The sequence below is a fragment of the Thiomonas sp. UBA7699 genome (assembly GCF_002482605.1).
In the GTDB taxonomy this organism is placed as follows: Bacteria; Pseudomonadota; Gammaproteobacteria; order Burkholderiales; family Burkholderiaceae_C; genus Thiomonas; species Thiomonas arsenitoxydans.
The window spans coordinates 1-57,405 of record NZ_DLGH01000020.1; the positions used below are offsets into that span (position 1 = coordinate 1).

The following is a 57,405-nucleotide window of genomic DNA, read 5'->3' on the forward strand; positions in this document are numbered from 1 at the left end:
TCAAAATTCCATCGGCACGAACAGCTATCGAAGCCCGGCGGCTTGCGCGCGTGCGGATTGCCCGCGAACGAGGAGGAGACAGACTGATAGAGGGCTTGCCCATAGCCAACAGCCAGTTCAGCGACGATGTAGGGCTGGACCTGCGATGCGACCGCCCGCACCGCTCCGGGGTACTGCTGCACCTGGATCATCAGGGGCATGAATCCGATCCCGCTCATGTTGATGAGCTGCTGTTCCGCAGCGGTTAGCGGCTGGCCAGCGATGATCTGGTTCACGATCCCAGGATCACCGCCACTCTCGCCCCACATCAGGTTGCGAACCCATCCCTTGATGCCTTGGTAATTCAGGCTGGAAAGCGTCTGCGTGCTGGTCTGCAGGCAGCTCAGCGCGGACGTGTCGGAGGGGTTCGACGGGAAAGCGGGGTAGCTGACGGAGGATGAAGACGCCCAGGCCTGGCACACATTCACCTGGGCGTTTGGAGTGCCGTCCACCATGTCCTTCAGGGATAGGGTGGCTGGGACGTTGATCGGGGTGTCGCCCGCCGTAGCCCCCATGGCCGATGCATCTGTCTGGTCAGCCTGCGACATGCCCGGACGAATGATCTCCGAGCCGACCAAGCTCATCAGGATTTCCTTGGTCACGTTGTCTTGGGAGATCAACTGGTCACTCTGGGAGTTTTCGAGGGCCTTCCAGGTCATGTTGCCGAAGATCAGATCAGTCGCTGCAACGGTCTGCTGCTGCCCGTTGTCGCCGGTCACCGTTGCAGTCTTGCTGGCCAGTGCGGTTTCATTCGTGCCAGGAGCGGACTGCGTGTTGTTGAAAGCCTGGAAGATGTCCGACGCCACGCCAGTTGCCGAAGACATGACTTGCCCAACTGATTTGTCGATGGAAGTGAGGCTATCGCCAACGGACCTGGTAGCCAGCCCATGCGCGAGTTGGCAGGTGTTCTTGAGCGAGCTGTTCATCTTCTGCATCGCGCTCTGGATCGAGGAGAGCAGCGCCCCGCAGGAGTGGCACATCGAGTTGATGGCGAGCTGAAAGGCGTACCCCAACGCCTGCTGACCGATCTGCCGCAGCAGGTTCTCGAAGGCCTGCGCGTTCACAAAGCTGAACGATCCCATGAACAGATCGATGCCGCCGCAGCCTGCGCCGATGTTGGGGGGAGAAAACGACACGAGGTTCACGTCCTGGATCGGCGTGCGCACAGCGACGTAGCCGCCTGAAATTACGCCCGAGTTTTGTGTCTGGTAGACGCCGGGACTGCCGGCGGCGGTGTACATCCCAGAGAGCACTGAGTTGAGGTCGGCCTGCGCAGGCGAGAGGGCTGCGGCAGAGATCAGTAGGCCAGCCGCAAGCATCGCGGCAATGGGTTTCAGGTCAAACGGCATCCCCAGCCTGTCGGCTGGGGAAAACCAAACCTCAGCTTGCAGGGGGCCGGTGCCCGGCCCTTGCGGCTGTCGCCGCTTATTTTTCAGAACATTATTCATTTTCGGTCCTTCGCAGGCGCTGTGAATGGGATAATTTGTGCGCCCCGGTAATCTTGATAAAAAACGTCGTCCGATTCCTGGTAATAGGTCAAATGCACGTACTGCATACTGGTTTGGCATTCCATCAGCAAGGCCCATAGCACTGCATAATGCCCCGCCTTGAAATACGTCAAATGCCGACCCCGCAGAGACGATATTGAGGAGAGCATCTGATCGACGACTTGCTCCACACCCCAAGTTCTTGTAAGCCAAAAAATATGCGTTTCACAGTCGTCAATAATTCGGCACTGCTCCTTTTTGCTGAGAGGCCGAGTGATGATTTTCCCATTATTAGGGTTAACCGTTTCCGCCAGATCTTGCTTAATAGCGCGACGAATTGAATCAAAAACCCAACGCTCCACCTGGATATAAAAATGTCCATCCATGTTCCAGGCCATTATTTTTCTCCCTTGGCCGCCAGGCGAGCCTTCAAAATTTTAACGAGAGCGCGAATTCCACGAATCGAGTATCTACACCCAAAGAATATTGCGGCTTGAATGGGTGTGATAATGGCGGCGGTGAGAAGAAAAAATTCAAGAATTAGTTTGATATTCATTTTGAAATCCTGTAATCGATTCAATTAGTTTTTGGCTTGGCGCCGACAGGCGCAAGGGCGGGCGAATTTTTGCGTTGGAATACCCCCATTCCTTGCCCGCCCCTTTGCACGCCTGGGGTTGCTTTTGCACCCGCGACAGCGGGGTGGCGGGCCGCAGGCCCGTCATGGAGGTTGTGGGTTTGGCAGGCTGCCAAGCTCCAGCGAGGCAGCCTTGCCGCCCCTACTCGTAGGGGCTACTTGTATGAAGTGGTTTTCAGAGGGGGACTGTCCGCCGCTGGGCGCAAAGATGTCCGCCGCTGGGCGTATCGGATCGAGTCGGCGGGTGATGCTGGCCTGCTCGCCCTGCATGGAGCAGTTGAATTGGCCGTCGCAGCTATTGATGGCAGCCAGCGCCCGCCTGATCTGTGACCTCCGCTGGCTGCGGCGGCGGCGGTCCTCTGCGACCGCCCCGAAGACGTGCGCTTCAAGCGCTTCTAACCCGATCTGCCGCGCACCTGTTCGCCCAGTAAACCAGGCACAAAGCCAGGCATAAAGCACGCGAGCAGTAGGCGTTGGCAGCGACCTGTAGATCAACATCGAGATGGGCGCATAGCTCCTGCCCCCCAGCACCGCAGCAGTGCTGCGAGGGTTGAGTCTGACAACGACGCTGCCGGCCTCATCGCCTTGCCCGATTGCCCCGGCCAGCAGGTGTGTGATGCCCCACTCTCCGCTTGCCCCCTCGGCATACACAGTGACCATGGCAAGCCTTTGGAATGCCAGCCTGACACCTTCGCGCGTGTTGCTGCCTGGCCGGTCTGGCAGGCCAGCAACCCTGCAAAGCTCCGCAAGTGTGGTCTTGACTTCGATGGCCTGTGCGGCGCCCGCCGCGTTCTCCTGAGGCTGGGCGTCCTGCGGTGCGTTGGGATGCGGCAGGGCTGGCAACAAGCCGGCGGCGAGCGCGTTTTGCAGGCTTCCGCCGCGTGCGGCGATCGCGAGCAAGGCGAAAAACACGGCTTGCTCAAACTGGCTCATCTCCACGCCCATGACCCTGACTGCGCCGCCTGCAAAGCGTTGCAGAATGCGTACCTCACGGCGCTGCGCCCCATCCGGCAGCGGGCGGAACATGCTGATAAGTCCCAGTGCCATTTCATGCCGCGCAACTTGGCGAGTTCGCTCCACGTCAGCCCTGGCAGCTGCCGGGAAACGCTTGCTGCGCTTCGCCTTGTATTTAGAAGGGGTTTGCATTTTGCCCCCCCTTCTTTTTTTCATGCTTGTTTTCTGACTTATCGCTAATTGTCAGATCGTGAGGTATTAAACAGCCTGATTTTGGAGGTCGCTTGTACCACCTGACTATGTTGATCGGCCCTTCGTTGTTTTTTGTGATTTCCGCTCGACAGTAAAGTTTCTTTTCCGTATCAGGTATCTTTTTCCCATGCTCATCGAACCCATTTTCGCTGCCGTGCATGTTTCTGACATTTATGATCCAGCGCGAATCATCGATAATTGCGGACGAGCCGCGACCCGACGAATCGTCCAAGTTGTCGATCAGTCGTGCGGATTTCGAATTGTGGTGCGCGAAATTGATGTGCGGACCCGCGTCCATCGCGGCAAACTCAAGCTTTCGGAAAATCCGCTTGATTTCACTAGACTTGTTTTCATCAAGACCATGAGCGCGCGATAAGGTGTCAACAATAACAAGTTTCTGCTCTTGGCAGATACTATGAAACCATTTTGCGCAATCGTCATTTTCAAGCGCGAAATCCTTACCCAGTCCGTCGAATACAGTCAGATTTTCAAGCGCCCGCTCCTGGGATTTCCAGTGCCACGGCTCACCGAGATATTGATAATGGTCGATGATGTTCCATAGCCGTCGATGCAATTTCTCGTGAGAATCTTCGAGCGTGAGAATGGTCACCGGGCCGGTGACCACGTTTCCTAGCCCAAGCAAATCGCAGCCGCCCGCAATAGAAAGCGCAAGCTGGTAGAGGAAAAAAGATTTTCCTGATCCCCCTGCGCCGATGGTGCCGCCCACTGTTTTTAATGTCGGGCCGTTTTGGAAGAGGAAGTGAGGGGGTGCAGGGCGAGTTTTCGCCCACCCCGCAACATCGACGCGAGTTGGCAGGGCAATTGGGGTTTGGGCGGAGGCCATCACTCAGCCCCTCGCAGAGCCCGCCGCCGTTCCTCTGCCAGTTGCTCAGCCCGCGTCGGCCGTCCGACTCGACGTTGTCCTCCAAGTGGTGGTTGAGTCTGCTGAGCAGCGTCCGGTGCGTGTTCACCAGACAAAAACTCAGCAATGTCCTGTATGCGGACATAATGCCGCTCACCTTGCCCGCCATAAACTGGCACAGGGAATCGGCTTGTTTTTAGAAGTTCATAGCCTGCCACTTTTCCTTTCCCCAGGATGAGGCGGCTGGCATCTTCAATGCAAATCCGGGCCGGGTATTTTTCCAGCAAAGAACACAAAATGTGCGAATAACGATCCACTTCTGAACCTCATTCATCGGCCAAGCGCGAAGCGCCCAGCGAAACTAAGAGGCGTGAGGGCAGGCGGCCTGCGGCTGGCACGCGCGCACAGCTGCGCCTTGAGCAGCCGTGAACCACGGGGGTTTGCCCCGCGCGTGCTGACCGATCAGGTCAGGGCGGGATCGGGGTGTGCGAAACGGGGGGAGAGAACGGCCGCGACGCGGCGGGAACTGCGCACTGGATCAGAAGGCGGCTGCCTCAACTGCCGGCCGGCGGCAACGAGCAGGCTGCAAAGCTCGTCGGTCAGGTCGAGGCAATCGCGAAGCACTGCCTCGCTAGCCTTGGCTGCAAGCCGCGCCGCCAGGGCGACCAAATCAAAGCGCTTGGCCAGGAGCGCCGCAGCCAAGCCCAAAACCACGATCCCGGCTGGAGGCGCACTGGGCAGGCCGGTCGGCGTGACAGCGGCCCAGAAAGCGTCCTCGAACTGCGGCGAACCGGGCTCAAGCTCGCCCCACACACTACAAGCTGTGAGGTCGAAGTCGGGGGCGAGTTCTAAGGACATGATGAAAGCGTAGCAATCCCAACCATGGAACGCAAGCAAAAGTTCAAAAAAATCCATTTAGAACAACAACTTGTATGCTTACATGCATCGGTATTTCTGGTGCAGTTCTTGGTGCAAATTTGGTGCACTGAGCGGTGAAACCGGACTGAACTACAGTGAACGCTATTGAACCCAAGAAAACAAAAAAGCCCTGACGAATCAGGGCTTTGGTGTAATCTGGCGGAGACGGAGGGATTCGAACCCTCGATGCGCTTTTGGCACATACTCCCTTAGCAGGGGAGCACCTTCGGCCACTCGGTCACGTCTCCAGTTGCCTCAAGTTTCCTTTTGGCAAATTGCTTGTGGCTTCATGCGTTTAGCAAAGTCGGCAATTATTACACGCATTCACCTGCGATCGCCACCTTGACGGAAAACGTCGCGGCTTAGACGCTTTGTTCTAGGTCGAAGGCCTTGTGCAAGGAGCGCACCGCAAGCTCCATGTACTTTTCTTCGATGACCACCGAGACCTTGATTTCCGAGGTGGAGATCATCTGGATGTTGATGCCTTCTTCCGACAGGGTGCGGAACATTTTGCTGGCCACGCCGGCATGCGAGCGCATGCCCATGCCCACGATGGAAACCTTGCACACTTTCGGATCGCCGAGAATTTCCTTGGCGCCGATGTGGGCCTGCACGCTGGACTTGAGAATGTCGAGCGCACGCGCGTAATCGCCCCGGCCCACGGTGAAGGTGAAGTCGGTGAAACCGGCCACGCTCTGGTTTTGCAGAATCATGTCGACTTCGATATTGGCCTCGCCCACGGCGCTGAGAATCTGATAGGCGATGCCGGGCCGGTCGGGCACGCCAACCACGATGATCTTGGCTTCGTCGCGGGCAAAGGCGATACCCGACACCACGGCTTGTTCCATGTTTTCGTCTTCCTCAAAGGTGATGAGTGTGCCGCTGCGCGACTCTTGCTCCAGCGGCAAGTCCCACGGGGTCAGGCTGGAGAGCACGCGCAGGCGAACCTTGTACTTGCCCGCGAATTCCACCGAGCGGATTTGCAGCACCTTGGAGCCCAGGCTGGCCATTTCCAGCATTTCTTCGAAGGTGATGGTGTCGAGCCGCCGGGCTTCGGGCACGATGCGCGGATCGGTGGTGTAGACGCCGTCGACGTCGGTGTAGATCTGGCATTCGTCGGCCTGCAAGGCCGCTGCGAGCGCCACGCCCGAGGTATCTGAGCCGCCCCGGCCCAGGGTGGTGATGTTGCCCTGCGCGTCCACGCCTTGAAACCCGGCAACAACGGGGATGATGCCCTGAGCGAGATCGGCCTTGAGTTTGTCGGCGTCGATGGATTCGATGCGGGCCTTGGTGAAGGCGCTGTCGGTATGCACGGCGATCTGCGCGCCGGTGTAGCTTCGAGCTTTGCGCCCCAGCGCCTGCAGCGCCATGGACAGCAGGCCGATGGTGACCTGCTCGCCGGTCGATGCCACGACGTCGAGTTCGCGCGGATCGGGCTGGGGTTGGATTTCTTTGGCCAGCGCGATCAGGCGATTGGTTTCACCCGACATCGCGGAGACCACCACCACGACCTGATGCCCGGCTTCGTGCCATTTGGCCACGCGCCGGGCCACGTTTTTGATCCGTTCGGCTGACCCCACCGAGGTGCCGCCGTATTTCTGGACGATGAGTGCCATGAGAAATGCGTTCGAGAGCTGCGAAAGTCTCTTTGCCCGGCGCACGATGCACCTGACCGTTTCGCTGCAAAGCTTCGCATTCTAGGCGTTCTCTGCTGCGGCATCGCCCCATTTCAAACGCAGACAAGCCCCCTGACGCTGAAGGATGCAGCCTGGCAGACGCAGTTCGAGGCGATGCGCGCCCTGCCCAGTCCGCAAGACTTGTCGCACTAGTTCGTCGGTCCGCGCACGGTCCAGTCGCTGCCCGTTTTGCCGCAGCCAGAGCCGCAACACTTCGCTGGCGGCGGCCGCGCCCAGGGCGCGCAAGGCGGCAAGATCCACCCCCTGGGGTTGCAGGCAGAGGCGCAATTGCTGCGCCGCCGTCGATTGAATCTGCCCGTCGGCCGCGGCGCACAAGGCGGCGCTGCGGCCCAGCGTCTGCCGATAGGCGGGTTCGAGCCGGGCGAGAACCGGCACCAGTTCATGCCGGATGCGGCTGCGCCGGAACGCGGGGTCGGCGTTCATCGGATCGTCCAAAAAGCTCACCGCCTGCGACTTAAGCCAGCTCCGCAATTCGGCCGCGCCGCAGTCCAGCAAGGGTCGCGCAAAGCTGCAGCCGTGGCGCTGCATCTGCGCGGGCATCGCCGCCAGGCCGCGCGGCCCTGCCCCGCGCAACAAGGCGAGCAAGAGCGTCTCAACCTGATCGTCCCCATGCTGCGCAAGCAGAACCACCGCGCAGTTTTGCTCGCGCGCAAGCTTGGCCAGCGCCAAATAGCGGGCCTCGCGCGCGACTTCTTCCAAGCTCTGTCCCTGCGCCACATCGACCTGCAGAGTGGCCTCGGCATACGCCACATCGAGGGCGGCGCAGGCTTGGGCGCAATGTTGCGCGAACAACTGGGCCGAGGTTTGCAAGCCATGATTGACGTGCAAGGCACAAAGCCGCCCACAGCCCCAGAGCGTGCGGGCCGCGAGCAGCAAAGCCGTGGAATCGGCCCCGCCGCTGAAAGCTATGCCGATTCTCTCGGCCTGGGCGACGCCGGGGTGTTGCGACGCGAAACGCTTGAGCGCGGCAAGCGCGGGGTTGTTCAGCAAGGGCAGCGCCGACTGTGCAGCCGACGAGGTGGACCCATCAAGTGAACCGACGAAGGTGGTCAACGTCCCGCCGTCTTGGTGTCTTCGAATTTGCCAAAGCCCTGCAGCCGCTCCAGCCGCTGCTTCACCAGATCGGCCGGCTTGGTGTGCTGAAAGTGGCGCAGCGATTCGCCCAGCGCGCGCTTGAGCGAAGCCGCCATCGCCGCAGGGTCGCGGTGTGCGCCGCCCACCGGCTCGTTGACGATCTTGTCCACCAGGCCCAGCGCCTTGAGCCGATGCGCCGTGAGACCCAGCGCCTCGGCGGCTTCCGGCGCTCTTTCCGCGCTCTTCCAAAGTATGGAGGCGCAGCCCTCGGGTGAAATCACCGAGTAGATCGAATACTGCAGCATGAGCAACTGGTCGCACACCGCAATAGCTAACGCCCCGCCCGATCCGCCCTCACCGATGATGGTGGAAATGATGGGCACTTCGAGTTGCGCCATCTCGTAGATATTGCGGCCAATGGCTTCGGACTGGCTGCGCTCCTCAGCATCGATGCCGGGATAGGCGCCAGGCGTATCGACAAAGGTGAAAATAGGCAGGTGGAATTTTTCGGCCATTTTCATCAGCCGCAGCGCCTTGCGATAGCCCTCGGGCTTGGGCATGCCAAAGTTACGCATCGCGCGCTCTTTGGTGTCGCGCCCTTTCTGGTGGCCGATCACCATGCAGGCCTGCCCGCCCAGACGCGCCAGGCCGCCCACGATGGACAGGTCGTCGGCAAAGGCGCGATCGCCGTGCAGCTCGTGAAAGTCGGTGAAGATCTGGTGGGCGTAGTCGAGGGTGTAAGGCCGCTGGGCGTGCCGCGCAATCTGCGTGGTCTGCCAGGGCGTGAGCTTGGCGTAGAGGTCTTTGGTGAGCTGCTGGCTTTTTTTCTGCAAGCGCCCGATTTCTTCGGAGATATCGACGGCAGACTCATCTTGCACAAAGCGCAGTTCGTCGATTTTGTTCTCGAGTTCGGCAACCGGTTGCTCGAAATCGAGAAAGACTTTTTTGCTCATATTCACCTCGGGAAATGATCCGCTCCTGCGTTGCAAACATGCAAAACAATGCGCAAATCAATACGCAACCGGCAACGGGTCCAGACTGCGCCAAATATACCAAGTCCCCACTGAACGCCACGGCGCCCAGGCGGCCGCCACTTCGCGCACCTCGCTCTGGGTCACGGGCTCGCCGGCGAAGTAAGTCTGGCTCACGCCTTTGATCAGCCCCAGATCGCCCAAGGGCAGGACGTCCGGGCGCATGAGGTGAAAGATCAGAAACATGTCCGCCGTCCAGCGGCCAATCCCGCGGATGGTCAGCAGTTCAGCGGCGATGGCCTCGTCGTGCATCTCTTGCCATTGGTCCGGATGCACCTCCCCGGCGTGGAATTTGACGGCGAGGTCGCGCACATAGCCCGCCTTGCGACCCGACAGGCCGCAAGCACGTAGAGCCTCGTCATCGAGGCCGACCAGATGTTCCGGCGCGACTTGGGGCACGGCGGCACAGAGCCGATCCCAGACCGTCTGCGCCGCCTTGACGGAAATCTGCTGACCGATGATGGAACGCGCCAGAGTCTGAAACGGATCTCCCCGGCTTTGCAGCCGCGTGCCCGCATGCGTCTTGATGAGTTTGCGCATCACGCGATCGGTGCGCTGCAGGTGGGCGCAGGCCTTGTCCCAATCGAGCGGGATGGGGCCTTTGGTGGACACGACCGTATCCGACCAAGCCGGTGCTCGCGCCATCAAGCCGCCCTCCATACCGTGATCCCGCCCGGCTTGTCTTCGAGCACGATGCCCTTGGCGCTGAGCTCGGCGCGGATGCGATCGGCCTCGGCAAAGTTGCGCGCCTGTTTGGCGGCGATGCGTTCCTGCACCAATTGCTCCACCCACGCCGCATCCACCGCGGCGGCCTTGCTTTGCAGGAACTCGCGCGGGTTCTGCTGCAGCAGACCGAGCACGCCGCCCAACCCTTTCAGCAGCGCCGCTAGATCGGCATCGCCCGTTTTGTTGACCTCGGTCGCCAACTCGAACAACACCGCCATGGCCTCGGGTGTATTGAGATCGTCATTCATCGCGGCGGCAAAGGCCTGCGCGCGCGGGTGGCTCCAGTCGAGCCGTGCAGGCAGATCAGCGAACGGGTCGAGCGCGGTGTAGAGACGGGTGAGCGCAGCGTGGGCGTCTTGCAGGTGTTCGTCGCTGTAGTTCAGCGGGCTGCGATAGTGCGCACGGACGATGAACAGCCGCACGGTTTCGGCGTCCACATGCTGGAGGATGTCGCGGATGGTGAAAAAATTGCCCAGCGATTTGGACATTTTCTCGCCGTCCACCCGCACAAACCCGTTGTGCAGCCAGACATTGGCCATGGGCTTGCCGCTGGCCCCCTCGCTTTGCGCGATTTCGTTCTCGTGATGCGGAAATTGCAGATCGGCCCCGCCGCCGTGAATATCGAAAGTCTCACCCAGCAGTGCGCAGCTCATGGCCGAACATTCGATATGCCAGCCGGGTCGGCCCGGGCCGTCATCGGAAGGCCATTTCACCTCCTCGGGCTCGGCGGGTTTGGCCGCTTTCCACAGCACAAAGTCCAGCGGATCTTGCTTGGCGGTATCGACCTCCACGCGCTCTCCCGCGCGCAGTTCATCGAGCGACTTGCCCGACAACTTGCCGTAGCCGGGAAACGCGCGCACATGAAAGTTCACATCGCCCGCGCTGTCGCGATAGGCCAGACCGCGCGTTTTGAGCTTGCCGATCAGGTCGAGCATCTGCGGCACATAGTCGGTGGCGCGCGGCTCATGCGTAGGCCGCTCCACGCCAAGGGCGTCGGCATCTTCGTGCATGGCGGCGATGAAGCGATCGGTCAAGGCACGGATGGTTTCGCCGTTTTCCTGCGCGCGGCGAATGATTTTGTCGTCGATGTCGGTGATGTTGCGCACATAGGTGACGCGCAAGCCCTGCGCCTTGAGCCAGCGCTGCAGCAGATCGAACACCACCATCACCCGCGCGTGCCCGATATGACAGTAGTCGTACACCGTCATGCCGCAAACATACATGCGGACATGGCCTGGCTCGATGGGCACGAAACGGTCTTTCCCGCGGGTGAGGGTATTGTGTAGATGCAACGCAGTCATGGAATTGGGTTTGGGAACAGCGGTTTGTGCGCGGGCGCGCCATGTCCCCAGATAAAATTAAAAACTTAGCACAAGCAGCCAGTTTCCGGCTTGACGCGCTGCACTTGAATCCGCGCTGCGCATCGCCAGTCCGCACGGCGCTTGTCCAGACTTCAAACCACTCACTTAGTCACCCAATGCGAAATCGCCTCCTCGCCACCCTGATCGCCCTCACGCTGAGTGCACCAACCGTCTGGGCGGCAGACGCAGCCAGTGTCAGCCAAAGTCTGCAAAAAGGCGACCTGAGCAGTGCGCTGACGCAGGTGGACACGCTGCTGGCGCAAAAGCCCAAAGACCCGCAGTACCAGTTTTTGAAAGGCGTCATCCTCACCGAGCAGAAAAAAGACGCCCAGGCCATCAAAATCTTTCAGTCGCTCACCGAGCAATACCCCGAACTGCCCGAGCCCTACAACAATCTGGCCGTGCTGTATGCCCAGCAAGGCCAGTACGACAAGGCCCGCGCCGCGCTCGATATGGCCATACGCACCAACCCGAGCTACGCCACCGCGCAGGCCAATCTGGGCGATATTTACGCCAAGCTCGCCAGCCAAGCCTACCAAAAGGCGCTGCAACTCGCCCCCGATGAAAACGCCAGCGCCCGAGTCAAGCTCAACCTGATTCGCGAATTGTTCGAGCAGGGCAAAAATCCCGCCGTTCAAACCGCCTCTGCGGCACCCTTGAAAGTGACCACGGCGCAGCCCGCGAAAGAAACCAACGCCGAGGCCAAGCCCGCTGCGGCCGCGCCTGCGCCGAAGCCGATGGTGGTCGCCGCCGAAAAACCCGCGGCCAAACCCGAGCCCGCGTCGACGGCCCCGGTTGCCGCCAAGCCTGCCGCGCCCGCACCCGCTGAAAACAAACCGGCGCCCGCCGCTGCGCCTGCGCAGACCAACGCCAGCGAACAGGCGGCGGTGTCCGACGCGGTCGAGCGCTGGGCCGACGCCTGGCAAAACAAGAATCTGCCCGGCTATTTCGCCGCCTACGCCCCCAATTTCAAGCCTGACAAGGGTATGAGCCTGAGCGCCTGGAAGGATCAGCGCCGCACTCGTATTTCCGACAAAGCCAAGATCACGGTGAAAGTGCACGCGCTCAAGGTGCAGATCGACGGTGACAAAGCCACCGCGCGCTTCCGTCAGCACTACACCTCCGGCTCGCTCGATTTTGACGGCCCGAAAACCCTGCAAATGCAGCGTGAAAACGGCAAGTGGCTGATCGTGCGCGAGATCGTCGGCTGAATAGCCACTCTAGCCACTGCAAAGCGCCTCATTTAGGCTGTGATTTCAAGCCCTCGCATCGATCCGCTGTGAAGCCCGCATTCCGCCGCCCGCCTCTGCGCAAGTTGTTGCCATGGGCGCTGCTGTGCGTGCCGCTGGTGTTCGCGGCCCGCGCCGCGACCGACTACAACGCGGTGCCCAGCGCCGCACCGGGCAGTCGTCTGCTGCATGACCCGGCGGCCGAACCGACAGGCGAGTTGGCCAGCAACGCCGCAGGCCCGTCCACCGGTTCAGTGCAGCAACCCGTCGTTTCGGCGCGCACCCTGCTCAAACTCACCACCTCGCTGAGCGCGCCTCCTAGCCAGGACGGCGCGGAACGGCGCCTGCTCCACGCTTACGCCGAAGTCGCTGCCGGCCACCTCGACGCGGCGCGGGCGCAAGCCGAGCAACTGGCGCGGGACTACCCGCATTTCTCCCTGGCGCAATTGCTTCTGGGCGATGTCATGCAAGCCAGCGCCGGAAACCCTGCGGGCTTCGCCGCGGCCCCGCCGCCCGCGCTTTCGGAACAACAGGCGCAGCAACACGCCCGCGTTCTGGAACTTCGGGCGGAGGCCCTGGCCCGCCTCGCCGCCTACACCGCACCGCCCCCGACCGGGGCGATTGCCGCCAATCTGGTGGCGCTGGCGCCCGACGTGCAGCGCGCCATCGTGGTGGATACCGCCCGTTCGCGTCTGTATCTTTTTGAGCAGCGCAACGGCGTGCCCCAGCTCGAGGCGAGCTACTACTTCAGCCAGGGCAAATTCGGCGCGGGCAAGACCCAGGTCGGCGATATGAAAACGCCGCTGGGCATTTACTTCATCACCCGCAAAATCGGCGCCAAAGACCTCAAACCGCTCTACGGCGCCGGCGCGCTCACGCTGAACTACCCCAACGAGTGGGACAAGCAGCAAGGCCATACCGGCTTTGGCGTCTGGCTGCACGGCACACCGCCGGGCAGCTATGCCCGCGTTCCCTTGGCATCTGACGGCTGCGTGGTGCTGTCCAACCCGGACGTGCTCAGCCTCATGGCCGACACCCCGGCGGGCAGCACCCCGGTGGTCATCACCCGCCATGTGCAATGGCTGAGCGTCTCGCAGTGGACTGCCCAGCGCCAGCGCATCACGGCGCAGTTGCAGACCGACGTCGTTCAGGCGGCTGCGCAAGGTGCGCGTCCGCAAGACACGCTCGCCGCCAGCGCCTCGGCGCTGAATACTGCGCACGCGCCTGCGCGCAACCCATCCATCACCCCCGGCGCGCTCACCGTCCTGCAATACCCGGGGCAAAGGGTGGTGCAGTACAGTGCGGCCGGTGCGCCCTCCAGCCCGCTCTATCGTCAGTACTGGGCCCAGCGCAACAACCAGTGGCAACTCATTTTTCAAGGAAGCGTTTCGTAATGAATTCCAGCCTGACCACCCCGTTCCACTCATCGCTCCCCAATTGGCGACGCATCATGCGGCGGCACATCGCCCCCATACTCGCCGCGCTGAGCTTGGTGTCCGCAGCGGCCCTGCCCGCAGCACACGCCGCCGAAGCCCCCGCCGCGCAACCCAAGGTGGAATTCGTCACCACCATGGGCAATTTCGTGGTGCAGCTCGACCCGGCCCGCGCGCCCAAAACCGTGGCCAATTTTCTCGACTATGTGAAAAGCGGCTTCTACAAAGGCACCATTTTTCACCGCGTGATTCCCGGCTTCATGGTGCAAGGCGGCGGTTTCACCGCCGACATGCAGAAAAAACCCACCCGCGCGCCCATTCCGCTGGAGAGTCAGAACGGCCTGCGCAACCTCAAGGGCACCATCGCCATGGCGCGCACCTCCGACCCCAACTCGGCCACCTCGCAGTTCTTCGTCAACGTGGTCGACAACCCCAGCCTCGACTATCCCAAGCCCGACGGCTACGGCTACGCCGTGTTCGGCAAGGTCATTTCAGGCATGAACGTGATCGAAAAGATCGTGGCCGTGCCGACCAAGAACGAAGGCATGTTCCAGGACGTGCCCGTCAAGCCCATCGTCATCGAAGACGCCAAACTCCTCAACTAAAGCTGAAAACAGAAAGCCCATCATGGTCGAACTCCAAACCAACCACGGCAACATCCGCATCGAACTCGACACCGAGCACGCCCCCAAGTCGAGCGAAAACTTCCTGGCCTATGTGCGCTCGGGCCACTTTGACGGCACCGTATTTCACCGCGTGATCGACGGTTTCATGATCCAGGGCGGCGGCTTCGAGCCCGGCATGAAGCAAAAGCCCACCCTCGCCCCGATTCAGAACGAAGCCAACAACGGCCTCAAAAACGACCGCTACACCCTCGCCATGGCCCGCACCTCCGATCCGCATTCGGCCACCGCGCAGTTTTTCATCAACGTCGCCGACAACGCCTTCCTCAACCACACCGCCCCCACGGCGCAAGGCTGGGGCTACGCCGTGTTCGGCAAAGTGGTCGAGGGGCAGGACGTGGTGGACAAGATCAAGAGTGTGAAAACCGGCCGCAAGGGCTTTCACGACGACGTGCCGCAAGAAGACGTGGTCATCCTCAAAGCCGTCGAAGTCTGACAACGGCATCACCGCAAAATCAGGGCGGCGGTTCGCGTGTCGGCTAACTCCTTGTCCGCAGAGGACGCCGCGCACGCCCCCCGCCCCGAGCCCGCGTTCCCCAGCCTGATTGCCCCGCCTACCTGGCGGCGCATCGCCCTCGTCTCCGATCTTCATCTAGGTGCGCTGGCCCCGCGCACCACCCAGACCTTCATCGCCTGGCTAGCCGACGCCGCCCGCGCGGCCGACGCCCTGTTCATCCTGGGCGACCTGTTCGAGGCCTGGATCGGCGACGATCTGCTCGACCCCGCCGCGCTGACCGTCGCACCTGAAGACGCCGCCTGCGCCCAAGACATTGCGGGCGCGCTGCGCGCCTACACCGATTCGGGCCGCTCCCTGTTCGTGCAGCACGGCAACCGCGACTTTCTGCTCGGCCAGCGGTTCCAGCAAGCCACCGGCGCGCAGCTCCTTCCCGACCCCGTGGTGCTCACGTTTCAGGCCGAGCGCATCCTCCTCACCCACGGCGACCAGCTCTGCACCGCCGACACCGCCTACCAACAATTTCGCGCCACCGTCCGCTACGCCGAGTGGCAGCGGCAAGTGCTGGCCCAGCCGCTGGCTGCGCGCGTGCTGCAGGCCCGCGCCATGCGCGCCGCCAGCAACGCCGCGCAAGCCCGCCCCGAAAACTGGGCCGACGCCGACCCCGCCGAGGCCCGCCGCTGGCTAGACCGCGCCGCCTGCACCTGGATGATCCACGGCCACACCCACCGCCCGCGCAACCACTGGCAAGGCGGAGAGCTACGGCAAGTCCTCTCCGACTGGGACTACGACGCCCCCGGCAGCGCCCCGCCCCGCGCGCAAGCCCTCTGGCTCTGCGCCCAGGGCCAGGGCATCGAAGTCAGCAGCCAGCGCTGCGACTGACGTCTTTTCACCCCCCTCTAGCGCACAGGCTGGGGGGTTGTTGCACCGATTGATACAAAAAATACCGTTCGTCGGCCATAAACGACCGTTCGTCGGAAAGTCTGCGCACGAGCCTGCGATGCATGGAAAACTTTGGTCACATTGTTTCAATTTGGAAACCACTGTGAACCACAGAATTTCTGGCTTCACGTTGATCGAATTGCTCGTCACCATCACGGTCGCAGCAGTTCTTTTGGCGGTTGCTGTCCCCAACTTTCAGAACCTGATGCTCAGCAACAAATTGAGCACCAGCGCCAACTCCGTGGTGTATGCACTGAATTTAGCCAAATCCGAAGCCGTCAAACGCAATCAGGATGTCAGTTTCACCAACAGCGCGCAGATCAAAAACACCGACGCCGCCGGAACAACGCTCGCCGCCGCCCCAGCGCTGCCAGCGGGCGTTCAAAAAGTCAGCGGAAAGGCGTTGATCGCTTCGCCAGCCGGATTCCTGAGACAGTCGACGCCAAACGCCGGATTCTCAGGCTTGGTGATGGATCTCTACGCCAGCAATCTACCGAGTAATCAACACCGCTGCGTCTATTTGATTACCGGCATCACTGCCGTGACCTGCACGGTGAACGGAACTGGAAATTGTCCCAATGCGCAACCCAACCCTTGCCAACAGTAAATCGGCGCCTTTTGAAAAAGGCCATCAGTCTCAGGTCGGCGCCGGTTTGCTGGAAATCCTGATCGCGGTACTGGTGCTGTCCATTGGTTTCCTCGGCATGTCCACATTGCTGGTGCGGTCGATGACCAACAACAACAGCGCCATGGCGCACACCCAAACCTCCGTGGTCACCTACGCCATTCTCGATTCGTTGCGCGCCAATCGAACAGCCGCACTCAACGGCGACTACGACACAACCGCCACCTTCAAGTTGACAGGTAGCACGCCAAGCTGTTCGCTTTCCACAAATCTGACGGGTCGGCCCGATACCGAGGTTCAAGCATGGTGCCTGGGCTCTGGCGGCACGCCACCGGGCGGGCTAGCCGCCCTGGGAAATGGCGCCACCGGAAAAATTGACTGCACCAGCAACGGCGATTGCACCGTGACCGTTACTTTCGACGACAGTCGCGCCACTGTCGGTTCAAGTACACAGACCTTCGTCACCAAGGCCATGCTATGAACCCAAGCTCTGCCCACATCAAAGCGCAGGGTGCGTTACCAAGCCGCCAGCGCGGCATGACCCTCGTTGAACTCATGGTGGCCATGTTGCTTGGTCTGGTCGTGACCGGCGTAGCGGTCAGCGTCTTTCTGGCCAGTCGCAGCTCCTTCAAGACCAATATGGCGATCGGTGAAGTGCAGGATGGTTCACGCATCGCCTTTGAATTGCTGACACGCGATGCTCGCCAGGCGTCGTTGACCGGCTGCGGCAACGGCACCTTTATTGCCAACGTGCTGAAAAACAGCGGTACAGACTGGTGGGCAAACTGGGGCAATGCGGTCCGCGGCTACGAAGCCGGTTCTACCGATCCGGCAGTCACCACTGGCACGGCGACCGGCAACCGACTTGCCGCCACCGATTCGGTACAACTGATCGGGAGCGAAAGCGCAGGCTTGAGCATTCAAAATGCCACTGCGGCAAGCGTCACGCTATGGTCGGCAGCAACCGATTGGAAGAACGGCGACGCGCTGCTGATCTGCGACCCGGATCACGCGGCACTGGTTCAGCTGGGCGGCGGCGAAGGCACCGCAACACTGACTTGGGCCGCCACTGGCGCCAACCCTGGAAACTGCACCGCCGACCTCGGCTTCCCAACAGCCGCTCCAGTTCCGCCCGCCACCGCGTGCACCGCAGAGGCCTACACCTTCCGCACCAATGCCCAGGTCTCGCGCCTCAATGCGGCAGACTGGTACATCGGCACCAACCCGACAGGCGGGCAGTCGCTCTACCGCATGACGCTGAGCAATAGCAGCGGTAGCTTAGCAGCGACTGCGCAGGAAATCGTGCGCAATGTCACAGACATGCAAATCCTCTATCACCAGAGTAATGCGGCCAACTACGTTGATGCCAACTCTGTGACCAACTGGAATGAAGTTGATGCGATGCAGGTCACCCTGACTCTGGCCAGCACCACTAAACAAACGGTGACGGATAGCAACGCCAAATCCCTCAACCGCACCGTTACGACCGTCATCGCGCTGCGCAACCGTGTGAGTTAAGCCATGCAATCGATCTATTCGACCCATTCATTTGAAGCAGGGGCCGTGCAGCGCCAGCGTGGCGTGGCGCTCATCGTCTCGCTGATTTTGCTGCTCATCGTCACGGTCATCGGTCTGGCGGCCATCCGCAGCACCACCCTGCAGGAAAAGATGTCCAGCAATCTGCAGGACCGACAAATCGCGCTGCAGAACAGTGAAGCCGGGCTGCGCGTTGCGCAAGGATTGCTGCAAGCGAATACCGCAGTGATCTGGCGCGACTGCACCGTCGCCGCCACCCAGTGCGACAACAACCCCTCCGCACAGGCAACCATCGCCAACGCTTGGCAGACAGTACCGACCGGCACGGGCGCTAATCAGTACACCGCGGGCAGCAATGCAGCGGGACAGCCGCAGTATGTGATCGAAGACATGGGCCTCTGGAATGACCGCCGCACAGCCCTTGGCCCCCAGCAAACGGCCAACAGCGCGCAGTACGGGGCTGCCCCGGTTGTCCCAACGGCGCATTTCTACCGCATCACCGCGCGCAGCGCCGACCCAAGCACTTTGCCCGATCGGGCCACCGTCACCCTGCAAGCCTGGGTACGCAAATAACGCCGGTTGATCGCCAAGCAATTTCATAAATCTATTCCCCAAGGGACCCACCATGAGCCCGCAAGCAATGCCCCATCGTCCCCCACTTTGGAAGAAATTCGTCCTGCTTGGCGTTACTTGGAGCTTGTTGACCGCGCCCATCGCACAGGCTGCGGTATCGATAGCCCAGCAACCGTTGACGCTGAGCAATAACGTCCCCGGCAATCTCGTGCTCACGCCCTCTGTGGAATGGCCCACGATCATGAGCATGGCCAACGTCGGCGCTTTCGATACGACCAAAACCTATTACGGCTACTTTGACCCCAACAAGTGCTACGGCTACACCATCGCAGGTACGTCGGTTCCAGCCTTCACGGGCGTTAACGGCGGCACAAAGAACTACTTTGCGCCAGCCAGCGACGCGACCAATCGCACATGCTCCAAAGCATGGAGCGGCAATTACCTGAACTGGGCCGCCACCCAAACCATCGATGTCTTTCGCTCAACGCTGACCGGTGGCAACCGGGTGGTGGACACAGCCAACCTCACCATTCTGGAAAAGGCGCGGCATACCGGTCAAACCGGGACGGGCGCTCTCAACATTTCCGGTGCGTCCACGGTAGCGAACAACACTCCTTCCAGCCTTAGCTACTTTTCGACAAAACTCAGTGGCCTGGGAAACCGGATGTACTTCATCTCAGCTAATAGCACTAGCGTCAACGACAAAGACGGCACATCCCGCAGCTTGCGCTATCTGCTCGATAATCCGGCCGTCGCGCAGAGCAAAGGCGCAGTCGAATTCGATCCGTCTGAGGGTGTGAAGTCTGGCTGGGTCTATTCCGTCAATATCGACGTACAGGTCTGCAAAAGCGGCATGCTTGAAGACAACTGCGTCGCTTATGGCAGCAATGCCAAGCCCCAAGGTCTGATCCAGAAGTACGCCTCTGTATTCACCTACAGCGTCTTCGGCTATCTCAATATTTCCAAGGTGCTGCAGGACGGCGCGGCGCTCCGGGCGCAGCAAGGTTTTGTCGGCCCGAATACCTATGAGCCCGGAACCACGCCTGCCACCAACGCTCAGGCCGAATGGAGTGCCACCGACGGCACCTTCATCCGTAACCCGCAACCCACTGCCGCATCCGACACAACCAGCGCATATTCTGCAGACCCGGCCATCCAAGACAGTGGAGTCATCAATTACATCAACAAATTCGGTCAGATGACCACGGCCAGTGACAAGAGCTACGACCCGGTAAGCGAGATGTATTACGCCGCGCTGCGCTACCTGAAACATCAAGGCCCGGTCGAGTCGTACAACAGCATCAGCAACTATCCGGATGGCACGGCTTACAAGATGACAGACGGCTTCCCCGTCGTCCGCACCTGGACTGACCCCTGGAAATACTCTTGCCAGCGTAGCTTCATTCTTGGCATCGGCGACGTGAACACCCACCGTGACAAAAACCTGCCGGGCAACGGAAATCGCAATGATGAACCCGCGGTACCTAGCGAAGTCAGCGCCGACACGACAGTTAATGTCGTCACAGCTACACAAAAAGTGGCAGCGCTGGAAGGCATCACCATCAACGGCATGACAGCTGACGACAGTACCGGTTTCAGCGGCCGCTCTAACTCCGCCTATATCGCCGGCCTAGCCTACGACGCCCATACCGTCGATCTGCGGTCAGACCTGAGCGGCAAGCAGACCGTCTCAACCTACTGGGTCGATGTGATGGAAAACCAGGTTCTGGAAGGCAAGGCCAAGAACCAATACTGGCTTGCGGCCAAGTACGGTGGCTTCTCTGTACCGGCCAACTACGACCCCTATGCCAACACAACGGCGCTTCCAGACGCTTCGTGGTGGACCAATGGCCAGACGCTGAGCACGAAGGACAAACGCCCAGACAATTTCTTCACGGGTGGCGACGCCAAAACCATGAAGGACTCTCTCGAGGCGGCCTTCTCGGCGATTGCCAGCGAAAACATCGGCAGCACGGCTTCGCTTTCCACCAACTCCACGCAGCTCAACAGCGGCAGCCGTGTCTACCAGGCGAGCTACAAAGAGGGTGTCTGGAGTGGTTCGCTCAAAGCCTTCAACATCGATGCAACCACCGGCGCAGCAACCACTGAAGCTTGGGACGCGGCTCTCCAACTACCCGCAGCGGGTGCCCGTACCGTCTACACGTTGGTCGGCGGCAGTTATGTGGCATTTGACAGCACCAATGTCAACGGCAAGCACGGCTGGACTACCGACCTGGTGAATTACATCCGTGGCGATGCCTCGAAGGAAATTCGCAACGGCGGCACCTATCGCAACCGCACCACGGCGCTGGGCGACATCATCAACTCGCAGCCGATCTATGTGGGCAAGCCCGCTGCGGGTCCCTATGCCGACGCAACCTTCACTGGCTCCACCAGTTTCAAAACCTTCGCCGCAACGCAGGCAACGCGCACGCCCACTATTTATGTCTCGGCCAACGACGGCATGCTGCATGGTTTCAATGCCAACACCGGCGTGGAAACCTTCGCCTTCATGCCCGGCGCGGTGCTCGCGGCCTCCACCAACCCCAGTGTGCTGGCTCAAAAGAGTTATGGCTCTGGGCTGAACCCCCATCAATATTTCAACGACGGTGAGATCACCGTGGCGGACGTCTATGCCGGCTCGCCCGCAGATTGGCGCACGGTACTGGTCGGCACAACAGGCCGCGGCACAACGCGCACCATCTACGCCCTGGACATCACCGACCCCGCAGCTGTGAAATTTCTCTGGGAAGTTTCCGCTGGGTATCTCGGGCAGATCATCGGCAAACCCATCATCGCCCAGACGGCGAACGGTCAATGGTCGGTTCTGGTGGGCAACGGCATGAACAGTGACAGCGGCACTGCCGAACTGTTGCAGATCAGCCTGAACGACGGCGCCGTCTCCCGTCATGCAACAAACACCGCAACAGACAACGGGCTCTCCACGCCTGCGGTCTGGATCGACAGCCTTGCCAATGGCATCAGTACAAAGGCTTATGCCGGCGATCTGCAAGGTAATGTCTGGTCATTCGATCTTGCCAGCGCAACTAGCGCGGGCACCCTGCTGTTCACCGCAAAAGACGCCAGCAACAAGGCCCAACCCATTACCGCGCCCATGTTTGCCGCCAAAGATCCAGACACCGGAAATCTCTGGCTGTTTTTTGGCACCGGGCGCTATCTGGGCCAGGACGACCTCACGAATAAGGATGTGCAGAGCTGGTATGGGCTGAATGTGTCGCAGGCCAGTTTTCCGATTGTCAAAAACGATCTGATCAAGCGCAGCATCACCGCAGAAATCGCTGGCACAGCGGCCGATCCGACCGCCACTCCGCCAGTCGCCGCAACTTTGCCCGCACGCACTGTCAGCGTGGGAACTGCTGGTGACATGGCCACCAAAAAAGGCTGGTATATGAACCTCTTGCCTCCCTCCAATACCGCCCAAGGTGAGCGCATGATCGTTGCGAACCAGGCGTATCAGAACCTGCTCGTTGGCAGCACGCTCATTCCAGACAACGCCGATGTGTGCGCCCCATCAGGCCGCGGCTGGATCATGGCCGTCAATCCGTTCACAGGCACGAATCCGACCGACATCTTTTTCGACCGCAACGGAGATCGCCGTTTCAACGACTCAGACAAAGTCACCATGAGCGACAAAACCCTCATTCCGATCGCTGGCATCGGGCTCACGGGGCTCACCGGCTTGAGCAATTTCATCAGCACGACGCTACTGGCCAATCAAAACGGCACCATTTTCAATACCCAGGTCAATCCGCAGGTTTCCAACCCCGGGCGGGTTTCCTGGGCAGAACTCATCAACCCCTGAGCGGAGGCTTATTCATGCGGCATTTCAACCGAGCAATTTTTGCCCCCGGCCGTGCGCGCCAGCTGGCTCTACGGGGTTTTACGCTGATCGAACTGATGATCGTCGTGGCCATCGTGGCCATCATCGCGGCTGTCGGCTACCCCTCCTACATCAGCCATATCACCAAAACCAAACGAGTTGCCGCTGAAGCCTGTCTCAGTGAGTATGCCAACTATATGGAACGGTATTACTCGACCAACTTGCGATATGACCAAGATTCAGCAGGAACAGCGAACACGCTACCCACGCTTTCATGCGCTTCAGATCTGAGTACTGATTACAAATTCAGCTTTGCCGCCACGCCCGGCCAGTCCACTTATCGAGTGCGTGCCGTGCCGCAGGGATCTCAAGCTAGCCGTGATATTGAATGCAACACAATTTCACTGAATCAGGCAGGAACAAAAACAATAAGCGGCACAGGCACGGTGGCCTCCTGCTGGTAAGAAAAATTTTTTAATTTGTCAAAAAATCAAGAGAATGTTTTGCTTTCAGTGATTGAACTTGCCATAATTGAGGCTGCCTCAACCATTCAGAGGGTCTCACAGTGCGGAGTTCATACCCATCTCGAATCGACAACTGCCGTGGCGTCAGCTATGCGGAGTTGTTGGTCGTCGTGGCTCTCGGGGGGTTGATGACTGCACTCGCAGCGCCTGCGTTTTCTCATCTGCTTGCTCAGCATCGCCTCACCGTCAGCAGCAATGCCTTGATGAGCGCCTTCATGATGGCGCGACAGTCTGCCATCACCCAAAATCAGGTTGTGGCGCTCTGCGCGGGTAACCCAGAGTCAGGATGCCATTCAGATTGGGGGAGCGGTGAATGGCTCATTTTCACGGATCGCAACCAAAATGGAGCCCGTGACGCCGACGACACTTTGATTCAGAGCGGATCTACGGCGCAGGAGAGTGGCATTCAAATTCTGCCCAATCGCCCCATGCAGAAGCCCGTTCTTTTCCAGCCCATTGGGCATGCCGAGCAACCCAGTGGCGCATTTGCAGCGGGAACGTTGCGCCTATGCAGCAACACGTTGAACACGGTTTTGGGTGTCGATCTGATCTTGTCCAAATCAGGCAATATCCGCGCTCAGCCACACCATTCGGCCGGAAATTGCGCGCGTCCTTGATCCGTCGTGGAAGTCCGGCTTGATCGAGTCTTCCGTCCTTCCCTGGATCGCCGCCCTCGGCGTCGGCCTGCTGATCGGCATCGAGCGCGAGCGCAGTCAGCCGCCTGAATCGCCTGCGGGTCTGCGCAGTTTTGTGCTGGCGGCGCTTGCGGGTGCGACTGCGGGCGTGCTAGGGTCGGCGGCGCTGGGGGTGGTACTCGCGGCTTTTGCCTTGCTGACGTTTGCGGGATATATGCAAACGCGCAAAGCCGACCCTGGGCTGACGACGGAATTCGCCCTGCTGCTCACTGTGTTGATTGGCGCGCTCGCCCAGCAGTCGCCCGGTTGGGCTGCGGGGCTGGGCGTGGTGGTCGCGGGGATTTTGGCCGCCAAAACGACGCTGCATGGGTTCGCGCGACGTGTTTTGAGCACGCAGGAACTGGAATCCGGCCTGTTGCTGGCAGCCGCAGCGCTGGTCGTGCTGCCACTGTTGACCGATCAGCCCATCGCCTGGCTGGCGAGACTGAACCTGCACACCCTGTGGCTGCTGGCGGTGCTGGTGATGGCGATTCAGTCGGTGGGGCATGTGGCGGTGCGGGCGTTTGGCAGTCAGCGCGGCCTGGCGCTTTCCGGGCTGGCCGGCGGGTTTGTTTCGAGCACGGCCACCATTGCCAGCATGGCGCAACGCGCACAGCTGGATGCCGCCCTGCAGGGCGATTGCCTGCGGGCGGCTTTGTTGTCGAATCTGGCTACCGTGGTGGAGTTGAGCGTTCTCATTGCGCTGATCGATCCGGCTTTGCTCCCTGGTCTGCTGCCCGCCGTGGGGCTGTACGGGGCGGGCGCGCTGCTGGCGGTGGGGGCGACGTGGAGTCTGGCGCGGCACGCGCCGCAGAGTTCGGCCTTGTCTGACGAAACGGAGGCCACACGGCGTCCGTTCCAGCCGTTGCAGGCGCTGTTGTTTGCTGCCCTGCTTGCGGGCGTGCTGCTGGCTGCCGAGGCCGCGCGCAGCATGCTGGGCAGCGATGCGGCGCTGGCGGCGACCGGGCTGGCAGGATTTGCCGACGCGCACGCAGCGGCCGCTTCTGCCGCGCAAATGGCGGTCAACGGCGCTTTTTCGTCCTGGCAGGCCTTGCTCGCCATCGGCCTTGCCCTGGCGACCAACGCAGTGAGCAAAATCGTCGCCGGATTCGCTGGAGCGCAGTGGACGTTCGGCATGATCAATCTGGCGGCGCAGTTCGGCCTGATCGGCTTGTTCTGGCTGGGGTTGTGGCTGGGGTTGTGGCTGGGGAATGCTCAGGCGTGAGGGGCGGCTAAAATCGGTCGGTTTGGCGCGTGAGCCGCGCGCAAGCCGCCCCACCACCCCGCACCGCTTCGACATCGTGGACATTTCCGAGAAACCGTCCCTCCATCCCGCATGAATACTGACGCCCCCCATCCGCCCGCCACCGACGACAGCCACCTCATCGCGGAGCGCCGCGCCAAACTCTCCGCGTTGCGCGAGGTCGGCCCGGCGTTCCCCAACGACTTCAAGCCTGCGCATCAGGCCATGAGTCTGCAGGCGCAACATGGGGGCGACGAGCCCGACGCGCTCGAAGCGGCTGACGTGCGGGTGCGGGTGGCGGGTCGCATGATGCTCAAGCGCGTGATGGGCAAGGCCAGTTTCGCCACTTTGCAGGACGGTACGGGGCGCATTCAGATCCACGTTTCCAACGATGTCACTGGCGAAGAGGCCCATGCGGCCTTCAAACACTACGACCTGGGCGACTGGATCGGTTGCGAGGGCGTGCTGTTCAAAACACGCACCGGCGAGCTCACCATTCGGGCCGAGCAGGTGCGATTGCTGGTCAAGTCGCTGCGCCCCTTGCCCGACAAGTTTCACGGCCTCGAAGACGTGGAAACGCGCTACCGCCAGCGTTATGTCGATCTCATCGTCACACCAGAATCGCGCGAACGCTTCGCGCTGCGCAGCAAGGCCATCGCGGCGCTGCGCAACGAAATGCTGGCAGCGGGTTTCATGGAGGTGGAAACGCCCATGCTGCACCCCATTCCCGGAGGTGCTGCGGCCAAGCCGTTCATCACCCATCACAACGCGCTCGATCAGCAGATGTATCTGCGCATCGCGCCCGAGCTTTACCTCAAGCGCCTGCTGGTGGGCGGCTTCGAGCGGGTGTTCGAGATCAACCGCAACTTCCGCAACGAGGGGTTGAGCCCTCGGCACAACCCCGAGTTCACCATGATGGAGTTTTACGCCGCCTGGTGGACCTACCGCGACCAGATGGATTTCACCGAGGCGCTGATTCGCAACACTGCGCAACTCACCTGCGGCACTGCGGTGCTCACCCACCAAGGGCGCACGCTGGACTTGAGCGCGCCGTTTGCTCGGCTGACTTTGACGCAGGCCATCCAGAAGCACGCCCCCGACTACACCGACGCGCAACTGGCCGATGACGGCTTTTTGCGCGGCGAGTTGCGCCGTCTCGACGCCGATCACGCGCCGCACAAACTCAAGGGCATGGGGCTGGGCGCTTTGCAACTCGCGCTGTTTGAGCAAGTCGCCGAGCATCTGCTGTGGGAGCCGACCTTCATCGTCGACTATCCCGTGGAAGTGTCGCCCCTGGCCCGCGCCGCCGATGCCGATGCGAACACGACCGAGCGCTTCGAGCTATTCATCACCGGCCGCGAAATCGCCAACGGTTTCTCCGAGCTGAACGACCCCGAAGACCAGGCCGCCCGCTTTCAGTCGCAAGTGCAGGCCAAGGAAGCCGGCGACGACGAAGCCATGTATTTCGACGCCGATTATGTACGGGCACTGGAATACGGCATGCCGCCCGCCGGGGGCTGCGGCATCGGCATCGACCGGCTGGTCATGCTGCTCACCGACGCGCCCAGCATCCGCGACGTCATTCTCTTCCCCGCCCTGCGCTTCGAAGGCTGAACCTCATGTCCACCCTCATCTGCGGTTCGCTCGCCTTCGACACCATCACCACCTTCGACGGCCGCTTTGCCGAGCACATCCTGCCCGACAAAGTGCATATTCTGAACATCAGCTTTCTGGTGCCCACCATGCGGCGCGAGTTTGGCGGTTGCGCGGGCAATATCGCCTACAGCTTGGCGCTGCTGGGGGGTGACCCGCTCATCCTCGGCGCCCTGGGCGCGGACGGCCAGAGCTATCTCGACCGCCTTGATGCGCTGCACATTGCTCGCACTTACGTCGGGCAACTGGCCGACAGTTTTACCGCGCAGGCGCACATCATCACCGACCGCGACAACAACCAGATCACCTCCTTCCACCCCGGCGCCATGGGCCGGGCGCACGAGCTACCCGTGCCGCTGGACGCCGGGGTCGGTCTGGCCATCATCGCGCCAGACGGCCGCTCGGCCATGATCGACCATGCGGCGCAGCTTGCTCGTGCCGGCATTCCGTTCGTCTTCGATCCGGGTCAGGGCATGCCGCTGTTCGACGGCGCCGATCTGCGCGATTTCATCGCCAAAGCCAGTTGGGTGGCGGTGAACGACTACGAGGCCGAACTGCTGGTGGAGCGCACCGGCTGGAGCTTGGAGCACATCGCCTCCCAAGTGCGCGGGGTAATCGTCACCCGGGGCGAACACGGCTGCCGCATCTGGAGCGAGGGCGGCGTCGCGACCGACATTCCCGGTGTCCCCGCCAGCCAGGTGCTCGACCCGACCGGTTGCGGCGACGCCTTCCGCGCCGGTTTATTGTGCGGGCTGTCCAAAGGCTGGACCTTGGCCGACAGCACCCGCCTGGGCAATGTGCTCGGCGCGGAAAAAATCGCCGTGCACGGTCCGCAAAATCACCACATCACCCTGCAGGGCGCGCTCGAACGCCTGCAAACCGTCTATGGCAGCGCCCCGCAAGCGGCTTGAAGGCCTGAACCCGGGCTTAACCCGCGCTCTCAAGGCTTGCAAATTCATGCGCGCGGGATTGAAATGCGAGTCGTGGAACGTATTTAGCCTGTGTTAGTCTGACTGTCAGCGTCCACTTCCAGGAACGGAGTTTTGCCATGAATGAACAACGCGATTACACCATCTACGCCCAACCCGGCGGCGCTGCGACTGTGCGCAACAAGGTACTGCGGCAGACGTATTCGCTGCTGGCCCTCTCTCTCATTCCCACCGTGATCGGCGCGTGGGTCGGCATGGCCACGGGGCTGAATCTCGCCATGGCGCAAAGCCCCGGCATGACCATGATCGTCTTTCTGGTCGGCGCCTTCGGCCTGATGTTCGCCATCGAGCGCACCAAAAATTCCAGCGCCGGGGTGGGGCTGCTGCTGCTGTTCACCTTCTTCATGGGCGTCATGCTGTCGCAAATGCTTGGCTTCGTGCTGGGCATGAGCAACGGGCCGCAGCTCATCATGCTGGCCTTCGGCGGCACGGCGGTGATTTTCGGCGCCATGGCCACGCTGGCGAATGTAGTCAAGCGTGATTTGTCCGGCTTGTCGAAAATGCTGTTCGTCGGCGTGATCCTGCTCATCCTCGCGGGCATCGCCAATATCTGGCTACAACTGCCTGCGCTGATGCTGACCTTCTCGGTCGTGGCCATTGTGATTTTCTCGGCCTTCATGCTGATCGACGTGCAGCGGGTGATCAACGGCGGCGAAACCAACTACATCACCGCCACGCTGGCGATCTACCTCGACATCTACAACGTGTTCGTCAACCTGCTGTCCATTCTGAGCTTTTTCAGTGGCGGCGGGCGCCGGTAAGCGCGAAACAGTCCCACGAAAAACGCCCGCAATTGCGGGCGTTTTTTTATGGGCAACGATGGGCTCAATCGCGTTCGAACACCGCCATCGATTCCACATGGGCCGTGTGAGGAAACATATTCATCACCCCTGCGGCACGTAAGGTGTAACCCGCCTGATGCACCAGCAGGCCGGCATCACGCGCCAAGGTTGCCGGATTGCAGGACACATAAACAATGCGGCGCGGCGGTTTGAATGGCGCGACCGCGGGGACGACCGCGGGGACGACCGGGGGTACGACCGGGGGTGCGACCGGCTTGGGCGCCGCGCTTGCCTCCCCTGCGGCCCGCGTCTCCTCCTCGCCCGGCGCTCCCAGCGGCCCGTTCACCGCCTCGGCCAGCGCCTTGCACAGTGCCAGCGCGCCATCGCGCGGCGGGTCCACCAACCACAGGTCAGCCTCGCCGTAGGCTTTCAGATCGTCCGCATCCATCTCGAACAGATTGCGGGCGGTGAACACGACTTTGTCTTGCAGATCGTTGTGCAAGGCGTTGTCGAGCGCCCGTGCCACCAGCGTGGCGCTGCCCTCCACGCCCAGCACCTGCCGCGCCTGCGTGGCGATGGGCAGGGTGAAATTGCCCAGACCGCAAAACCAGTCGATCACCCGGTCGGTACGCCGGGCGCCCAGCAGACGCAAGGCCCGCGCCACCATCACGCGGTTGATCTGCGGATTCACCTGGGTGAAATCGGTCGGGCGAAACGGCATGACGATGCCGAACTCGGGCAAGGCATAGCTCAGGGGTTCGGCGTCGGGGTCTAGCGGCGCCACCGAATCGGGCCCTTTGGGCTGAAGCCACCACTGCACGCCATGCTGTTGTCCAAAGTCGCGCAGGCGTTGCCGATCCGCGTCGGTCAAGGGTTCGAGGTGGCGCAACACCAGAACGGTCACCCGATCGCCCATCGCCAGTTCGATCTGCGGCGCGCGCTCAGGCCGGGACAGGCCGGCGATCAGCTCGCGCAAGGGCAGCAACAGATCGGACACTGCCCTCGGCAAAACTGCGCAACTGCGCATATCCGCAACGTAGCTGGAGCCTTTTTCGTGAAAACCGACCAACACCCCGCCCTTTTTCACCACCAGGCGAACGGTCAGCCGCGCGCGGGTGCGATAGCCCCAGTTGGGCCCGGCAATGGGCCGCAGAAGGAGTTGCGGCTTCAGGCGGCTCAAATGCCAAAAGTCATCTTCGAGAATGCGCTGCTTGAACGCCAACTGCGCAGCCGGATCGACATGCTGCATGCTGCAGCCGCCGCAAACGCCGAAATGGGGGCATCGCGGCGTCACCCGGCTGCTCGCCGTGCTGGCCCAGGCCACGGCCTCGCCAGACTCCCAGTTGCGCTTGCTGCGGTGGATGCGCGCCTGCACCCGTTCTCCGGGCAAGGCATTGGCGACGAACACCACTTTGCCGTTTTCGCTGCGCCCGACCCCGCGGGCCTCAAGATCCAGGCTGTCGACCTGCAGCCATTCCAATCGTTGTTCCATCCGGCTATTGGAACAGACCCTAGCCTTGCCACGCGGCGGCTTGCTCCGGCCAGGCGGCAAGATATTCCTGCCAGTGCGATTCCTGCGCCGCGAGGGTGCCCAGGGTGTGTCGCACCAGGTCGATTTCGTCGGCGTATTCGCTCGCGGACAAGGACCCGCGCATGAGCTGGAAGCGGCAATACAACAGATAGGTGTTCATGACATCGGTCTCGCAATAGCGGCGGATGTCGTCGGTCTGCCCGGCAAGCCAGGCATCAAAAACCTTGCTGCCGTCCATGCCCAGCTTGCCGGGAAAGCCGCACAGCTTGGCCAGCACGTCCATCGGCGCATTGGCGCGCGGCTGGTAGAGCGCCAGCAGGTCCATCAGATCGAGATGCCGGGTGTGGTAGCGGGAGATGTAGTTATTCCACTTCATCTCGCGGTCATCTTCTCCCATATCCCAGTATTTCGGCGCCATCACCCCGTGCACCAGGCCACGGTAGTGCAGCACAGGCAGGTCAAAACCGCCCCCGTTCCAGGAAACGAGCTGAGGCGCGTGCTTTTCGATCACGCGGAAAAAGCTCTGCACCACCTGCCCTTCCTGCCCACCTTGATCGACGAAGGAGTGGATTTTCAGCCCCTCGTGATTGCGAAAGGTGCACGAGATGACCAGCACGCGCTGACAATGCACCGGGAGAAAATCGCTCCCGGTCTTTTCCAGACGGCGGGCCTGCGCCTGAAGCACGGCGGCTGCGTCGTCAAGCTCGGGGTCGGCCAGACCCGCAGCGCGCAGCGCGGCGGGGTCGGGGATGGTCTCAATATCAAAGGTGACGATGGGTGTGCGAATCATGGCGGGAAGCAAACATCAACAAGGCAGAACCAGCCAGAGCAAGCCAGTTTCGCCAACCTTAAAGCAGCGAACCTCGGTCGACCCCATTGCGCGCCAGTCGGCCCTTGAGCTTGAGCAAGGACTCCTGCTGGATCTGGCGCACGCGCTCACGCGTGAGGCCGAGGCGCTGCGCCAATGACTCCAAGGTTTCCAACTCGCGTCCGTGCAGCCCAAAACGGGCTTCGATCACTTCGCGCTCACGCTCGGCCAACTCCCCTACCCAGGAATCGACCAGGGCCTCGACTTCGCGGGTCTGCGTCTGCTCTTCCATGCTGAGCGCGTTCTGGTCGGCGAACTGATCGGCGTAACTCTCGCCGCTCTGGGTTTCGCGCAGGGCGTCCAGAGAAGTCGGCTGCTCGGCCAGGGCGAGCAAGTCCGTCACCTCTTCCGTACTGCGCCCCAGGAGCGCGGCCACGTCTTCGTCGGAGGTCTGGCCGCGATAGTCGGCCGCCTGTTCCAGATGCTTGCGCGCCCGCAGCACCTGGTTGAGTTCGCGAATGACGTGCACCGGCAGGCGGATGGTGCGCACCTGCTGCATCAGCGCGCGTTCGATGCTTTGGCGGATCCACCAGCTCGCATAGGTGGAGAAACGAAACCCGCGTTCGGGCTCGAATTTTTCGATGGCGTGAATCAGGCCGAGGTTGCCCTCTTCGATCAAATCGCCCAGTGCCGCGCCGCGGCCGACATAGGCTTTGGCGATGCTCACAACCAGTCGCAGGTTGTGCTCCACCATCGCCTGACGCGCCTCGAAATCGCCCGCCTTGGCGCGGGTCGCCGCCTCGAATTCCTGCTCGGGCGTGAAAAGCGGTTTGGCGCGGATGTGGTTGAGATAGGCCTGCAGGGCACTGACGCCCGATTCATCGTCGATGGCGCCGATGGACGCCGGTGGACAGGGCAAGCCTGTCGGCGCGGGAGCAGACTGCGCATCCGGCGCGGCAGGGCTCTTGTGCGCGATCATTTCCCAGGGTTCTGCGCCGTTCTGTGGGGCGGACCTGGCCGGCGGATCGCCTGCCGCTGGGACAGACACCCCTTGTTCAGAAGGCGAGTCGGAGACCGGTTTGGGGCGGCGCGGCATGCGAGCGGTCAGGGCTGTTTGGGCAAGAGCCCAATGGGATTGATGGACTTGCCGCGCAGTCTGATCTCGAAGTGAAGTTCAACCCGTGGGGCATCGGTCGAACCCATCTCGGCGATCTTCTGTCCGCGCTTCACGGTTTCGTTTTCTTTTACCAGCATGACATTGTTGTGGGCGTACACGCTGATGTAATCGTCGTTGTGCTTGATGATGATCAGCTTGCCGAAGCCGCGCAATTCCGAGCCCGCGTACACCACCCGACCCGCCGCCGCGGCATACACCGGGTCGCCCAGATTGCCCGCAATATCGATGCCTTTGCTCGTCGTGCCATTGAAGCCCTGAATGATCTTGCCGCTGGCCGGCCATGACCAGACGATGCCGTCGTGGGTGGCTGTGGTCAGATTGCTGGCCATGACCGCAGGCCCCGAGGGCGGTGGGCTGGCGGGGGTGACAGGAGCGGGCGGCACTGCAGCGGCCGCCGAGGGTTTCACGGGATTTGGAGCGGGCGGCGGCGCCGTGACCGGGGCTGCAGGCGCCAGCGGCGTGACGGCAAAGCTCTGCGCCGTGCTCCCGGCTGGCAGCGACGGGGCAGAAGTAGCGGGCGCGGTTGCCCCGGCGACTTGCGTCCCACCTTGTGGCGGAGCAACGCGCAGCACCTGACCGACCTCGATCACGTTCGGGTCGTCCAGGTTGTTCCATTGCGCCAGGGCCTGCCAGGTCGTCCCGAATTGGAGGGCAATGCGCCGCAAGGTGTCGCCGGGCTGCACGGTGTAGTACCCCGGCTGTCCCGCCAGAGAGGACGAAGCGGCGGTCGCGATGCCCGCAGGCGCCGCAGCCACCGTGGCGGGCGGCGCGTAGACCGGGGGCACTTTCTGGAAGGTCTTGGACTCGACCGGCACGGGGGCCAGCGCCACCGAGGTACAGGCGCCCAGCATGGCAGCGGCAGAAAGAGTGAGGGCGAGCAGGGCGATCCGCATGGTGGGCAATGTCAATGAACAACGTCGATTCAGGTCAAACCAGATTTTAAGGGGACGAATTTGGCGCCTTCGAGTGGCTGCACGTCGAATGTAGTCGCTGAGCGCTTGCGGTACAGCAAGAGTTGCTGTGGGTCGCCGATGGGCGCAATGAGCACCCCGCCCACTACCAACTGATCGAGCCAGACCTGCGGCAAAGTCAGCGCCGCAGCCCCCGACAAAATCGCGTCGAACGGGGCGCCCTGCGGGCACCCCAGCATACCGTCGCCCAGAATCAAACGCAGGTTCGGCACCCTCAGGGCACGCAGATTGTTGCGCGCCAGATCGTGCAGCGCGCGTATGCGCTCGACGCTATAGACGTCTGCTGCCACCCTGGCCGTCACGGCCGCGGCGTAACCACAGCCGGTGCCGATGTCGAGCACCTTGCCCAGATTGGCGCGCGGCGCCAGGGCCTTGAGCGCCGCATCCAGACCGCGGGCCACGACCGAGGGCTTGGAGATGGTTTGTTCAAATCCGATGGGCAGTGCGTTGTCGAGATAGGCTTGAGCGGCCAGCCCAGGATCGACGAAATGATGGCGCGGCACATCCTGCAAGGCCTGCAGCACCCGCTCGTCAAAGTGGCCCGATTGCCGCAATTTGTCGACCATGCCGCGACGCACCGCGTCCGAGTCAAGTCCGGCCTGACGCGGCAGGCAGCGCGAGGGGCCTTGCGACGCGCCGCGCGTTTGCGGTTCACGTGGGACGGGCAACGCAACGGTTCGCGCCCCCACCACCTGCCCTCTCGCCGGGGGGGGCGTTGTGGGCGTCTTGCTCAGCGCCGCATCAATCGCTTGGCGCGCAGGCCAGTGCACAAAGCGCTGCGGCGACTTGCTGCCCGCACTCACGCACCGCCTCGCGTTTCAAAACGGGCAGCACAGGTCTGGAGCTGGGCATGGTGCGTCAAATCCAGTTGCAGCGGCGTGAGAGAGGCGCACCCTTGAGCGATGGCATCGAAGTCGGTGCCCGCTTGCTGGTCCAGCGCCGCACCGGCGCCGCCGATCCAGTAAATCGTGTCGCCATAAGGGTTTTTCTGTACCACCACGGGCTGGCTCGGATGCCGCTTGCCCAGACGGGTCACGCGCACACCGCCGAGCTCATTCAAAGGGCGGTTTGGGACGTTCAGGTTGAGCAATTGCGCTTGCTGCGGCAGGTCTTCGACCAGTTTCGCCACCACCTCAACCGCCACGGCGACGGCTGTGTCCAGATGCACCCAGCCCTTCTCAACCAGTGAGATGGCCAAGGCGGGAATTCCGAACAAATAACCCTCGGTCGCGGCGGCCACCGTACCCGAATAAATCGTATCGTCGCCGAGATTGGCGCCGTTGTTCACCCCGCTCACCACCAGATCGGGGCGGAAATCGAGCAAGCCCGTCAGCGCGATGTGCACACAGTCTGACGGCGTGCCATTCACATACCGAAAACCATTGCTGGCGGTATAGACCGACAAAGGCCGATTCAGCGTGAGCGCGTTCGAGGCAGCACTTGCGTTCTGTTCGGGCGCAATGACCGTCACATCCCAGTGAGCCCGCAACCCATCAAAGAGCGCGGCAAGGCCGGGGGCCAGATACCCATCATCGTTGGCTAGAAGAATTCGCATGGCCGCATCTTATCGGGTCATTGCGACCAGAATATGCCGACCTGAAAACGACAAGGTTTCGACTCAAGTCGTCATTGCTGGTTGGTGCCCGGAGCGGGAATCGAACCCGCACGCCCCTTTTCAGGAAAGCGGCGGATTTTAAGTCCGCTGCGTCTACCAATTTCGCCATCCGGGCAAGCAGCAGCACGCGCTGCCTCGACGGCTTTGCAGGCGAAATACAGCGCCCTGCAATCCGCGCCTTGACTTGTTTTCGTAGTTTTTTTGCGCGGCGTTTGGAGGTTTCCCGGGACCACGCGCACAAAACCGAACAGCGGTGCTTGAATTCAATTCTACTGAGTCCGCCCTGGGCATTGAGCCGGTCTGGCGCTCAGGGCCAATTCGCAGACGACCACCGTCGTTTCACATTGGCCGCTGTTTTCGTTTCCACTGCGGCCCACACCGTTCAAGATCCTCAAATTCGTGCCGTTACCCCTTTAAACTGTGGATTTTTCACGCCACCACGATGCCGCGAGCAGCGTGAAGGATTTACAAAACATCCCGACCGCACGCATTATGGGCGGCCTATTCTCTGCAGCATCATGTCCGCCACTTCGATCGCCGCATCCGCTTCGCCGCCTTCCAAGACCTTGCCAGGCTTGGCGCACGCCTTGGTGCAGGCCGAACTGCTGCCGCGGACCCTGGTCGAGCAGATCCACCAGCGTGGGCAGGAAACGCGTACAAGCTTCATTGCCACGCTGATCGGCAGTGGGTCGATGAATGCGCCCGATCTGGCGCACTGGGTCAGCAGAACATTTTCATTGCCGCTGCTGGACCTCGATGCCTACGACCCGACCCGTCTGGCGACGGGGGCCATCGACTCGAAGATCATTCAGAGCTACAAGGTTTTGCCTCTGCTCAAGCGCGGCAACCGTCTGGTGGTCGCGACGGCCGACCCAGCCGATCACGAGGCGGAAGACAAAATCAAGTTTCAATCGCAGGCTCAGATCGAGCTGGTCGTCGTCGAATACGACAAGCTCACGCGCATCATCGACCAGGCCGGTCAATCGGCCAGTTCGCAGATCTCCGCCCTGGTTGGCGAAGATTTCGATCTGGGCGATCTCAGCGACGGCAGCGAAGCACCCGACACCAAGGAGCAGACTGCTGAGGTCGATGACGCGCCGGTGGTCAGGTTCCTGCAAAAAATGCTGATCGACGCGATCAATATGCGCGCTTCCGACCTGCATTTCGAGCCCTTCGAGCATTTTTATCGCATCCGCTTTCGCGTGGACGGCGAGCTGCGTGAAATCGCGCAACCCCCGGCCTCGATCAAAGAAAAGCTCGCTTCGCGCATCAAGGTCATTTCCAAGCTGGACATCGCCGAGCGCCGCGTGCCGCAGGACGGGCGCATGAAGCTGCGCATCAGCCCGGAAAAATCGATCGATTTTCGGGTAAGCACCCTGCCCACGCTGTACGGCGAAAAAATTGTGATGCGGATTCTGGACTCTTCCTCGGCCAAGCTGGGCATCGACGCGCTGGGCTACGAGCCGGAGGAACGGGAAAAGCTGCTTCGCGCGATCCATCGCCCCTACGGCATGATTCTGGTGACAGGCCCGACCGGCAGCGGCAAAACCGTGTCGCTCTATTCCTGCCTGAACATCCTGAATCAGCCGGGAGTCAATATCTCGACTGCCGAAGATCCGGCTGAAATCAATTTGCCCGGTATCAACCAGGTCAACGTCAACGAAAAGGCAGGGCTGAATTTCGCCAATGCGCTGCGCGCCTTCCTGCGCCAAGATCCCGACATCATCATGGTGGGCGAGATCCGCGATCTGGAAACCGCCGACATTTCGATCAAGGCCGCGCAAACCGGCCACTTGGTGCTCTCCACGGTGCACACCAATGACGCCCCCACCACGTTGACCCGCCTGATGAATATGGGTGTTCCCGCGTTCAATATTGCGTCCAGCGTCATTCTCATCACCGCGCAGCGTCTGGCGCGCAAACTTTGCACCCAGTGCAAGACCCCGGTCGACCTGCCCGCACAAACGCTGCTGGAGGCCGGATTTCGCGAAGAAGACCTAGACGGTAGCTGGAAGCCCTACAAGGCGGGAAAGTGCAACGCTTGCGGCGGCACCGGCTACAAGGGGCGTGTCGGCATCTATCAGGTCATGCCGATCACTGAAGAAATACAACGCATCATCCTTAATCACGGCACAGCCATGGACATCGCCCAGCAAGCACGCAAGGAAGGCGTGCGTTCTCTGCGGGAGTCCGGGCTGATCAAGGTGAAACAGGGGGTCACATCCCTGGAAGAAATCATCGCCGTGTCCAACGAGTAAACGGGGGAAGCACCATGGCTACAGCGGCAGCGCGAACGGCGAAGGAAGCGCTATTCGAGTGGGAAGGGAAAGACCGGCAAGGCAAGCTGCAGCGCGGTGAGTTGCGCGCGGGCAGCGAGGCCATCGTCTCCGCGTCGCTGCGGCGCCAGGGCATTCTGGTCACCAAGGTGAAGAAGCGTCGCCTGACCAGCGGCAAGGCGATCAAGGCCAAGGACATTTCCACCTTCACCCGCCAGATGTCGACCATGATCAAGGCCGGCGTGCCGCTGCTGCAATCGTTCGATATCGTGGGTCGCGGCCACCCCAACCCCAACATGGCTCGGCTGATCATGGACATCCGCGGCGATGTGGAAACCGGCACCAGTTTGTCCAACGCCTTTCGCAAACATCCCAAATACTTCGATGCGCTGTATTGCAACCTGGTCGAAGCGGGCGAGACGGCCGGTATGCTCGAATTGGTGCTCGACCGTTTGGCCACGTATCAGGAAAAGTCGCTGGCCATCCGCAGCAAGATCAAGAGCGCGCTCACCTACCCGATTGCGGTGATGGTCGTGGCCTTCGTGGTGGTGTCCATCATCATGCTGTTCGTCGTGCCCGTGTTCACGGATGTGTTCTCGCAGTTCGGCGCGAGCCTGCCCGCCCCCACGCTGATGGTGGTGGCCATATCCAACTTTTTCGTGCACTACTGGTACATCCTGTTCGGCACCATTTTCCTGGGCGGCTACTTCTTTCTGCAGTCGTGGAAAAAGTCCATCAAGATGCAGGAGACCATGGACCGGCTGCTGCTGCGCGTGCCGGTCTTCGGCAAACTGGTGCGGCTGGGCGCGCTGGCCCGCTGGACTCGCACCCTGGCCACAATGTTCGGCGCCGGAGTGCCGCTGGTCGAAGCGCTCGATGCCGTCGGGGGCGCGGCCGGCAACATCGTTTATCTGCGCGCCACGGAAAAAATCCAGCAAGACGTTTCTACCGGCACCAGCCTGACGACGTCGATGCAGACGCAGGGGGTGTTTCCGCCGCTAGTCATTCAGCTCACCTCCATCGGTGAAGAGTCGGGCTCGCTCGATTCGATGCTGAGCAAGGCGGCCGACATCTATGAGGCCGAGGTGGATGAGTTGGTGAAAAACCTCTCGGCCCTGCTGGAGCCGATCATCATCGTGTTCCTCGGCGTGATCATCGGTGGGCTGGTGGTGGCGATGTACCTGCCGATTTTCAACCTCGGCAAGGTGGTCGGTTGATGCCCGATTTCGGCGCGCTGCCGCTGACGTTCTGGATCGTGGCCGCCGGGCTGTTCGGTCTGGCGGTGGGCAGCTTTCTGAATGTGGTCATCTACCGTCTGCCGGTGATGATGGAGCGGCAGTGGCAGGCCGATGCCCACGCCACGCTTCATCCGGACGCTCAAACCCAGCCTGCCGAACGCTTCGATCTCATCGCACCGCGTTCGCGCTGTCCGTCCTGCGGTCATCAGATCCTGTGGTGGGAGAACATTCCGGTGCTCAGCTATCTGTTCCTCCGCGGGCGTTGCTCGAGTTGCCACGCGACGATTTCGCCGCGCTATCCGCTGGTCGAACTGATCACTGCGCTGCTGACTGCGGCGGTGGTCGTGCGCTGGGGTGCGAGCGGGGACAGTCTGGCCTACATCGTCCTGCTCTGGGCGCTGATCACCCTGGCCTTGATCGATTTCGACACCACGCTGCTGCCCGACAGCATCACCCTGCCCCTGTTGTGGCTCGGGTTGCTGTGGCACGCCTGGCTGCACCCGGAGCAGCTTTCCAGCGCGGTGTGGGGTGCGGCTGTCGGCTACCTCGCGCTCTGGACGGTCTACCAAGGTTTCAAGCTGTTGACCGGCAAGGAGGGCATGGGCTTTGGCGACTTCAAGCTGCTGGCTGCACTCGGCGCCTGGTTTGGCGTTGCCGCGCTGCTGCCCATCATTTTGCTGTCCAGCATTTGCGGCGCGGTGATCGGCATCGCCTTGCAGTTGCTCAAACTGACGGAGCGCGGCCGCCCGATTCCTTTCGGGCCCTTTCTCGCCGCCGCCGGCATTTTGTTGCTGCTGATCGGGCCGAACACCCTGGTGGCCCTGCTGCTTCCCGTCTCCGGGGCATGAACCGGGCGCCCCGCCTGCGCATTGGCCTGACGGGCGGCATCGGCTCGGGGAAATCGGCAGCGGCCGATCGGCTTGCCGCCCTCGGCGCCGCCATAGTCGACGCTGACGTGCTGGCCCACCAGCTCACCGCCGCCGGGGGCGCGGCAATGCCAGCGCTTATCGAGGCCTTCGGCGAACAAATCTGCGATGCCAGCGGCGCGCTCGACCGCGCCGCCATGCGCCAACGGGTGTTTGGCGACCCACAAGCTCGCGCGCGGCTCGAATCCATCCTGCACCCTCGCATCGGCGCGGCCATGCGCGAGGCCGCCTTTCAACGGAAAGGCGCTTATGTCGTTTTCGTCGTGCCCCTGCTGGTTGAAAATCTGGCGCGCTGGCGGCCGCAGATCGACCGCCTTTGCGTGGTCGATTGCCCCGTCGAGATGCAGGTCGCGCGGGTGCAAGCGCGCTCGGGGCTGGATGTTGCCACCATCAACGCCATTCTTGCGGCACAGGCCACGCGGGCGCAGCGTCTGGCGGTGGCTGACGATGTGATCGACAACAGCGGCGATCTGCAGAGCCTGAGCGATCAGGTCGATTTGCTGCATGCGCAGTATTTGCAACTTGTGCACAAAAATTGAGTTCGGTCGCGGCTTGCAGGACAATGCGGTCAGCCGCCGCAACACCCGCTGACGACAAACCAATATCTCTCGCACAGGGTCTTGAGCCCTTGCGGCACCCCACTGGATCGGTCCGTGATTCTGTACGAATACCCCTTGCACGAACGCGTGCGCACCCTGCTCAGGCTGGAACACCTGTTCCGCCGAGCCGATGTGTTGCAGCAAAGCGCCCTGCCGGAGCATCACCATTTCGCGCTGGTCACCCTGTTCGAGATCATGGATGTCGCAAGCCGCCAGGATCTCAAGTCTGAAATCCTCAAGGAACTCGAACGCCATCGGCAGACCTTCATCGGCTATCGCGGCAACCCGGCGGTGGCCGAGTCCGCGCTCGATGCCGTGCTCGGCGAACTCGATCAGGCCTACCAGGCGCTCGGTCAGCAGCACGGCCGCGTGGGCCAGAGCCTGCAGGACAACGAATGGCTCATGGCGATCCGCAGCCGGGCGGGCATTCCCGGCGGCACCTGCGAATTCGACCTGCCCGCCTATTACGCTTGGCAGCATTTGCCGCAGCAACAGCGCCAGAGCAATCTGGCGCAATGGCTGCAGTCCTTTGCACCGCTGGCCAGCAGTATCGAACTCCTGTTGCGTCTGCTGCGCGACTCCGGCAGTACGCGCAAGATCCAGGCCGTCAATGGCGCCTACCAGCAACAACTCTCCGGCAAGACGTATCAACTGCTGCGACTGCGCATCGACGGCGCTCTGGGCCTGATCCCGGAAATCACCGGCCACCGGCTGATGGTGTCGGTGCGCTTCATGCAACCCGACGCCGATTGGCGCATCACGCCCAGCACGGATGAAGTGCCTTTCGACATGACCCTTTGTCCTTGATCGTCCTTGATCGTCCTTGATTGGCCTTGAAACTTGCCATGGACTCAGATTCTTCTCCTACCTCGCGTCCCAAGGTGCGATGCCCGCAATGCGGCACACTCACCGTTTACAGCCTGAGCAATCCCTGGCGACCGTTTTGCAGCGAGCGTTGCAAGTCGATTGATTTCGGCGCCTGGGCCAGCGAGAGCTATCGCGTGCCGACCAAACCCGACGCCGCTGATATAGATGCACTGGAACAAGAACTCGAACGCAGCAATCTTCAGAACCGGGGCCAGCCCCACTGAGACTTCACTGAGAGACTCCACTGAGCGCGCACCGAGCCGTGCGCAGCGTTCAGCCCCCTTCCTGCGCCAGCCACCCCAACACCGGCAACGCGCCGGGCAGCACCGGGCTGAGCGTGACCGGCAGTGTTTGCCACGATAGTTGCTGGCCTTCGCGGCCCTGCGGTTCGCCGTCCCACGCGGTGATGCGGCAAAACTGCAGATCGACCAGGGCATGGGGATAGTCCACGCGCAGGCTGCGCCAGAACTGGGCCTGCCGCACCCGCACCCCCAGTTCTTCTTCAAACTCCCGGGCCAGCGCGTCTTGCAACGATTCGCCGACTTCCAGCTTTCCGCCCGGAAACTCCCAATAGCCCGCATAGGGCTTGCCCTCGGGGCGCGAAGCCATGAGAAAGGCGCCGTCTGCGCGCACCATCAGCCCGACCGCCACCGCAACCGGTGTGCGCTGAGCCGGGGACGGATTCACTTCCCGCCGCGCCCCGCCCAGTCGCGGGCGAACTGCCAGGCCACGCGGCCAGACCGGGAGCCTCGCTCCAGCGCCCAGACCAGCGACTCCTGCAAGGCTTTGTCCATCTGCTTGTCGGCCACGCCGAAGGCGCGCAACCAATGCTCGGCGATGCGCAGATAGTCGTCTTGACTGTAGGGATAGAAACTCACCCAGAGCCCGAAACGCTCGGACAGGGAAATTTTTTCTTCCACCACTTCGCCGGGGTGGATCTCGCCATTCTCGAGATGCTTGTAGCTCAGGTTCTCCTGCAGATACTCGGGCATGAGATGCCGTCGGTTGGAGGTGGCGTAGATCAGCACGTTGTCGGCAGTCGCGCTGACCGAGCCATCGAGCACCGATTTGAGCGCCTTGTAGCCCGGCTCGCCTTCCTCGAACGACAGATCGTCGCTGAACACGATGAAACGCTCGGGACGATCTGCGAGCAGGTCGGTGAGTTCGGGCAGATCGACCAGATCGGCCTTGTCCACCTCGATGAGACGCAACCCTTGGCGCGCGAATTTGTTCAGACTGGCCTTGACCAGGGACGATTTGCCCGTGCCGCGCGAGCCAGTGATGAGCACATTGTTGGCCGGTTTGCCCTGCACGAACTGGCGGGTATTGCGCTCGACCTTGCGGCGTTGATCTTCGATGCCGATCAGATCGTCGTAAGTGATGGGCGAGAGCTTGTGCACGGGCACCAGCTGCTTGCGCCCGCCCTTGCTGATCCAGCGAAAGGCGACCGACGCCGCCCAGTCGGGCTCGGACAGCGGAGTGGGCAGCAGCGTTTCCAGCCGATCGAGCAGGCCATGGGCGCGTTGAAACAGCGCGGCAAGCTGGCCGCTCAGATCAATGGAAACTGGCGCATCGGCACGAGGAGCATCCACTTCAACGCGGGCTTGGGTGCGGGCCGTCTTGCGGCGGGTTCCGGTTTGGGTCGGCATGGGTTTCAGGAGCGGTAATCGGCATTGATGGACACATAGTCGTGCGACAGATCGCAGGTCCACACCGTCGCCGCCGCCGCGCCGCGGCCCAAGGCGATGCGCACGGTGATCTCGGCCTGTTTCATCACGCGTTGGCCCTCTTCCTCGCGGTAAGCGGGATGACGGCCGCCGCGCGTGGCGACATGCACGTCGTCAAGATAAAGATCGACGCCCTCCACGTCGAGATCGGTCACCCCGGCGTAGCCCACTGCCGCCAGAATGCGGCCCAGATTCGGGTCGCTGGCGAAGAACGCGGTTTTCACCAAAGGCGAATGCGCCACGGCATAGGCCACCAGGCGCGCTTCGTCGCGGCTGCGTGCGCCTTCGACCCGCACGCTGATGAACTTGGTGGCGCCTTCGCCGTCGCGCACGATGGCCTGGGCGAGTTGCTGCGCCAGCGCGGTGAGCGCGGCCTGCAAGGCCTGCGCCTGAGGGCTGTCCGCGCGGGTGATTTTCGCCAGATCCGTCTTGCCCGTGGCAACGACGACGAGGGAATCGTTGGTCGAGGTGTCGCCGTCGATGGTGATGCTGTTGAACGACTCGTCCGCCGCGGCGCGGGTGAGCTGCTGCAGCACTTCGGGCGCGACCGCGCAATCCGTGGCGATGAAGCCGAGCATGGTCGCCATATTCGGGCGGATCATGCCCGCGCCTTTGCTGATGCCGGTGAGCGTCACGGTGACGCCGTCAATCGCCACCTGCGTGCTGGCCGCCTTGGGCAAGGTGTCGGTGGTCATGATGGCGGCAGCGGCATCGAGCCAACCTTCGCTGCGCGCTGCGGCAATCGCCGCGGGCAGGCCGTCGATCAGGCGCTGCATGGGCAGCGGCTCAAGAATCACGCCGGTGGAAAACGGCAGCACCTGCTCGGGCTGCACGCCAAGCAGGCCCGCCAGTTCCACGCAGGTCTGCCGCGCATCGGCCAGACCCTGAGCGCCGGTTCCGGCATTGGCGCAGCCGGTGTTGATGACCAGGGCGCGCACGTCCTGCCCGCCCGTGCTTTGCAGATGCTCGCGGCACACCTGCACCGGTGCGGCGCAAAACCGGTTCTGGGTGAACACTCCCGCCACGCTGGCGCCGGGTGCGATCTGGATCACGGTGACATCCTTGCGCCCCGGCTTGCGGATCTGCGCCTCGGCGACACCCAGCAAAACGCCCTCAACGGCGTGCAGGCGACTGGGATCAGGGACTTGAAGATTCACCGCCATGACAGACTCTCCACAACGTGATGCCATTCAGGATGGGCTGCAGGCCCGACGGGCCCTGCAGCCAGGTTCAACTCAGCTTGCCGTGGCAATGCTTGTATTTCTTGCCGCTGCCGCAAGGGCAGGGATCGTTGCGGCCGACCTTGGGGTAAGGATTTTCCGGCAGCGATGCAGCGGCGGCGGCGCCTGCGACAGCCATGCCGGCCAGCGCCGCCTCGGTGCTGTCGAGCACGGAAATGCCGGATGTCGCATCGGCATGCTGGAAGTTGATGTGGATGCGCTGCGCCTGCTGCTCCATGTTCTCGGCGGCTTGTTCGGCCTGCTCCGGGCTTTGCACCTGCACGGTCATCAGCACGCGGGTGACTTCGGACTTCACCGAATCGAGCATCATGCCAAACAGCTCGAACGCCTCGCGCTTGTATTCCTGCTTGGGCTGCTTTTGCGCATAGCCGCGCAGGTGGATGCCCTGGCGCAAATGATCGAGCGACGACAGATGCTCGCGCCATTGCTGGTCGAGGGTCTGCAACAGCACCACGCGCTCGAACTGGGCGAAGTTGTCGCGTCCGACCAGATCGACCTTGGTGGAGTAAGCGGTGTCGGCGGCTTCGAGCACGCGCTCGAGCACGTCCTCATCGGTCATGTTCTCGTCAGACTCCAGCCACTCTTTGAGCGGCAGCTCGATCTGCCATTCATCGCGCAGCACTTTTTCGAGGCCGGGAATATCCCACTGCTCTTCCATGCTCTGCTCGGGCACATAGGCGCGCACCAGATCGGAGAAGGCGCCCTGGCGCAGTGAGGTGATCTGCTCGCTGACCTCGGTGGAGTCGAGCAGTTCATTGCGCTGCTGATAGATGATCTTGCGCTGCTCGTTGGACACGTCGTCGTATTCGAGCAGTTGCTTGCGAATGTCGAAGTTGCGCGCCTCGACCTTGCGCTGCGCGCTCTCGATCGAGCGCGTCACCATGCCGGCTTCGATGGCTTCGCCCTCGGGCATTTTCAGCCGTTCCATGATGGCCTTGACGCGGTCGCCAGCAAAAATGCGCATCAGCGCGTCATCGAGCGAGAGGTAAAAGCGGGTGGAGCCGGGGTCGCCTTGCCGCCCGGAACGACCGCGTAGCTGGTTGTCGATCCGGCGGCTTTCATGCCGCTCGGTGCCGATGATGTGCAGGCCGCCTGCGGCAATCACCTGGTCGTGCAGCGATTGCCATTCGCTCTTGAGGGTGTGCACCTTGGCGGCTTTTTCCTCGTCCGACAGATTGGGGTCGGCCTCGATGATCTCGCACTGTTTTTCCACATTGCCGCCGAGCACGATGTCGGTGCCCCGACCGGCCATATTGGTGGCGATGGTGATCATGCCCGGGCGTCCGGCCTGCGCCACGATCTCGGCTTCGCGCGCGTGTTGCTTGGCGTTGAGCACCTGATGCGGCAGCTTTTTCTGCTGCAGCAGCATCGAGAGTTTTTCGCTGCTCTCGATGGAGGTGGTGCCCACCAACACCGGCTGGCCGCGCTCGTGGCAGTCGCGGATGTCTTCGACCACGGCCAGATCGCGCTCGTGCGCGGTTTTGTACACCTTGTCCTGCGCATCCTTGCGGCGGATGGGCTTGTTGGTCGGGATGACCACGGTCTCGAGCTTGTAGATTTCCTGAAACTCGAAGGCCTCAGTATCGGCCGTGCCTGTCATGCCGCCGAGCTTGGCGTACATGCGGAAATAGTTCTGGAAAGTGATCGAGGCCAGCGTCTGGTTCTCGCTCTGGATGTCCACGCCTTCCTTAGCTTCCACCGCCTGATGCAGCCCGTCGGACCAGCGGCGGCCCGCCATGATGCGGCCGGTGAACTCATCGACGATGATGACCTCGCCGTTCTGCACCACATAATGCTGGTCGCGGTGGTAGAGGTGATTGGCGCGCAGCGCCGCATACACATGGTGCATCAGCGCGATGTTGGCCGCGTCGTACAGCGTGGTGCCCGGGGGAATCAGCCCCATTTCGGTGAGGATGGCCTCGGTCTTTTCGTGGCCCGACTCGGTGAGGAACACCTGATGCGCTTTCTCATCGACGGTGAAATCGCCGGGTTTCTCCACACCTTTGCCGGTGATCGGGTCTTCCTCGCCGATCTGACGCTCCAGCCGCGGGACGATGACGTTGATCTTCTTGTAAAGATCGGTGTTGTCGTCAGCCTGACCAGAAATGATCAGCGGCGTGCGCGCCTCGTCGATCAGAATGGAGTCGACCTCGTCGATTAGCGCATAGTTCAGCCCGCGCTGCACCCGCTCGGCCGGCTCGTACACCATGTTGTCGCGCAGGTAATCGAAACCGTACTCGTTGTTGGTGCCGTAGGTCACATCGGCAGCGTAGGCCGCCTGCTTCTCTGGCTTGGTCATATTGGGCAGGTTGATGCCCACGCTCAAACCGAGGAAGGTGTAGAGGCGGCTCATCCACTCGGCATCACGCCGGGCCAGATAGTCGTTCACCGTGACCACATGCACGCCTTTGCCCGAGAGCGCGTTGAGATAAACCGGCAACGTGCCCACCAGGGTCTTGCCCTCGCCGGTACGCATTTCGGCGATCTTGCCGTTGTGAAGCGCCATGCCGCCGATCATCTGCACATCGAAGTGCCGCATTTTCAACGCCCGCTTGCCCCCTTCGCGTACCACGGCAAAGGCCTCTGGCAGCAGATCATCGAGACTGCGGCCATTGGCCACCTGCTGGCGAAACTCGGCGGTCTTGGCCTTGAGTTCATCGTCGCTGAGTCTTTCGAATTGCGGTTCCAGGGCGTTGATGCGCTCGACCACGCGCCGGTACTGGCGCAGCAAACGTTCGTTGCGGCTACCGAACAGACTGGTGAGGAATTTGACTGGCATGGGAAGGCGGACTCCAGGCCCGCAGTCTTTGAGTATGGTTTTGAGGGAAGACCGAGGCGGCTGACACCCGCCTAGTTTTCCGAGAACATTTCATTGTATGCGTGCGTTTTGACCGTCCGCACCCTGGCACAATGGGGGTGGACTCTAGGATTTCCAGTCTGTTCCCTCTTCCCATGCCCACCCAACGTCCATCCGCCGCCGTGTCGCCTGCGCCTTTTATCCAGAAAGGCGCCGCATCGCTATCGGCCTGGGCGCGCGTTTCTCCGCCCATAGCCGCGCTGCGCGATGCGGCCACGCTTTCGCACCAGATGTGGCAATCCGCCCGTCCCTTGCTACCCCCGGCTTTGCTGGACGGCGTGCAGGCGGGGCGCTGGCAGGACGGGGTGTGGAGCCTGACCGCCAGTTCGAGCGCGGTGGCCGCCAAGCTCAGTCAGTTCAAGCCGACCCTGCTGCGGCACTTGCAGGACCGCGGCTTCGCCCTGCGCGACATGCGCATCCGGGTACAGCCACGGGCAGAGCGTGGGCCGCAAACGGCCCCGACAGCGACCCAGCCGCCCTCATGCCCGGATGCGGTCAAGGCAAGATTGCGTCAACTGCTGGAACAGGCCGACTAGGGCCTTCGAACGGTCAAAAAGCGAAGGTGGGAACGGCGCGAAAACCCGCCGGGGCGCGGGTGGCGTCTTCGAAGCTGACGATCTCGTAGCTGGATTCATCGGCAAAGAGTTCGCGCAGCAGCAGATTGTTGACCATGTGGCCGCTGCGAAAGGCGCTGTACGCGCCGATCAGCGCCTTGCCCGCTACGTACAGATCGCCGATGGCATCGAGCGTCTTGTGTTTGACGAACTCATCGTCGAAGCGCAGCCCTTCCTGATTGAGCACGCGGTATTCGTCCATGACGATGGCGTTTTCCATGCTGCCTCCCAGCGCCAGCCCATTGCTGCGCAGGGTTTCGACATCGCGCATGAAGCCGAAGGTGCGAGCGCGGGCGATGTCTTTCACGTACGAGTCGCGCCCCAGCTCAAACACCGTGGACTGCGCGGTCTGATTGACGGCGGGGTGGTCGAAATCGATGTCGAAACTCAGCTTGAAGCCGTCGAAGGGATCCAGTCGCGCCCATTTTAGGTCGCTGCCCTGCCCGAGCCGCAATTCAACGGGCTTGCGTACGCGGATGAATCTTTTCGGTGCGTTTTGCAGTGCGATGCCTGCCGATTGCAGCAAATAAACGAACGAAGACGCTGAGCCGTCGAGTATGGGGATTTCTTCCGCCGTGACGTCGATATACAGATTGTCGATCCCCAGACCGGAGCAGGCCGACAGCAAATGCTCAACGGTGTAGATCTTCACGTCGTCGCGCCCCAGCGTGGTCGCCATGCGCGTATCCACCACGGCAAACGGACTCAGCGGAATTTCGACCGGCTCGCTCAGATCGGTACGGGTGAACACGATGCCCGTATCGGGCGGGGCGGGGCGCAGGGTCAGTTCCACCCGCTCACTGCTGTGCAGGCCCACGCCGACAGCGCGGTTGACGGATTGAATGGTGCGTTGCGCCAACATGTCAATAACTTATGAGAATTCTTAATTTGATTGCCAGATGCTATGCATTCTAGGTGCCAAGCCTGAATTCTGCTGAAGACCCTGAAGGAGCACCGAGGCGCTTTCGGCCAGCGTTGCTGGCCCGCGTCGTTGACCCGCTTAGTTGACCCGCGTTGCCGTGCTCTGACAGGGAGGTGATCTGTCAGAGCGCAGCAACGCCTTTGCTCCTGCGCGGCGGCGACAAACCCATGCGGAGTCGGGTCACTCCGTCGGGGGGACGGGCTAGCTCAGCGGTACGGCCCATGCCGCCACAGTGCATCGCCGCGTCCCGTCACCGGGCGCGTTTTTCGCGGAAAGGCTCAGTCCGCCTGCTTGCGCAGGAAAGCCGGAATTTCCATTTCCTCCATACCGCTTTGCATCAGCGCGTTCACGTGCGCCGACGGTGCGCCGCGGCCACTACGCCAGATCGCCGGGCTTTGATACGGATCCGCGCCGGCCTGGCCGCCATAGCCCTGCGTGCGCAGCGGCATGTTGTCGGTGCCGGTGCGGATGATGGTGAGTTCCGGCGCGGCCTTTTCGGCCTTGCCGCACAAGCCCGTAGCCAGCACAGTGACGCGCAGCGAATCGCCCATGGTCGGGTCGTTGACCGTGCCGAAAATGATGTTGGCTTCCGGCGAGGCATAGGCGCGGATGGCGTTCATCGCCTCGCGCGTTTCGCCCAGGCGCAGCGAGTCGTCTGCGGTGATGTTCACCAGCACGCCCTTGGCGCCCGAGAGATCGACGCCGTCGAGCAGCGGGCAGACCACAGCCTGCTCGGCCGCCAGACGGGCGCGGTCGGGGCCGCTGGCCACCGCAGTGCCCATCATCGCCTTGCCCGGCTCGCCCATCACGCTCTTCACGTCCTCGAAGTCGGCGTTGATCAGGCCCGGCACATTGATGATCTCGGCAATGCCGCCAGTGGCGTTCTTCAGCACGTCGTTGGCCTTGGCGAAGGCCTCTTTCTGGCTGATGTCATCGCCGTAAACCTCCAGCAGCTTTTCATTGAGCACGACGATGAGCGAATCGACATTGGCCTCCAGCTCGGCCAGTCCTTGCTCGGCGTTGGCCATGCGCTTGGAGCCCTCGAAGTCGAACGGGCGCGTCACCACGGCCACGGTGAGGATGCCCATTTCGCGGGCGATCTTGGCGATCACCGGCGCGGCGCCCGTGCCGGTGCCGCCGCCCATGCCGGCCGTGATGAACAGCATGTGCGCGCCTTCGAGCGCATCACGAATCTGGCCACGCGCCTGATCCGCCGCCTCGCGCCCGACCACCGGCTTGCCGCCGGCGCCCAGACCCGTCTTGCCCAGTTGCAGGAACTGGTGCGCACCCGAGGTCTTGAGCGCCTGGGCATCGGTGTTGGCGCAGATGAACTCCACCCCACGCACGCCCGAGGCGATCATGTGTTCGACCGCGTTGCCGCCGCCGCCGCCAACACCGATCACCTTGATGTTGGTTCCCTGGTTGAACGCGCTGTGGGCGTCGTTCTCGATCATTTCAAAAGCCATGTCACACCTCCGTTAAAAACCGGCTGACGCACCCTACGCCCGCCGAACACACTCTGCGGGGCGGCACCCGGACCCTCCGGGCACCGCCCCGCAGAACTCAAAAATTCCCTGCAAACCACTCGCGCAAACGTCCCAGCGAGCCCTTGACTGAACTGCTCTTTTGCGCAAGGCGTGCGCCGCGCTGCCGCTGGTGCAAGGCCTCGGCCAACAGCCCCATGACCGTGGCCATGCGCGGATTGCGCACCATGTCGGCCAGCGGGCCGGTGTAGCTGGGCGCGCCTACGCGCACCGGCTTGAGAAAAATGTCTTCTGCCAGTTCGACCATGCCGGGCATCTGCGCCGAACCGCCGCAGAGCACCACGCCGGAGGACAGCACTTCCTCGAAGTGGGAATCGCGAATGACCTGCTGTGCCAGCGCGAAAATTTCTTCGGTACGCGGCTCGATCACGCTGGCGAGCACCTGCCGCGACAGCATGCGCGGCCCGCGGTCGCCCAGCCCCGGCACCTCCAGCGTCTCTTCCGGGTTAGCGAGTACCTGCTTGGCGATGCCGTGCTCGATCTTGATGTCTTCGGCGTCGCGCGTGGGCGTGCGCAGGGCCATGGCGATATCGCTGGTGACCAGCTCGCCGGCCACCGGAATGATGGCGGTATGGCGGATGGCGCCCCCGGTGTAGATGGCGATGTCGGTCACGCCGGCGCCGATGTCCACCACCGCCACGCCGAGTTCCTTCTCGTCCTCGGTGAGCACGGCGTGGCTAGACGCCAGCGGGTGCAGCACCAGTTGCTCGACCTCCAGGCCGCAGCGGCGCACGCACTTGAGCACGTTTTCCGCGGCAGTCTGCGCCCCGGTGACGATGTGCACGTTCACCTCCAGCCGCACGCCGCTCATGCCCACCGGCTCTTTCACGTCCTGGCCGTCGATGATGAACTCCTGCGGCTCGACCAGCAGCAAGCGCTGATCCGCCGGAATGTTCACCGCCTTGGCGGTTTCGATCACGCGGGTGACATCGGCCTGCGTGACTTCGCGATCCTTGATGGCCACCATGCCGTGCGAGTTCTGCCCGCGGATGTGGCTGCCGGTGATGCCGGTGATCACATGGGTGATCTTGCAATCAGCCATCAGCTCGGCTTCCTTCAAGGCCGCCTGGATGGATTGCACCGTCGCCTCGATGTCCACCACCACCCCGCGGCGCATGCCCGCGGTCGGCGCCTGGCCCATGCCGACGATCTTGAATCCCGCCGCCGGGTTGTCGCGATCGGCCAGCATTTCAGCCACCACCACCAGCACTTTGGAGGTGCCGATGTCCAGCGCCACCACCAGATCCTTGTAGTCCTTGGCCATATCAGTCTTTCCTCCCCGCGGGTTGCGGTGTCTTGTTCGATGTCTTGTTCATGCCCGGCAGATCCACACCTTGCAGATGCACGGCGAAGCCGTTGGGATAGCGCAGATCGACGCTGTCGATGGACCGCCCGTAGCGGGCTTCGAGCTGCGGCATCAGAGTCATGAATTGTTTGAGGCGGGTCTGCGTCGCCGCGCTGTCGGGCGCACTGCCCAGGTCGATGCTCAGGCCCGAGCGGGTCTGCACGCTCCAGTTGCCGCCGCTGCCTTGCGCCAGCGTGGCGACGGTCTGATGAAATTCCTGCATCAAAGGCTGCAACTTCTGGCTCATCTGCAAGACCTGCGCGCTGGTTCCCGCCGGGCCGCTGAGCTGCGGCAGACCCAGCCCCTGGACTTCGCCGAGGTTGGCGTTGAACGCCTGCCCCTGCGCGTTGACCAGTTGCGGCGCGCTGCCCGGCTCGCGCCAAATGGCCACTGGCTGCTGCGCCTGCAGCGTGACGACCAGTTGCATCGGCCACAGCCGCTGCACCACCGCGGTACGCACCCACGGCAGGCTCTCGAACACCCGCTGCGCCTGCGCAAGATTGATGGTGAGGAAATTGCCCCGCAACTGCGGCAGGGCCTCGGCCCGTACCGTCACCGGACTGATGCGCTGCAGGTCGCCCTGAAGCCGCACGGCGCGGATGTCCCACCAGTTGCGCTGCATCAGCCAGTGCCCGGCGACGAACAGGCAGCCGAGCGCCACCAGCCAGAACAGGGCACGCGAGGTGCCTTGCATCAGGCGGATGTCGAGCGGGAGCTCGCGTGGGGCGTAACTGCTCATCGGTCGCTCCTCCCGCTGCCGCCGGGCCGCCCCGAGGCGGGCTTTTCCCCCTCCCAACCTCCTCCACGGCGTGGGGGAGGAGTGTTTGCTCCCTCTCCACTTGTGGGGAGGGCCGGGGTGGGGATGGCCCTCTCGGGGGGCAGCGCAGGCGAAGCCGCAGCTTGGGGGTCAACCCCCTTATGCGGTTGGTCGAGCGCCGCCATGCTGAGGATGAGCAGGCACAGATCGGCGTATTCCAGCCCGGCCACACGCGCGGCCATGGGCACCAGTGAATGCGAGGTCATGCCGGGCGAGGTGTTGATCTCCAGCAGGAAGGGCTGGCGGTCGGTCGCGCGAATCATGACGTCGGCCCGCGCCCAGCCGCGGCAGCCCAGCGTGCGATAGCTGCGCAAGACCAGATCCTGAATGCGAGCTTCTTCGTCGGCAGGCAATTCGCTTGGGCAGATGTAGCGGGTGTCGTCGCTGAAATACTTGTGTTCGTAGTCGTAGTTGCCGCCGGGAGCGACGATGCGAATGAGCGGCAGCGCCCGCGCCTGATCGCCCGCGCCGATCACCGCGCAGGTCACTTCGTCGCCCTCGATGAACTGCTCCACCAGCACCCGGCTGTCAAAGCGTGCGGCTTCGAGATAGGCGGCTTGCACTTCGGCCTCGCTGTCGGCTCGCTTCAGACCCAGCGTGGAGCCTTCATGCGTGGCCTTGAAAATCAGCGGAAAGCCCAGCTCGGCCGCCGCCGCGCGAGCCTCGATGAGCGTGCCCACCTCGCGCCATTTGGGCGTGGACAGGTTCTCGAAATGCCACAGCCGCTTGGTCATGGCCTTGTCGATCGCCAGGGCCGAGGCCAGCACGCCCGGCCCGGTGTAGGGAATGCCGAGCAGTTCCAGCGCGCCCTGCACCGTGCCGTCTTCACCCCAGCGGCCATGCAGATTGATGAACGCGCGCTGCGCACCGAAGGACTTGAGCGCCGCCAGGTCGTCCACCGACGGATCGAAAGCAAAGGCATCGACCCCGCGCGACTGCAGCGCGGCGAGCACGCCCTTGCCCGACATCAGCGACACCTCACGCTCGGCGGAAAGCCCGCCCATGAGCACCGCGACCCGGCCCAGACCGCGCGGATCGATTTGCGGCCAGGGGGTCATTGCGCGGTCTCCTTTGCCATCGCCACCACTTGAGCGGCCACGCCGCCGATGGAACCTGCCCCCATGCAGATCAGCACGTCGCCCTCGCGCGCCATCTCCAGAATGGCCTGCGGAAGATCGGCCACGGCTTCGACGAACACCGGCTCGGTCTTGCCGGCCACGCGCACCGCACGCGCCAGGCTGCGACCGTCGGCCGCGACCAGCGGGGCTTCACCGGCGGAGTACACCTCGGCCAGCAGCACCGCGTCGGCCTCGCCGAGCACTTTCACAAAGTCTTCAAACAGATCGCGGGTGCGGGTGTAGCGATGCGGCTGAAAGGCAAGCACCAAGCGCCGCCCCGGAAAGGCGCCGCGGGCCGCCGCCAGCGTGGCCGCCATTTCGACTGGATGGTGGCCGTAATCGTCGATCAGGGTGAAGTGCCCGCCGTGGTGAGCCGCCACTTCGCCATAGCGCTGGAAGCGCCGACCCACGCCGGTGAACCCGGCTAGCGCGCGCTGGATGGCGGCGTCGTCCACATTCAGTTCGGTGGCCACGGCGATGGCGGCCAGCGCGTTCTGCACGTTGTGCCGCCCCGGCAGGTTGAGCGTGACGGCCAGCGGCGGCAGTTGCACGCCGTTACGGCGCAGCACGGTGAAGTGCATCTGCGCGCCCTCGGCCCGCACGTCGATGGCGCGCACCTGCGCGTCTTCGGCAAAGCCGTAGCTGGTGATGGGCTTGGAAACAAACGGCATGATGCCGCGCACCGCCGCATCGTCCACGCACAGTACGGCCGCGCCGTAGAACGGCAGCCGGGCGATGAAATCGACGAAGGCATGGCGCAGTCGGGCCGGGTCGTGGCCGTAGGTGTCCATGTGGTCGGCATCGATATTGGTGACCACGGCCATCACCGGCAGCAGGTTGAGGAAGGAGGCGTCGGATTCGTCGGCCTCGACCACGATGTATTCGCCCTGCCCGAGTTTCGCGTTGACCCCGGCGCTGTTGAGCCGTCCGCCGATCACGAAGGTCGGATCGAGCCCGCCCTCAGCCAGCACGCTGGCGACCAGACTGGTGGTGGTGGTCTTGCCATGCGTGCCCGCAATCGCAATGCCGCGCTTCAGGCGCATCAGCTCGGCCAGCATGACCGCGCGCGGCACCACCGGAATATGGCGCGCACGCGCCGCGAGCACCTCGGGGTTGTCGGCACGCACAGCGGTGGAAACGACCACGGCATCGGCATCCTGCACCTGAGCGGCGTCGTGCCCGATGGCCACGCGCAGGCCCAGCTCGCGCAGTCGGCGCACGGTGGCGCTCTCGCTCAGATCCGAGCCGCTGATGGCATAGCCCAGGTTGTGCAGCACTTCGGCAATGCCGCTCATGCCGGCGCCGCCGATGCCGACGAAATGAATGTTGCGAATGGCGTGTTTCATCGCCCTTGCCTTCCTGTTTGTTTGCTCGTCTCGCGTCCCGCCAGCAGGGCGTTGCAGCCCGCCACGACCGCCTGCACCGCATCCGGCCGCGCCAGGCCGCGTGCGGCCTGCGCCAGTTGCAGCAGGCGCGGGCGGTCCAGGCTTTGCAGCAGCTCGGCCAGCCCCTGCGCGCTCAGGTCGCGTTGTTGAATCAGCAGCGCCGCATCGCGGCCTGCGAGAAATTTCGCGTTCACCGTCTGGTGGTCATCGACCGCATGGGGAAACGGCACGAACAGCGCTGCCACACCGGCGCAGGCCACTTCGGTCACGGTCGAGGCACCGGCGCGGCAGATCACCAGATCGGCCTGCGCATAAGCCGCGGCCATGTCGTCGATGAAGGCCACGCAGTCGGCTTGCACCCCGGCGTCGGCATAAGCCTGTTGCAGGGTCGGCAGATGCTTGGCCCCGCTTTGATGACGCACCTGCGGGCGTTCGACTGCAGGCAAAAGCGCCAGCGCCTGCGGCACCAGCGAGTTGAGCGCCTGCGCGCCGAGACTGCCGCCGACCACGAGCACCTGCAGCGGCCCGCTGCGACCGGCGTAGCGCTGCTCGGGCGAAGGCAAAGCGCAGATCTCGGCACGCACCGGATTGCCCACCCACTGCGCACCCGGCAGCGCGTCGGGAAACGCGGTGTAGCTGCGGTCGGCCAGGCGCGCGAGCACCTTGTTGGCCAGACCGGCGACGGCGTTCTGCTCATGCACCACCAGCTTGGCCCCAGCCCACACGCTCATCAAACCACCGGGAAAGGCGATATAGCCGCCCATGCTCACCACCACGTTGGCGCCAACGCGGCGCAAGCCGCGCAAAGCCTGCCAGAAGGCGCGCAGCAGGTTGAGCGGCAGCAGCAGTTTGGTCAGCAGCCCTTTACCGCGCAGGCCACCGAAGCGCACCCAAAGCATGTCGAAGCCGTGACGCGGGGCGAGCTGCGCCTCCATGCCGGTGGGCGCGCCCATCCAGTACACCGTCCAGCCCGCAGCGCGCAGCCCTTCGGCCACGGCAATGCCGGGGAAAATGTGGCCGCCGGTGCCTCCGGCCATGATGACGGCCACCGGGGCAGCCGAGGGCGACAGGGGCAAGGCGCCGGGCCGCCCCAAGCCTTGCCCCGCCCCCCGGGGGGGGAGCGCCGCAACGCGGCGATCTCGGGGGGGGACTTCCCCGAACAAGGCGCCGGGCCGCCCCAAGCCTTGCCCCGCCCCCTGGGGGGAAAGCGCCGCAACGCGGCGATCTCGGGGGGGGCTTGTCATACATGTCCTCCGCGCATCAGAATCCGGTTCTCGAAATCGACGCGCAGCAGCACGGCAATGGCCATGCAGTTGAGCAGCAGCGCCGAGCCGCCATAGCTCATCAGCGGCAGCGTCAGTCCCTTGGTGGGCAGCAGACCGAGGTTCACGCCGATATTGATGAAAGCCTGCCCGCCGATCCACACGCCGATGCCTTGCGCCACCAGCGCGCTGTACATGCGGTCGAGCACCAGCGCCTGACGGCCGATGTCGAAGGCGCGGCGCACGATCCAGTAGAACGCGAAAATCACCACGCCGACGCCCACCAGACCCAGTTCCTCGCCGATGATGGCCAGCAGAAAGTCGGTGTGCGCTTCCGGCAGGTAATGCAGCTTTTCGATACTGCCGCCGAGGCCGACGCCGAACCACTCGCCGCGCCCCATCGCAATCAGCGCGTGCGAGAGCTGATAGGCGCTGCCCAGCGCATTCGATTCCGACCAGGGGTTGAGATAGGCGAAGATGCGGTCCCGCCGCCAAGGCGAAAGCACGATCATCAACACAAAGGCGCCGATCACCGCCACGCTGAACACCGAAAACAGCTTGCCGTTGGCCCCGCCGAGAAACAGGATGGCCAAGGTGATGGAAGCGATGACCAGGAAGGCGCCCATGTCGGGCTCGGCCAGCAGCAGCACGCCCACGATCATCATCACCGCCATCATCGGCAGGAAGGTCTTGAGCAGGCTTTGCTTGACCTCCTGCTTGCGCACCATGAAATCGGCGGCATAGATGAGCGCGGTGAGCTTGACCAGCTCGGAGGGCTGGAAGTTCAGCCCGCCGGGGAAAACCACCCAGCGCTTGGAGCCGTTCACGTCCTTGCCGATATGCGGCAACAACACGAGCACCAGCCCGATCAGCGAGAGGAAGAAAAAGCGCATCGACCATTTCTGCAGCTCGGCCATCGGAATCTGCACCACGATCCAGCTTGCCAGCAAGGCCGCCGCGATGGAGAACAGATCACGGATGAAATAGTGGTAGGGCGACCACTGCGCATAGCGCGGCGAGTCGTGAAAAGAAATCGTCGCCGAATACACCATCACCAGGCCGTAGGCCAGCAGCAGCAGCGTGACCCAGACCAGGTTCTGGTCGTACTCCAGCATGCGCGAATTGCGCGGCGCACTATGCCCCACGCGCACCGGCAGATCGGCCGCTGCCTTGTCGCGCTTGCGACCGAGGAAGGGCAACATGCGCTCAAGCATGGTCGGCCCCTTCGTTCCACACCTGCCCGCGCTGCTCGGCCAACTCGCGCACGGCGGCGACAAACACCTCGGCACGATGCGCGTAGTTGCGGAACATGTCCAGACTGGCGCAAGCGGGTGACAACAGCGCCGCGTCGCCGGTCTTCGCCAGCGTGGCGGCGCGCTGCACAGCCTGCTCCAGGGACTGCGTGAATTCGGTGGGGGCCAGCCCCTGGAGCTCCGCGGCGATGGCCTGCGCATCGCGGCCGATCAGCACCGCAGCGCGCAGCCGCGCAGCCTGCGCGCGCAGCGGCGAAAAGTCCTGCCCCTTGCCGTCCCCACCGGCGATCAGCACCACCGGCGTTTCCATGCCCGCCAGTGCCGCCACCGTGGCGCCGACATTGGTGCCCTTGCTGTCGTCGATCCAGCGCACGCCGTCGATCACCGCCACGGTCTGCATGCGATGCGGCTCCCCGCGATACTCACGCAGGGCATGCAGCATGGGCGCGAGCTGCGCGCCTACGGCATCGCACAGCGCCAGCGCGGCCAGGGCATTGGCGACGTTGTGCGCGCCCTGAATGCGCAGGGCTTCCGCGGGCATCAAACGCTGCATCTGGAGCCCGGCCTCGGGCAAGGCGCCGGGCCGCCCCAAGCCTTGCCCGGCCCCCTGGGGGGAGATCGCCGCACCGCGGCGATTTCGGGGGGTGCCTTCTTCCGGGAGGGCGCGCGCCAGCCAGTCGATGCCGCCTTCCCGCACCACGCCCCAGTCTCCCGGTTGTTGCGGCGCCGACAAACCAAAGCGCCGCAGCTTGCGCCCCGGGCGTTGCATGGCCAGCACCTGCGGATCGTCGCGATTGAGCACCATGACGCCCTGCGCGCTCTGATTGCCGAAGATGTTGGCCTTGTCGGCGGCGTAGGCCGTCATATCGCCGTGCCAGTCGAGATGGTCCTGGGTGATGTTGAGCACCGTGGCGGCGTCGGCGGCGAAGCCCTCCATGCCATGAAGCTGGAAGCTGGAGAGCTCCAGCACCCAGGCTGCAGGAAGGTCGTCGGCGTCAAGCCGGGCCTGCAGCGCGTCGAGCATGGACGGCGAAATATTGCCCGCCACTGCCACGCTCCAGCCCGCGCGCTCCAGCATCAGCCCGGTCAGCCGTGT

The 57,405-nt window shown here is 62.8% G+C and carries 52 protein-coding genes, 2 tRNA genes and 2 pseudogenes (1 of these 56 only partly in view); 23 read left to right on the forward strand and 33 right to left on the reverse strand.

What is annotated here, in order from left to right:
- From B3H47_RS08590 to cysS, 12 genes are all read right to left on the reverse strand, one after another.
- Positions 1-1,487 (reverse strand): conjugal transfer protein TraH (locus B3H47_RS08590; protein WP_286986730.1); only part of this gene is annotated, 1,487 nt, incomplete at its 3' end.
- The gene (locus B3H47_RS08595; RefSeq protein ID WP_276708909.1) at positions 1,484-1,924 is read right to left on the reverse strand and encodes a hypothetical protein; all 441 of its coding nucleotides are present in this window, start codon (positions 1,922-1,924) and stop codon (positions 1,484-1,486) included. The genes B3H47_RS08595 and B3H47_RS08590, both read right to left, overlap by 4 nt.
- Positions 1,924-2,082, reverse strand: a complete 159-nt coding sequence (locus B3H47_RS08600; protein WP_276708911.1) for a hypothetical protein — start codon at positions 2,080-2,082, stop codon at positions 1,924-1,926. The genes B3H47_RS08595 and B3H47_RS08600 overlap by 1 nt, the downstream gene beginning before the upstream one ends.
- A gap of 162 nt (positions 2,083-2,244) precedes the next feature.
- Positions 2,245-3,306 (reverse strand): replication protein C, IncQ-type, encoded by a 1,062-nt coding sequence (gene repC, locus B3H47_RS08605; RefSeq protein ID WP_276708912.1) that lies wholly within the window; start codon positions 3,304-3,306, stop codon positions 2,245-2,247.
- Complete coding sequence (locus B3H47_RS08610; protein ID WP_276708914.1) at positions 3,290-4,210, reverse strand: AAA family ATPase; 921 nt, start codon at positions 4,208-4,210, stop codon at positions 3,290-3,292. The genes repC and B3H47_RS08610 overlap by 17 nt, the downstream gene beginning before the upstream one ends.
- Before the next feature lie 480 nt (positions 4,211-4,690).
- Positions 4,691-5,086, reverse strand: a complete 396-nt coding sequence (locus tag B3H47_RS08615) for a hypothetical protein (RefSeq protein ID WP_286986731.1) — start codon at positions 5,084-5,086, stop codon at positions 4,691-4,693.
- Positions 5,087-5,303: 217 nt separating this feature from the next.
- A tRNA-Ser gene (locus B3H47_RS08620) sits at positions 5,304-5,394 on the reverse strand.
- 114 nt (positions 5,395-5,508) lie between these two features.
- A complete protein-coding gene (locus B3H47_RS08625; RefSeq protein ID WP_276708916.1) occupies positions 5,509-6,762 on the reverse strand; it encodes an aspartate kinase in 1,254 nt (417 codons plus the stop codon).
- An 81-nt stretch (positions 6,763-6,843) separates the two neighbouring features.
- Entirely contained in the window at positions 6,844-7,896 is a 1,053-nt protein-coding gene (gene tilS, locus B3H47_RS08630; RefSeq protein WP_286986732.1) for a tRNA lysidine(34) synthetase TilS, read from the reverse strand.
- Entirely contained in the window at positions 7,893-8,870 is a 978-nt protein-coding gene (locus B3H47_RS08635) for an acetyl-CoA carboxylase carboxyltransferase subunit alpha (RefSeq protein WP_286986733.1), read from the reverse strand. Before B3H47_RS08635 ends, tilS begins: the two co-directional genes overlap by 4 nt.
- A gap of 57 nt (positions 8,871-8,927) precedes the next feature.
- Positions 8,928-9,560 (reverse strand): DNA-3-methyladenine glycosylase, encoded by a 633-nt coding sequence (locus B3H47_RS08640; RefSeq protein WP_324343497.1) that lies wholly within the window; start codon positions 9,558-9,560, stop codon positions 8,928-8,930.
- Positions 9,561-9,592: 32 nt separating this feature from the next.
- Positions 9,593-10,975, reverse strand: coding sequence for a cysteine--tRNA ligase (cysS, locus tag B3H47_RS08645; RefSeq protein WP_013122195.1), 1,383 nt, complete (start codon positions 10,973-10,975; stop codon positions 9,593-9,595).
- A 176-nt stretch (positions 10,976-11,151) separates the two neighbouring features.
- Between cysS and B3H47_RS08650 the strand changes: the two genes are divergently transcribed.
- The 16 genes from B3H47_RS08650 to B3H47_RS08725 all read left to right on the forward strand — a co-directional run bounded on the left by B3H47_RS08650 (position 11,152) and on the right by B3H47_RS08725 (position 28,195).
- Positions 11,152-12,246, forward strand: a complete 1,095-nt coding sequence (locus B3H47_RS08650; RefSeq protein ID WP_286986734.1) for a L,D-transpeptidase Cds6 family protein — start codon at positions 11,152-11,154, stop codon at positions 12,244-12,246.
- 68 nt (positions 12,247-12,314) lie between these two features.
- Complete coding sequence (locus B3H47_RS08655) at positions 12,315-13,658, forward strand: L,D-transpeptidase family protein (RefSeq protein ID WP_286986735.1); 1,344 nt, start codon at positions 12,315-12,317, stop codon at positions 13,656-13,658.
- 56 nt (positions 13,659-13,714) lie between these two features.
- Entirely contained in the window at positions 13,715-14,302 is a 588-nt protein-coding gene (locus B3H47_RS08660; protein WP_414718238.1) for a peptidylprolyl isomerase, read from the forward strand.
- Between the two features lie 22 nt (positions 14,303-14,324).
- Positions 14,325-14,816 (forward strand): peptidylprolyl isomerase, encoded by a 492-nt coding sequence (locus B3H47_RS08665; protein WP_013104570.1) that lies wholly within the window; start codon positions 14,325-14,327, stop codon positions 14,814-14,816.
- A 51-nt stretch (positions 14,817-14,867) separates the two neighbouring features.
- On the forward strand, positions 14,868-15,716 hold the full coding sequence (locus B3H47_RS08670) for a UDP-2,3-diacylglucosamine diphosphatase (protein ID WP_286986737.1): 849 nt from the start codon (positions 14,868-14,870) through the stop codon (positions 15,714-15,716).
- Positions 15,717-15,834: 118 nt separating this feature from the next.
- Positions 15,835-16,383: a pilus assembly FimT family protein gene (locus B3H47_RS08675; protein ID WP_286986738.1), complete on the forward strand. Its 549-nt coding sequence runs from the start codon at positions 15,835-15,837 to the stop codon at positions 16,381-16,383.
- Positions 16,355-16,882 carry a type IV pilus modification protein PilV gene (pilV, locus tag B3H47_RS08680; protein ID WP_276709221.1) on the forward strand — a complete coding sequence of 176 codons (528 nt, stop codon included), beginning with the start codon at positions 16,355-16,357 and terminating at the stop codon, positions 16,880-16,882. Before B3H47_RS08675 ends, pilV begins: the two co-directional genes overlap by 29 nt.
- Positions 16,879-17,919, forward strand: a complete 1,041-nt coding sequence (locus B3H47_RS08685; protein WP_276709225.1) for a PilW family protein — start codon at positions 16,879-16,881, stop codon at positions 17,917-17,919. Before pilV ends, B3H47_RS08685 begins: the two co-directional genes overlap by 4 nt.
- 3 nt (positions 17,920-17,922) lie before the next feature.
- On the forward strand, positions 17,923-18,510 hold the full coding sequence (locus tag B3H47_RS08690) for a pilus assembly PilX family protein (protein WP_276709227.1): 588 nt from the start codon (positions 17,923-17,925) through the stop codon (positions 18,508-18,510).
- Positions 18,511-18,562: 52 nt separating this feature from the next.
- On the forward strand, positions 18,563-22,333 hold the full coding sequence (locus tag B3H47_RS08695) for a pilus assembly protein (protein WP_286986739.1): 3,771 nt from the start codon (positions 18,563-18,565) through the stop codon (positions 22,331-22,333).
- 14 nt (positions 22,334-22,347) lie between these two features.
- Positions 22,348-22,815, forward strand: a complete 468-nt coding sequence (locus B3H47_RS08700; RefSeq protein WP_286986740.1) for a type IV pilin protein — start codon at positions 22,348-22,350, stop codon at positions 22,813-22,815.
- 188 nt (positions 22,816-23,003) lie between these two features.
- Positions 23,004-23,492, forward strand: a complete 489-nt coding sequence (locus B3H47_RS08705) for a GspH/FimT family protein (protein WP_050985890.1) — start codon at positions 23,004-23,006, stop codon at positions 23,490-23,492.
- Between the two features lie 19 nt (positions 23,493-23,511).
- Complete coding sequence (locus B3H47_RS08710; protein ID WP_286986741.1) at positions 23,512-24,774, forward strand: MgtC/SapB family protein; 1,263 nt, start codon at positions 23,512-23,514, stop codon at positions 24,772-24,774.
- Between the two features lie 111 nt (positions 24,775-24,885).
- Positions 24,886-26,406: a lysine--tRNA ligase gene (gene lysS / locus B3H47_RS08715; protein ID WP_286986742.1), complete on the forward strand. Its 1,521-nt coding sequence runs from the start codon at positions 24,886-24,888 to the stop codon at positions 26,404-26,406.
- 5 nt (positions 26,407-26,411) lie between these two features.
- Positions 26,412-27,356 (forward strand): carbohydrate kinase family protein, encoded by a 945-nt coding sequence (locus tag B3H47_RS08720; RefSeq protein WP_286986743.1) that lies wholly within the window; start codon positions 26,412-26,414, stop codon positions 27,354-27,356.
- A gap of 137 nt (positions 27,357-27,493) precedes the next feature.
- Positions 27,494-28,195, forward strand: coding sequence for a Bax inhibitor-1/YccA family protein (locus B3H47_RS08725; RefSeq protein WP_013104558.1), 702 nt, complete (start codon positions 27,494-27,496; stop codon positions 28,193-28,195).
- Between the two features lie 64 nt (positions 28,196-28,259).
- On the opposite strand, the gene rlmD is transcribed toward B3H47_RS08725, so the two are convergent.
- From rlmD to B3H47_RS08760, 7 genes are all read right to left on the reverse strand, one after another.
- Complete coding sequence (gene rlmD, locus B3H47_RS08730; protein WP_286986744.1) at positions 28,260-29,708, reverse strand: 23S rRNA (uracil(1939)-C(5))-methyltransferase RlmD; 1,449 nt, start codon at positions 29,706-29,708, stop codon at positions 28,260-28,262.
- Positions 29,709-29,727: 19 nt separating this feature from the next.
- Positions 29,728-30,537 (reverse strand): 3'-5' exonuclease, encoded by an 810-nt coding sequence (locus tag B3H47_RS08735; protein ID WP_276706101.1) that lies wholly within the window; start codon positions 30,535-30,537, stop codon positions 29,728-29,730.
- Between the two features lie 58 nt (positions 30,538-30,595).
- Positions 30,596-31,651: an RNA polymerase sigma factor RpoS gene (rpoS, locus tag B3H47_RS08740; RefSeq protein WP_276706099.1), complete on the reverse strand. Its 1,056-nt coding sequence runs from the start codon at positions 31,649-31,651 to the stop codon at positions 30,596-30,598.
- Positions 31,652-31,659: 8 nt separating this feature from the next.
- Positions 31,660-32,625, reverse strand: coding sequence for a peptidoglycan DD-metalloendopeptidase family protein (locus B3H47_RS08745; protein ID WP_286986745.1), 966 nt, complete (start codon positions 32,623-32,625; stop codon positions 31,660-31,662).
- A 29-nt stretch (positions 32,626-32,654) separates the two neighbouring features.
- Complete coding sequence (locus B3H47_RS08750) at positions 32,655-33,269, reverse strand: protein-L-isoaspartate(D-aspartate) O-methyltransferase (RefSeq protein WP_286730635.1); 615 nt, start codon at positions 33,267-33,269, stop codon at positions 32,655-32,657.
- Between the two features lie 233 nt (positions 33,270-33,502).
- Positions 33,503-34,258, reverse strand: a complete 756-nt coding sequence (gene surE, locus B3H47_RS08755; RefSeq protein WP_276706094.1) for a 5'/3'-nucleotidase SurE — start codon at positions 34,256-34,258, stop codon at positions 33,503-33,505.
- Between the two features lie 82 nt (positions 34,259-34,340).
- A tRNA-Leu gene (locus tag B3H47_RS08760) sits at positions 34,341-34,433 on the reverse strand.
- A gap of 403 nt (positions 34,434-34,836) precedes the next feature.
- Here B3H47_RS08760 and pilB point away from each other — a divergent pair.
- The 6 genes from pilB (at position 34,837) to B3H47_RS08790 (ending at position 40,448) form a co-directional block, all read left to right on the forward strand.
- Positions 34,837-36,576 (forward strand): type IV-A pilus assembly ATPase PilB, encoded by a 1,740-nt coding sequence (gene pilB, locus B3H47_RS08765; protein ID WP_286986746.1) that lies wholly within the window; start codon positions 34,837-34,839, stop codon positions 36,574-36,576.
- Positions 36,577-36,590: 14 nt separating this feature from the next.
- The gene (locus tag B3H47_RS08770) at positions 36,591-37,811 is read left to right on the forward strand and encodes a type II secretion system F family protein (RefSeq protein ID WP_013104550.1); all 1,221 of its coding nucleotides are present in this window, start codon (positions 36,591-36,593) and stop codon (positions 37,809-37,811) included.
- Complete coding sequence (locus tag B3H47_RS08775) at positions 37,811-38,680, forward strand: prepilin peptidase (RefSeq protein WP_286986747.1); 870 nt, start codon at positions 37,811-37,813, stop codon at positions 38,678-38,680. Before B3H47_RS08770 ends, B3H47_RS08775 begins: the two co-directional genes overlap by 1 nt.
- Positions 38,677-39,297, forward strand: coding sequence for a dephospho-CoA kinase (gene coaE, locus B3H47_RS08780; RefSeq protein ID WP_013104548.1), 621 nt, complete (start codon positions 38,677-38,679; stop codon positions 39,295-39,297). The genes B3H47_RS08775 and coaE overlap by 4 nt, the downstream gene beginning before the upstream one ends.
- 114 nt (positions 39,298-39,411) lie before the next feature.
- Positions 39,412-40,164, forward strand: coding sequence for a cell division protein ZapD (gene zapD / locus B3H47_RS08785; protein ID WP_013104547.1), 753 nt, complete (start codon positions 39,412-39,414; stop codon positions 40,162-40,164).
- A 38-nt stretch (positions 40,165-40,202) separates the two neighbouring features.
- Complete coding sequence (locus B3H47_RS08790) at positions 40,203-40,448, forward strand: DNA gyrase inhibitor YacG (protein ID WP_013104546.1); 246 nt, start codon at positions 40,203-40,205, stop codon at positions 40,446-40,448.
- Between the two features lie 49 nt (positions 40,449-40,497).
- Here the strand turns inward: B3H47_RS08790 and B3H47_RS08795 are convergent, their stop codons facing one another.
- From B3H47_RS08795 to secA, 5 genes and pseudogenes are all read right to left on the reverse strand, one after another.
- Positions 40,498-40,911, reverse strand: coding sequence for an NUDIX domain-containing protein (locus B3H47_RS08795; protein WP_286986748.1), 414 nt, complete (start codon positions 40,909-40,911; stop codon positions 40,498-40,500).
- On the reverse strand, positions 40,908-41,777 hold the full coding sequence (locus B3H47_RS08800) for an ATP-binding protein (protein WP_414718239.1): 870 nt from the start codon (positions 41,775-41,777) through the stop codon (positions 40,908-40,910). Before B3H47_RS08800 ends, B3H47_RS08795 begins: the two co-directional genes overlap by 4 nt.
- 101 nt (positions 41,778-41,878) lie before the next feature.
- A complete protein-coding gene (argJ, locus tag B3H47_RS08805; RefSeq protein WP_286986750.1) occupies positions 41,879-43,114 on the reverse strand; it encodes a bifunctional glutamate N-acetyltransferase/amino-acid acetyltransferase ArgJ in 1,236 nt (411 codons plus the stop codon).
- A 67-nt stretch (positions 43,115-43,181) separates the two neighbouring features.
- Positions 43,182-43,259, reverse strand: a pseudogene (locus B3H47_RS15330) (SEC-C metal-binding domain-containing protein); the annotation flags it as partial.
- Positions 43,260-43,402: 143 nt separating this feature from the next.
- Positions 43,403-45,971: pseudogene (gene secA / locus B3H47_RS08810) on the reverse strand (preprotein translocase subunit SecA); the annotation flags it as partial.
- 173 nt (positions 45,972-46,144) lie between these two features.
- Here secA and B3H47_RS08815 point away from each other — a divergent pair.
- Positions 46,145-46,585, forward strand: coding sequence for a DciA family protein (locus tag B3H47_RS08815; RefSeq protein ID WP_286986752.1), 441 nt, complete (start codon positions 46,145-46,147; stop codon positions 46,583-46,585).
- Positions 46,586-46,598: 13 nt separating this feature from the next.
- Here the strand turns inward: B3H47_RS08815 and lpxC are convergent, their stop codons facing one another.
- From lpxC to murD, 9 genes are all read right to left on the reverse strand, one after another.
- Positions 46,599-47,525 carry a UDP-3-O-acyl-N-acetylglucosamine deacetylase gene (gene lpxC, locus B3H47_RS08820; RefSeq protein ID WP_286986753.1) on the reverse strand — a complete coding sequence of 309 codons (927 nt, stop codon included), beginning with the start codon at positions 47,523-47,525 and terminating at the stop codon, positions 46,599-46,601.
- Positions 47,526-47,863: 338 nt separating this feature from the next.
- Positions 47,864-49,051: a cell division protein FtsZ gene (gene ftsZ / locus B3H47_RS08825; RefSeq protein ID WP_276729040.1), complete on the reverse strand. Its 1,188-nt coding sequence runs from the start codon at positions 49,049-49,051 to the stop codon at positions 47,864-47,866.
- A 97-nt stretch (positions 49,052-49,148) separates the two neighbouring features.
- Entirely contained in the window at positions 49,149-50,393 is a 1,245-nt protein-coding gene (gene ftsA, locus B3H47_RS08830) for a cell division protein FtsA (protein WP_156054172.1), read from the reverse strand.
- Between the two features lies 1 nt (position 50,394).
- Positions 50,395-51,213 carry a cell division protein FtsQ/DivIB gene (locus B3H47_RS08835; protein ID WP_286986754.1) on the reverse strand — a complete coding sequence of 273 codons (819 nt, stop codon included), beginning with the start codon at positions 51,211-51,213 and terminating at the stop codon, positions 50,395-50,397.
- On the reverse strand, positions 51,210-52,349 hold the full coding sequence (locus B3H47_RS08840) for a D-alanine--D-alanine ligase (RefSeq protein ID WP_286986755.1): 1,140 nt from the start codon (positions 52,347-52,349) through the stop codon (positions 51,210-51,212). Before B3H47_RS08840 ends, B3H47_RS08835 begins: the two co-directional genes overlap by 4 nt.
- The gene (gene murC / locus B3H47_RS08845) at positions 52,346-53,755 is read right to left on the reverse strand and encodes a UDP-N-acetylmuramate--L-alanine ligase (protein ID WP_286986756.1); all 1,410 of its coding nucleotides are present in this window, start codon (positions 53,753-53,755) and stop codon (positions 52,346-52,348) included. The genes B3H47_RS08840 and murC overlap by 4 nt, the downstream gene beginning before the upstream one ends.
- Complete coding sequence (gene murG / locus B3H47_RS08850) at positions 53,752-54,831, reverse strand: undecaprenyldiphospho-muramoylpentapeptide beta-N-acetylglucosaminyltransferase (protein WP_286986801.1); 1,080 nt, start codon at positions 54,829-54,831, stop codon at positions 53,752-53,754. The genes murC and murG overlap by 4 nt, the downstream gene beginning before the upstream one ends.
- 203 nt (positions 54,832-55,034) lie before the next feature.
- A complete protein-coding gene (gene ftsW, locus B3H47_RS08855) occupies positions 55,035-56,270 on the reverse strand; it encodes a putative lipid II flippase FtsW (RefSeq protein WP_013122142.1) in 1,236 nt (411 codons plus the stop codon).
- A protein-coding gene (gene murD / locus B3H47_RS08860; protein ID WP_286986757.1) for a UDP-N-acetylmuramoyl-L-alanine--D-glutamate ligase crosses the window boundary here: on the reverse strand, positions 56,263-57,405 show its 3' portion. The gene runs 402 nt beyond the window's last position; the window shows 1,143 of its 1,545 coding nt (coding positions 403-1,545); its start codon lies beyond the right edge, outside the window; it ends in the stop codon at positions 56,263-56,265. The genes ftsW and murD overlap by 8 nt, the downstream gene beginning before the upstream one ends.

What these genes read in the sequence shown, in the direction of transcription:
- B3H47_RS08595 (WP_276708909.1), bottom strand. Translation starts at nt 1,924, where the DNA reads ATGGCCTGGAACATGGATGGACATTTTTATATCCAGGTGGAGCGTTGG.
- B3H47_RS08600 (WP_276708911.1), bottom strand. Translation starts at nt 2,082, where the DNA reads ATGAATATCAAACTAATTCTTGAATTTTTTCTTCTCACCGCCGCCATT.
- repC (WP_276708912.1), bottom strand. Translation starts at nt 3,306, where the DNA reads ATGCAAACCCCTTCTAAATACAAGGCGAAGCGCAGCAAGCGTTTCCCG.
- B3H47_RS08610 (WP_276708914.1), bottom strand. Translation starts at nt 4,210, where the DNA reads ATGGCCTCCGCCCAAACCCCAATTGCCCTGCCAACTCGCGTCGATGTT.
- B3H47_RS08615 (WP_286986731.1), bottom strand. Translation starts at nt 5,086, where the DNA reads ATGTCCTTAGAACTCGCCCCCGACTTCGACCTCACAGCTTGTAGTGTG.
- B3H47_RS08625 (WP_276708916.1), bottom strand. Translation starts at nt 6,762, where the DNA reads ATGGCACTCATCGTCCAGAAATACGGCGGCACCTCGGTGGGGTCAGCC.
- B3H47_RS08635 (WP_286986733.1), bottom strand. Translation starts at nt 8,870, where the DNA reads ATGAGCAAAAAAGTCTTTCTCGATTTCGAGCAACCGGTTGCCGAACTC.
- cysS (WP_013122195.1), bottom strand. Translation starts at nt 10,975, where the DNA reads ATGACTGCGTTGCATCTACACAATACCCTCACCCGCGGGAAAGACCGT.
- B3H47_RS08650 (WP_286986734.1), top strand. Translation starts at nt 11,152, where the DNA reads ATGCGAAATCGCCTCCTCGCCACCCTGATCGCCCTCACGCTGAGTGCA.
- B3H47_RS08660 (WP_414718238.1), top strand. Translation starts at nt 13,715, where the DNA reads ATGCGGCGGCACATCGCCCCCATACTCGCCGCGCTGAGCTTGGTGTCC.
- B3H47_RS08665 (WP_013104570.1), top strand. Translation starts at nt 14,325, where the DNA reads ATGGTCGAACTCCAAACCAACCACGGCAACATCCGCATCGAACTCGAC.
- B3H47_RS08675 (WP_286986738.1), top strand. Translation starts at nt 15,835, where the DNA reads ATGCATGGAAAACTTTGGTCACATTGTTTCAATTTGGAAACCACTGTG.
- pilV (WP_276709221.1), top strand. Translation starts at nt 16,355, where the DNA reads ATGCGCAACCCAACCCTTGCCAACAGTAAATCGGCGCCTTTTGAAAAA.
- B3H47_RS08685 (WP_276709225.1), top strand. Translation starts at nt 16,879, where the DNA reads ATGAACCCAAGCTCTGCCCACATCAAAGCGCAGGGTGCGTTACCAAGC.
- B3H47_RS08690 (WP_276709227.1), top strand. Translation starts at nt 17,923, where the DNA reads ATGCAATCGATCTATTCGACCCATTCATTTGAAGCAGGGGCCGTGCAG.
- B3H47_RS08695 (WP_286986739.1), top strand. Translation starts at nt 18,563, where the DNA reads ATGAGCCCGCAAGCAATGCCCCATCGTCCCCCACTTTGGAAGAAATTC.
- B3H47_RS08700 (WP_286986740.1), top strand. Translation starts at nt 22,348, where the DNA reads ATGCGGCATTTCAACCGAGCAATTTTTGCCCCCGGCCGTGCGCGCCAG.
- B3H47_RS08705 (WP_050985890.1), top strand. Translation starts at nt 23,004, where the DNA reads ATGACTGCACTCGCAGCGCCTGCGTTTTCTCATCTGCTTGCTCAGCAT.
- lysS (WP_286986742.1), top strand. Translation starts at nt 24,886, where the DNA reads ATGAATACTGACGCCCCCCATCCGCCCGCCACCGACGACAGCCACCTC.
- B3H47_RS08720 (WP_286986743.1), top strand. Translation starts at nt 26,412, where the DNA reads ATGTCCACCCTCATCTGCGGTTCGCTCGCCTTCGACACCATCACCACC.
- B3H47_RS08725 (WP_013104558.1), top strand. Translation starts at nt 27,494, where the DNA reads ATGAATGAACAACGCGATTACACCATCTACGCCCAACCCGGCGGCGCT.
- rlmD (WP_286986744.1), bottom strand. Translation starts at nt 29,708, where the DNA reads ATGGAACAACGATTGGAATGGCTGCAGGTCGACAGCCTGGATCTTGAG.
- B3H47_RS08735 (WP_276706101.1), bottom strand. Translation starts at nt 30,537, where the DNA reads ATGATTCGCACACCCATCGTCACCTTTGATATTGAGACCATCCCCGAC.
- rpoS (WP_276706099.1), bottom strand. Translation starts at nt 31,651, where the DNA reads ATGCCGCGCCGCCCCAAACCGGTCTCCGACTCGCCTTCTGAACAAGGG.
- B3H47_RS08745 (WP_286986745.1), bottom strand. Translation starts at nt 32,625, where the DNA reads ATGCGGATCGCCCTGCTCGCCCTCACTCTTTCTGCCGCTGCCATGCTG.
- B3H47_RS08750 (WP_286730635.1), bottom strand. Translation starts at nt 33,269, where the DNA reads ATGGTCGACAAATTGCGGCAATCGGGCCACTTTGACGAGCGGGTGCTG.
- surE (WP_276706094.1), bottom strand. Translation starts at nt 34,258, where the DNA reads ATGCGAATTCTTCTAGCCAACGATGATGGGTATCTGGCCCCCGGCCTT.
- pilB (WP_286986746.1), top strand. Translation starts at nt 34,837, where the DNA reads ATGTCCGCCACTTCGATCGCCGCATCCGCTTCGCCGCCTTCCAAGACC.
- B3H47_RS08770 (WP_013104550.1), top strand. Translation starts at nt 36,591, where the DNA reads ATGGCTACAGCGGCAGCGCGAACGGCGAAGGAAGCGCTATTCGAGTGG.
- B3H47_RS08775 (WP_286986747.1), top strand. Translation starts at nt 37,811, where the DNA reads ATGCCCGATTTCGGCGCGCTGCCGCTGACGTTCTGGATCGTGGCCGCC.
- coaE (WP_013104548.1), top strand. Translation starts at nt 38,677, where the DNA reads ATGAACCGGGCGCCCCGCCTGCGCATTGGCCTGACGGGCGGCATCGGC.
- B3H47_RS08790 (WP_013104546.1), top strand. Translation starts at nt 40,203, where the DNA reads ATGGACTCAGATTCTTCTCCTACCTCGCGTCCCAAGGTGCGATGCCCG.
- argJ (WP_286986750.1), bottom strand. Translation starts at nt 43,114, where the DNA reads ATGGCGGTGAATCTTCAAGTCCCTGATCCCAGTCGCCTGCACGCCGTT.
- B3H47_RS08815 (WP_286986752.1), top strand. Translation starts at nt 46,145, where the DNA reads ATGCCCACCCAACGTCCATCCGCCGCCGTGTCGCCTGCGCCTTTTATC.
- lpxC (WP_286986753.1), bottom strand. Translation starts at nt 47,525, where the DNA reads ATGTTGGCGCAACGCACCATTCAATCCGTCAACCGCGCTGTCGGCGTG.
- ftsZ (WP_276729040.1), bottom strand. Translation starts at nt 49,051, where the DNA reads ATGGCTTTTGAAATGATCGAGAACGACGCCCACAGCGCGTTCAACCAG.
- ftsA (WP_156054172.1), bottom strand. Translation starts at nt 50,393, where the DNA reads ATGGCCAAGGACTACAAGGATCTGGTGGTGGCGCTGGACATCGGCACC.
- B3H47_RS08835 (WP_286986754.1), bottom strand. Translation starts at nt 51,213, where the DNA reads ATGAGCAGTTACGCCCCACGCGAGCTCCCGCTCGACATCCGCCTGATG.
- B3H47_RS08840 (WP_286986755.1), bottom strand. Translation starts at nt 52,349, where the DNA reads ATGACCCCCTGGCCGCAAATCGATCCGCGCGGTCTGGGCCGGGTCGCG.
- murC (WP_286986756.1), bottom strand. Translation starts at nt 53,755, where the DNA reads ATGAAACACGCCATTCGCAACATTCATTTCGTCGGCATCGGCGGCGCC.
- murG (WP_286986801.1), bottom strand. Translation starts at nt 54,831, where the DNA reads ATGGCCGGAGGCACCGGCGGCCACATTTTCCCCGGCATTGCCGTGGCC.
- ftsW (WP_013122142.1), bottom strand. Translation starts at nt 56,270, where the DNA reads ATGCTTGAGCGCATGTTGCCCTTCCTCGGTCGCAAGCGCGACAAGGCA.